This window comes from Mycobacterium sp. 1164966.3 (genome assembly GCF_001665395.1).
In the GTDB taxonomy this organism is placed as follows: domain Bacteria; phylum Actinomycetota; class Actinomycetes; order Mycobacteriales; family Mycobacteriaceae; genus Mycobacterium.
The window spans coordinates 56,899-112,196 of sequence record NZ_LZSG01000042.1; the positions used below are offsets into that span (position 1 = coordinate 56,899).

General features: G+C 66.0%; 61 protein-coding genes and 1 pseudogene (2 of these 62 only partly in view). 33 read left to right on the plus strand and 29 right to left on the minus strand.

All coding sequences use genetic code 11. The features are described from left to right. Positions 1-223, minus strand: partial view of a phosphate acetyltransferase gene (gene pta, locus A9W99_RS15185; RefSeq protein ID WP_067379279.1) — the start only. The gene continues 1,847 nt to the left of window position 1, outside the view; 223 of the gene's 2,070 nt are visible here — the first part of the coding sequence; it begins with the start codon at positions 221-223; its stop codon lies beyond the left edge, outside the window. Between the two features lie 7 nt (positions 224-230). Beyond that, entirely contained in the window at positions 231-1,241 is a 1,011-nt protein-coding gene (gene fgd / locus A9W99_RS15190; RefSeq protein ID WP_067379282.1) for a glucose-6-phosphate dehydrogenase (coenzyme-F420), read from the minus strand. Between the two features lie 21 nt (positions 1,242-1,262). Here fgd and A9W99_RS27790 point away from each other — a divergent pair. Together A9W99_RS27790 and A9W99_RS15195 are read left to right on the plus strand one after the other, a co-directional pair. Next, positions 1,263-1,360 (plus strand): annotated as a pseudogene (locus tag A9W99_RS27790) (hypothetical protein); the annotation flags it as partial. Between the two features lie 168 nt (positions 1,361-1,528). Then, positions 1,529-2,275: an MBL fold metallo-hydrolase gene (locus tag A9W99_RS15195; protein WP_067379284.1), complete on the plus strand. Its 747-nt coding sequence runs from the start codon at positions 1,529-1,531 to the stop codon at positions 2,273-2,275. Between the two features lie 91 nt (positions 2,276-2,366). Here A9W99_RS15195 and A9W99_RS15200 read toward each other — a convergent pair whose 3' ends face one another. The 6 genes from A9W99_RS15200 to A9W99_RS15225 are packed head-to-tail and all read right to left on the minus strand — an operon-like array spanning position 2,367 to position 7,691. Beyond that, complete coding sequence (locus A9W99_RS15200) at positions 2,367-3,689, minus strand: NtaA/DmoA family FMN-dependent monooxygenase (RefSeq protein WP_067379285.1); 1,323 nt, start codon at positions 3,687-3,689, stop codon at positions 2,367-2,369. Continuing rightward, entirely contained in the window at positions 3,686-4,801 is a 1,116-nt protein-coding gene (locus A9W99_RS15205) for an LLM class flavin-dependent oxidoreductase (protein ID WP_067379287.1), read from the minus strand. Before A9W99_RS15205 ends, A9W99_RS15200 begins: the two co-directional genes overlap by 4 nt. Further along, complete coding sequence (locus tag A9W99_RS15210; RefSeq protein ID WP_067379291.1) at positions 4,798-5,895, minus strand: LLM class flavin-dependent oxidoreductase; 1,098 nt, start codon at positions 5,893-5,895, stop codon at positions 4,798-4,800. The genes A9W99_RS15205 and A9W99_RS15210 overlap by 4 nt, the downstream gene beginning before the upstream one ends. Next, positions 5,892-6,398, minus strand: a complete 507-nt coding sequence (locus A9W99_RS15215) for a GNAT family N-acetyltransferase (protein WP_067379294.1) — start codon at positions 6,396-6,398, stop codon at positions 5,892-5,894. Before A9W99_RS15215 ends, A9W99_RS15210 begins: the two co-directional genes overlap by 4 nt. A gap of 15 nt (positions 6,399-6,413) precedes the next feature. Beyond that, complete coding sequence (locus tag A9W99_RS15220) at positions 6,414-7,316, minus strand: SAM-dependent methyltransferase (RefSeq protein WP_067379296.1); 903 nt, start codon at positions 7,314-7,316, stop codon at positions 6,414-6,416. 3 nt (positions 7,317-7,319) lie between these two features. Further along, positions 7,320-7,691, minus strand: a complete 372-nt coding sequence (locus tag A9W99_RS15225) for a DUF3054 domain-containing protein (RefSeq protein ID WP_067379298.1) — start codon at positions 7,689-7,691, stop codon at positions 7,320-7,322. A 60-nt stretch (positions 7,692-7,751) separates the two neighbouring features. Here A9W99_RS15225 and A9W99_RS15230 point away from each other — a divergent pair, with 60 nt between their 5' ends. The 5 genes from A9W99_RS15230 to A9W99_RS15250 all read left to right on the plus strand — a co-directional run bounded on the left by A9W99_RS15230 (position 7,752) and on the right by A9W99_RS15250 (position 12,527). Further along, entirely contained in the window at positions 7,752-8,948 is a 1,197-nt protein-coding gene (locus tag A9W99_RS15230) for an acyl-CoA dehydrogenase (protein WP_067379300.1), read from the plus strand. A 52-nt stretch (positions 8,949-9,000) separates the two neighbouring features. Further along, positions 9,001-9,462, plus strand: coding sequence for an SRPBCC family protein (locus tag A9W99_RS15235; RefSeq protein ID WP_067379303.1), 462 nt, complete (start codon positions 9,001-9,003; stop codon positions 9,460-9,462). 13 nt (positions 9,463-9,475) lie between these two features. Then, positions 9,476-10,102, plus strand: a complete 627-nt coding sequence (locus tag A9W99_RS15240; protein WP_082930010.1) for a hypothetical protein — start codon at positions 9,476-9,478, stop codon at positions 10,100-10,102. Between the two features lie 23 nt (positions 10,103-10,125). Next, a complete protein-coding gene (locus A9W99_RS15245) occupies positions 10,126-10,971 on the plus strand; it encodes an SDR family oxidoreductase (RefSeq protein WP_067379308.1) in 846 nt (281 codons plus the stop codon). Between the two features lie 146 nt (positions 10,972-11,117). Then, entirely contained in the window at positions 11,118-12,527 is a 1,410-nt protein-coding gene (locus A9W99_RS15250; protein WP_067379311.1) for an NAD(P)/FAD-dependent oxidoreductase, read from the plus strand. On the opposite strand, the gene A9W99_RS15255 is transcribed toward A9W99_RS15250, so the two are convergent. The 5 genes from A9W99_RS15255 to A9W99_RS15275 all read right to left on the minus strand — a co-directional run bounded on the left by A9W99_RS15255 (position 12,524) and on the right by A9W99_RS15275 (position 17,403). After that, the gene (locus A9W99_RS15255; protein ID WP_067379313.1) at positions 12,524-13,744 is read right to left on the minus strand and encodes an O-succinylhomoserine sulfhydrylase; all 1,221 of its coding nucleotides are present in this window, start codon (positions 13,742-13,744) and stop codon (positions 12,524-12,526) included. The genes A9W99_RS15250 and A9W99_RS15255 overlap by 4 nt on opposite strands. A 7-nt stretch (positions 13,745-13,751) precedes the next feature. Continuing rightward, positions 13,752-14,174, minus strand: coding sequence for a rhodanese-like domain-containing protein (locus tag A9W99_RS15260; protein WP_067379315.1), 423 nt, complete (start codon positions 14,172-14,174; stop codon positions 13,752-13,754). Continuing rightward, the gene (purT, locus tag A9W99_RS15265) at positions 14,171-15,343 is read right to left on the minus strand and encodes a formate-dependent phosphoribosylglycinamide formyltransferase (protein ID WP_067379515.1); all 1,173 of its coding nucleotides are present in this window, start codon (positions 15,341-15,343) and stop codon (positions 14,171-14,173) included. Before purT ends, A9W99_RS15260 begins: the two co-directional genes overlap by 4 nt. A gap of 126 nt (positions 15,344-15,469) precedes the next feature. Further along, positions 15,470-16,108 (minus strand): PaaI family thioesterase, encoded by a 639-nt coding sequence (locus A9W99_RS15270; protein WP_067379318.1) that lies wholly within the window; start codon positions 16,106-16,108, stop codon positions 15,470-15,472. After that, positions 16,105-17,403 carry an adenylosuccinate synthase gene (locus tag A9W99_RS15275; protein WP_067379321.1) on the minus strand — a complete coding sequence of 433 codons (1,299 nt, stop codon included), beginning with the start codon at positions 17,401-17,403 and terminating at the stop codon, positions 16,105-16,107. The genes A9W99_RS15270 and A9W99_RS15275 overlap by 4 nt, the downstream gene beginning before the upstream one ends. A gap of 141 nt (positions 17,404-17,544) precedes the next feature. Between A9W99_RS15275 and A9W99_RS15280 the strand changes: the two genes are divergently transcribed. The 3 genes from A9W99_RS15280 to A9W99_RS15290 are packed head-to-tail and all read left to right on the plus strand — an operon-like array spanning position 17,545 to position 19,870. After that, entirely contained in the window at positions 17,545-18,180 is a 636-nt protein-coding gene (locus tag A9W99_RS15280; protein ID WP_067379333.1) for a peptidase M50, read from the plus strand. A gap of 9 nt (positions 18,181-18,189) precedes the next feature. After that, positions 18,190-18,942 carry a site-2 protease family protein gene (locus A9W99_RS15285; RefSeq protein ID WP_067379343.1) on the plus strand — a complete coding sequence of 251 codons (753 nt, stop codon included), beginning with the start codon at positions 18,190-18,192 and terminating at the stop codon, positions 18,940-18,942. 40 nt (positions 18,943-18,982) lie between these two features. Then, complete coding sequence (locus A9W99_RS15290) at positions 18,983-19,870, plus strand: cation diffusion facilitator family transporter (protein WP_067379353.1); 888 nt, start codon at positions 18,983-18,985, stop codon at positions 19,868-19,870. Here the strand turns inward: A9W99_RS15290 and A9W99_RS15295 are convergent. After that, entirely contained in the window at positions 19,867-20,280 is a 414-nt protein-coding gene (locus A9W99_RS15295; RefSeq protein WP_067379357.1) for a DUF3151 domain-containing protein, read from the minus strand. The genes A9W99_RS15290 and A9W99_RS15295 overlap by 4 nt on opposite strands. Before the next feature lie 82 nt (positions 20,281-20,362). Here A9W99_RS15295 and A9W99_RS15300 point away from each other — a divergent pair, with 82 nt between their 5' ends. Further along, entirely contained in the window at positions 20,363-21,205 is an 843-nt protein-coding gene (locus A9W99_RS15300) for a hypothetical protein (RefSeq protein WP_067379367.1), read from the plus strand. Between the two features lie 88 nt (positions 21,206-21,293). On the opposite strand, the gene fbaA is transcribed toward A9W99_RS15300, so the two are convergent. Further along, entirely contained in the window at positions 21,294-22,328 is a 1,035-nt protein-coding gene (fbaA, locus tag A9W99_RS15305; RefSeq protein ID WP_067379372.1) for a class II fructose-bisphosphate aldolase, read from the minus strand. 79 nt (positions 22,329-22,407) lie between these two features. Here fbaA and A9W99_RS15310 point away from each other — a divergent pair, with 79 nt between their 5' ends. Then, positions 22,408-23,103, plus strand: a complete 696-nt coding sequence (locus tag A9W99_RS15310) for a DedA family protein (RefSeq protein ID WP_067379378.1) — start codon at positions 22,408-22,410, stop codon at positions 23,101-23,103. Here A9W99_RS15310 and A9W99_RS15315 read toward each other — a convergent pair. Then, positions 23,092-24,219 carry a glycoside hydrolase family 76 protein gene (locus tag A9W99_RS15315; RefSeq protein WP_067379381.1) on the minus strand — a complete coding sequence of 376 codons (1,128 nt, stop codon included), beginning with the start codon at positions 24,217-24,219 and terminating at the stop codon, positions 23,092-23,094. The two genes, A9W99_RS15310 and A9W99_RS15315, sit on opposite strands and share 12 nt — an antisense overlap. Before the next feature lie 53 nt (positions 24,220-24,272). Between A9W99_RS15315 and A9W99_RS15320 the strand changes: the two genes are divergently transcribed. Further along, on the plus strand, positions 24,273-24,488 hold the full coding sequence (locus A9W99_RS15320) for a dodecin family protein (RefSeq protein ID WP_067379383.1): 216 nt from the start codon (positions 24,273-24,275) through the stop codon (positions 24,486-24,488). A gap of 174 nt (positions 24,489-24,662) precedes the next feature. Here the strand turns inward: A9W99_RS15320 and A9W99_RS15325 are convergent, their stop codons facing one another. From A9W99_RS15325 to clpB, 6 genes are all read right to left on the minus strand, one after another. Then, positions 24,663-25,307, minus strand: a complete 645-nt coding sequence (locus A9W99_RS15325; RefSeq protein ID WP_067379386.1) for an RNA methyltransferase — start codon at positions 25,305-25,307, stop codon at positions 24,663-24,665. After that, on the minus strand, positions 25,304-26,194 hold the full coding sequence (locus A9W99_RS15330) for a hypothetical protein (RefSeq protein WP_156623124.1): 891 nt from the start codon (positions 26,192-26,194) through the stop codon (positions 25,304-25,306). The genes A9W99_RS15325 and A9W99_RS15330 overlap by 4 nt, the downstream gene beginning before the upstream one ends. 16 nt (positions 26,195-26,210) lie before the next feature. Continuing rightward, a complete protein-coding gene (gene pyrE, locus A9W99_RS15335) occupies positions 26,211-26,750 on the minus strand; it encodes an orotate phosphoribosyltransferase (RefSeq protein ID WP_067379394.1) in 540 nt (179 codons plus the stop codon). Continuing rightward, positions 26,737-27,510 (minus strand): SDR family oxidoreductase, encoded by a 774-nt coding sequence (locus tag A9W99_RS15340; protein WP_067379397.1) that lies wholly within the window; start codon positions 27,508-27,510, stop codon positions 26,737-26,739. The genes pyrE and A9W99_RS15340 overlap by 14 nt, the downstream gene beginning before the upstream one ends. Positions 27,511-27,554: 44 nt before the next feature. Beyond that, positions 27,555-28,403: a trehalose monomycolate transport factor TtfA gene (ttfA, locus tag A9W99_RS15345; RefSeq protein WP_067379399.1), complete on the minus strand. Its 849-nt coding sequence runs from the start codon at positions 28,401-28,403 to the stop codon at positions 27,555-27,557. A 165-nt stretch (positions 28,404-28,568) separates the two neighbouring features. Continuing rightward, positions 28,569-31,115 (minus strand): ATP-dependent chaperone ClpB, encoded by a 2,547-nt coding sequence (gene clpB / locus A9W99_RS15350; protein ID WP_067379402.1) that lies wholly within the window; start codon positions 31,113-31,115, stop codon positions 28,569-28,571. A gap of 156 nt (positions 31,116-31,271) precedes the next feature. Here clpB and A9W99_RS26975 point away from each other — a divergent pair, with 156 nt between their 5' ends. The 6 genes from A9W99_RS26975 to A9W99_RS15375 all read left to right on the plus strand — a co-directional run bounded on the left by A9W99_RS26975 (position 31,272) and on the right by A9W99_RS15375 (position 35,194). Continuing rightward, positions 31,272-31,544, plus strand: coding sequence for a hypothetical protein (locus A9W99_RS26975; protein WP_216639731.1), 273 nt, complete (start codon positions 31,272-31,274; stop codon positions 31,542-31,544). Further along, positions 31,541-31,969 carry a PIN domain-containing protein gene (locus tag A9W99_RS26095; RefSeq protein ID WP_216639732.1) on the plus strand — a complete coding sequence of 143 codons (429 nt, stop codon included), beginning with the start codon at positions 31,541-31,543 and terminating at the stop codon, positions 31,967-31,969. Before A9W99_RS26975 ends, A9W99_RS26095 begins: the two co-directional genes overlap by 4 nt. A gap of 36 nt (positions 31,970-32,005) precedes the next feature. Continuing rightward, on the plus strand, positions 32,006-32,263 hold the full coding sequence (locus A9W99_RS15360; protein ID WP_067379518.1) for a CopG family transcriptional regulator: 258 nt from the start codon (positions 32,006-32,008) through the stop codon (positions 32,261-32,263). Beyond that, the gene (locus A9W99_RS15365; protein ID WP_067379405.1) at positions 32,260-32,649 is read left to right on the plus strand and encodes a type II toxin-antitoxin system VapC family toxin; all 390 of its coding nucleotides are present in this window, start codon (positions 32,260-32,262) and stop codon (positions 32,647-32,649) included. Before A9W99_RS15360 ends, A9W99_RS15365 begins: the two co-directional genes overlap by 4 nt. A 474-nt stretch (positions 32,650-33,123) precedes the next feature. Further along, positions 33,124-34,290, plus strand: a complete 1,167-nt coding sequence (locus tag A9W99_RS15370; RefSeq protein WP_067379407.1) for an FAD-binding oxidoreductase — start codon at positions 33,124-33,126, stop codon at positions 34,288-34,290. A gap of 13 nt (positions 34,291-34,303) precedes the next feature. Beyond that, a complete protein-coding gene (locus tag A9W99_RS15375; RefSeq protein WP_067379409.1) occupies positions 34,304-35,194 on the plus strand; it encodes an aldose 1-epimerase in 891 nt (296 codons plus the stop codon). On the opposite strand, the gene A9W99_RS15380 is transcribed toward A9W99_RS15375, so the two are convergent. From A9W99_RS15380 to dnaK, 4 genes are read right to left on the minus strand one after another with little or no spacing between them, the layout of a single operon-like run. Then, positions 35,191-35,592 (minus strand): heat shock protein transcriptional repressor HspR, encoded by a 402-nt coding sequence (locus tag A9W99_RS15380; RefSeq protein WP_067379410.1) that lies wholly within the window; start codon positions 35,590-35,592, stop codon positions 35,191-35,193. The two genes, A9W99_RS15375 and A9W99_RS15380, sit on opposite strands and share 4 nt — an antisense overlap. After that, positions 35,592-36,761: a molecular chaperone DnaJ gene (dnaJ, locus tag A9W99_RS15385; RefSeq protein WP_067379412.1), complete on the minus strand. Its 1,170-nt coding sequence runs from the start codon at positions 36,759-36,761 to the stop codon at positions 35,592-35,594. The genes A9W99_RS15380 and dnaJ overlap by 1 nt, the downstream gene beginning before the upstream one ends. Positions 36,762-36,800: 39 nt before the next feature. Continuing rightward, on the minus strand, positions 36,801-37,493 hold the full coding sequence (gene grpE, locus A9W99_RS15390; protein ID WP_067379416.1) for a nucleotide exchange factor GrpE: 693 nt from the start codon (positions 37,491-37,493) through the stop codon (positions 36,801-36,803). Beyond that, positions 37,490-39,367: a molecular chaperone DnaK gene (gene dnaK, locus A9W99_RS15395; RefSeq protein ID WP_067379418.1), complete on the minus strand. Its 1,878-nt coding sequence runs from the start codon at positions 39,365-39,367 to the stop codon at positions 37,490-37,492. The genes grpE and dnaK overlap by 4 nt, the downstream gene beginning before the upstream one ends. Positions 39,368-39,733: 366 nt before the next feature. Here dnaK and A9W99_RS15400 point away from each other — a divergent pair, with 366 nt between their 5' ends. From A9W99_RS15400 to A9W99_RS15420, 5 genes are read left to right on the plus strand one after another with little or no spacing between them, the layout of a single operon-like run. Continuing rightward, entirely contained in the window at positions 39,734-40,342 is a 609-nt protein-coding gene (locus tag A9W99_RS15400; protein WP_067379521.1) for a TetR/AcrR family transcriptional regulator, read from the plus strand. Continuing rightward, positions 40,339-41,007: an enoyl-CoA hydratase-related protein gene (locus A9W99_RS15405; protein WP_067379420.1), complete on the plus strand. Its 669-nt coding sequence runs from the start codon at positions 40,339-40,341 to the stop codon at positions 41,005-41,007. The genes A9W99_RS15400 and A9W99_RS15405 overlap by 4 nt, the downstream gene beginning before the upstream one ends. Further along, entirely contained in the window at positions 41,004-41,564 is a 561-nt protein-coding gene (locus A9W99_RS15410) for a nuclear transport factor 2 family protein (RefSeq protein WP_067379422.1), read from the plus strand. Before A9W99_RS15405 ends, A9W99_RS15410 begins: the two co-directional genes overlap by 4 nt. 16 nt (positions 41,565-41,580) lie before the next feature. Beyond that, positions 41,581-42,390 (plus strand): 1-acyl-sn-glycerol-3-phosphate acyltransferase, encoded by an 810-nt coding sequence (locus A9W99_RS15415; RefSeq protein ID WP_067379426.1) that lies wholly within the window; start codon positions 41,581-41,583, stop codon positions 42,388-42,390. Between the two features lies 1 nt (position 42,391). Continuing rightward, on the plus strand, positions 42,392-42,826 hold the full coding sequence (locus A9W99_RS15420; protein ID WP_067379429.1) for an SRPBCC family protein: 435 nt from the start codon (positions 42,392-42,394) through the stop codon (positions 42,824-42,826). Here A9W99_RS15420 and A9W99_RS15425 read toward each other — a convergent pair. Continuing rightward, a complete protein-coding gene (locus tag A9W99_RS15425; RefSeq protein ID WP_253869891.1) occupies positions 42,823-43,854 on the minus strand; it encodes a DUF4185 domain-containing protein in 1,032 nt (343 codons plus the stop codon). The genes A9W99_RS15420 and A9W99_RS15425 overlap by 4 nt on opposite strands. A 156-nt stretch (positions 43,855-44,010) precedes the next feature. Between A9W99_RS15425 and A9W99_RS15430 the strand changes: the two genes are divergently transcribed. Continuing rightward, positions 44,011-44,583 carry a hypothetical protein gene (locus A9W99_RS15430; RefSeq protein WP_067379432.1) on the plus strand — a complete coding sequence of 191 codons (573 nt, stop codon included), beginning with the start codon at positions 44,011-44,013 and terminating at the stop codon, positions 44,581-44,583. A gap of 17 nt (positions 44,584-44,600) precedes the next feature. On the opposite strand, the gene A9W99_RS27555 is transcribed toward A9W99_RS15430, so the two are convergent. Both A9W99_RS27555 and A9W99_RS15435 read right to left on the minus strand, forming a co-directional pair. Beyond that, positions 44,601-44,726, minus strand: coding sequence for a hypothetical protein (locus A9W99_RS27555; RefSeq protein WP_256389951.1), 126 nt, complete (start codon positions 44,724-44,726; stop codon positions 44,601-44,603). A gap of 199 nt (positions 44,727-44,925) precedes the next feature. Beyond that, the gene (locus A9W99_RS15435) at positions 44,926-45,357 is read right to left on the minus strand and encodes a TIGR03618 family F420-dependent PPOX class oxidoreductase (RefSeq protein WP_082930016.1); all 432 of its coding nucleotides are present in this window, start codon (positions 45,355-45,357) and stop codon (positions 44,926-44,928) included. A 227-nt stretch (positions 45,358-45,584) separates the two neighbouring features. Between A9W99_RS15435 and A9W99_RS15440 the strand changes: the two genes are divergently transcribed. The 8 genes from A9W99_RS15440 to A9W99_RS15475 all read left to right on the plus strand — a co-directional run. Next, on the plus strand, positions 45,585-46,199 hold the full coding sequence (locus A9W99_RS15440) for a hypothetical protein (protein ID WP_067379435.1): 615 nt from the start codon (positions 45,585-45,587) through the stop codon (positions 46,197-46,199). An 86-nt stretch (positions 46,200-46,285) separates the two neighbouring features. Beyond that, positions 46,286-46,711 carry an oligopeptide transporter substrate-binding protein gene (locus A9W99_RS15445; protein ID WP_156623116.1) on the plus strand — a complete coding sequence of 142 codons (426 nt, stop codon included), beginning with the start codon at positions 46,286-46,288 and terminating at the stop codon, positions 46,709-46,711. Positions 46,712-46,796: 85 nt separating this feature from the next. Next, entirely contained in the window at positions 46,797-48,494 is a 1,698-nt protein-coding gene (locus tag A9W99_RS15450; protein ID WP_067379437.1) for an Hsp70 family protein, read from the plus strand. A gap of 66 nt (positions 48,495-48,560) precedes the next feature. Then, positions 48,561-49,214: an Abi-alpha family protein gene (locus A9W99_RS15455; RefSeq protein WP_253869894.1), complete on the plus strand. Its 654-nt coding sequence runs from the start codon at positions 48,561-48,563 to the stop codon at positions 49,212-49,214. Positions 49,215-49,216: 2 nt separating this feature from the next. After that, positions 49,217-50,479, plus strand: coding sequence for a hypothetical protein (locus A9W99_RS15460; RefSeq protein ID WP_067379444.1), 1,263 nt, complete (start codon positions 49,217-49,219; stop codon positions 50,477-50,479). A 166-nt stretch (positions 50,480-50,645) separates the two neighbouring features. Next, positions 50,646-53,546 carry a (Fe-S)-binding protein gene (locus A9W99_RS15465; protein WP_067379529.1) on the plus strand — a complete coding sequence of 967 codons (2,901 nt, stop codon included), beginning with the start codon at positions 50,646-50,648 and terminating at the stop codon, positions 53,544-53,546. A 40-nt stretch (positions 53,547-53,586) separates the two neighbouring features. Beyond that, the gene (locus A9W99_RS15470) at positions 53,587-54,876 is read left to right on the plus strand and encodes a pyridoxal phosphate-dependent aminotransferase (protein ID WP_067379448.1); all 1,290 of its coding nucleotides are present in this window, start codon (positions 53,587-53,589) and stop codon (positions 54,874-54,876) included. A gap of 43 nt (positions 54,877-54,919) precedes the next feature. Beyond that, positions 54,920-55,298: the 5' portion of a hypothetical protein gene (locus A9W99_RS15475; protein WP_067379532.1), read on the plus strand. Its footprint extends 143 nt past the window's final position; only the first 379 of its 522 coding nucleotides appear in the window; it begins with the start codon at positions 54,920-54,922; its stop codon lies beyond the right edge, outside the window.

Sequence of the window (55,298 nt, forward strand, 5' to 3'; positions counted from 1 at the left end):
CTGCGTACGTCACACCAACGCATTGCTCGTAGGATAGGCCCGCGCTGGTGTGCTCGAGTAGCAGTTCCAGGATGTAGTCACGGCCTTCGCCTGACCGCGTAATCGGCCGGAACACACCGACTTTGGCCACCGTCGCAGTCAGTCGGTGCAGTATCCCCAGCGCGATGGTCGACTTGCCGGACGCCGGTTCGGGTGCGGCGATATAGATCCCAGAGCTGGGCACCTGTCGTTCAGCCCAGCCGTCGCAGCCTGGGTTCCAGGTCTTTCTGGAACAGCTCGAGGAATCGGCGCTGATCGTGACCGGGCGCGTGGAAGACCAAATGGTTAAGGCCCCATGTCACGTATTGGCCGACCTTTTCGACGGCCTCGTCCGGGTCCGACGACACGATCCAGCGCTTGGCAATCTGCTCGATCGGCAGTGCGTCGGCGGCCTTTTCCATCTCGATCGGGTCGTCGATGCTGTGCTTCTGCTCGGCCGTCAGCGACAACGGCGCCCAGAATCGGGTGTTGTTCAGGGCTAGCTCGGGGTCTGGGTCGTAGGAAATCTTGATCTCGATCATCTTGTCGATGTCGTCCACATTGCGCTCAGCGGCCGCGGCACCCTCTTTGACCGCAGGGATCAGCTTCTCCGTGTACAGCTCCTCGCCCTTGCCGGAGGTGCAGATGAACCCATCGCCGGCGCGTCCGGCGTATTTGGCGACGGCAGGCCCACCGGCGGCGATGTAGACCGGCACTCCGCCTTCGGGGACGTCGTAGATCGAGGCACCTTTGAGGCGGTAGTACTCGCCCTCGAAGTCGACGCGGTCGCCGCGCCACAACTCACGCATCAGCCGCACCGACTCGCGCAGCCGGGCGAACCGCTCCTTGAACTCCGGCCAGGCGCCCTCATACCCGGTGGCGATCTCGTTCAGCGCCTCCCCGGTTCCGACGCCGAGGAAGACGCGGTTCGGGTACAGGCAGCTCATCGTGGCGAAGGCCTGCGCGATGACGGCCGGGTTGTACCGAAAAGTGGGCGTGAGCACCGAGGTTCCCAGCTGAATCCGCTCGGTGCGCTCGCCGACGGCGGTCATCCACGCCAACGAGAACGGAGCATGGCCACCCTTGTGCCGCCACGGCTGGAAATGGTCGCTGACCGTCGCGCTGTCCATGCCATGCGCTTCGGCGCCCACCGCGAGTTCGACGAGCTCGCGCGGGGCGAATTGTTCGGCGGATGCTTTGTATCCCAGTTTGAGTTCAGCCACGCTGTCGTTTCTACTCCTCTGGCGATCGCGAGCGCGGCGCAGCCGGGCGAAGCGGGTCGCCACCATCAGACACTGTGGCGATCGCGAGCGCGGCGCAGCCGGGCGAAGCGGGTCGCCACCATCAGACACTGTGGCGATCGCGAGCGCGGCGCAGCCGGGCGCCGAGCGTGCAATCACTGCGAAAATCGGCCGAAAATTCGCAGTGAGCGCACGTTCGGCGCAACCAAATCATCGTGGGCGCAGCCGGGCGAAGGGGGTCGCAACTGGCGAACCTTAGACTCGCTGGCATGGCAGCGACGCCGACTCTTTCTCAGGTCACCGACAGCGTCCATTTCGTCCGGGGCAGTGCGGTCAATTGGGTGCTGGTCAGCGACGGCGACGGCGTGTTGATGATCGACGCTGGCTACCCCGGCGACCGGCAAGACGTGCTGGACTCGTTGCGCAAACTGGGCCGCGACGCCAGCGACGTGCGCGCCATCCTGCTGACCCATGCGCACATCGATCATCTGGGTTCGGCGATCTGGTTCGCCGACCAATACCGGACCCCCGTGTACTGCCATGCCGAGGAAGTGGGTCACGTCAAACGGGAGTACCTGGAGCAGGTGTCAGTTTTCGACATCGCGCTGCGCATTTGGCGACCCCGATGGGCGATATGGGGCATGCACGTAGTTCGCAACGGCGGACTCGTCCGCGATGGCATACCGAGCGCCCTGCCGCTCACCGCCGAGACGGCTGTCGGGCTTCCCGGCCGCCCGGTGCCCATTTTCACTCCGGGGCACACCAGCGGGCATTGCTCGTATCTCGTCGACGGCGTCCTTATCAGCGGCGACGCGCTGATCACCGGCCATCCATTGCTGAAGCGCACTGGACCCCAGTTACTGCCAGCGGTCTTCAGCCATAGCCAGCGGGACTGCATCCGTACCCTCGAGGCGCTGGCCCTGGTGGAAACCGAGGTTTTGCTGCCCGGTCACGGCGACGTGTGGCGTGGTCCGATCCGCGAGGCGACCGACGCCGCAATCGCACTAGCGAGCTGATATTGGCGCGCCGAACGTGGGTGGTAGGTACGAGATTTGATCGCTTTTCGTCCATAGCCCCCACGTTCGGCGAGCGAGGCTAGCACGATCCTTAGCTCGTCAGCCCCAGATGCTCGCGCAACGTCTCACCGGTGTACTCCGTGCGAAACGCCCCGCGTTCCTGCAGGAGCGGCACCACCTGGTCGACGAATTCGTCCAGGCCGTGCGGCGTGAGATGCGGCACCAGGATGAATCCGTCGCAGGCGTCGGCCTGGATGTAGTGGTCGATCTCGTCAGCGATCTGCGCGGCGGTCCCCACGAACTGCTGCCGACTGGTGACGGCGATGACCAACTCCCGGATCGACAGGTTCTCCGCTTGGGCGCGCTCCCGATAACGGCGGGCCACCGCAACGGGGTCACCGTGTCGGACGCGGCCCTGGGTGATGCTGCTGTTGACGACCGGGTCGACTTCGGGCAGCGGACCATCGGGGTCGTAGTCAGACAGGTCGCGGCCCCACACCTGCTCGAGCATCGCGATCGCGGTGGCACCGCTGACCTGCTGATGACGGATATGCTGCGCCCTGTCCTGAGCCTCATCTGCGTTGTCACCGATGACGAATGTTGCTGCGGGAAACACCTTGAGCTGATTGGGATCTCGGCCGTAAGACTGCGCCCGGCCCTTGACGTCGGCGTAGTAGCGCTGCCCGTCCTCGAGCGAACCATGCAGGGTGAACAAGGCGTCGGCATGCCGTGCACCGAAAGCGCGGCCCTCGGGGGAGTCGCCGGCTTGCAACAGCACCGGATGGCCCTGCGGCCCTGCGGGCAGCGTCGCAAACCCGCGCACGTCGAATTGAGGACCCGAATGCTCGACACTGCGAATCCGGTTCGGATCGACGTAAACCCCGTTGTCGACGTCGGCCAGCACGGCACCAGCTTGCCAGCTGTCCCAAAACGCCCGTGCCACGCTGAGAAACTCCTCGGCCCGCTGATAGCGGTCGGCGTGGTCGAGGAAGCCGCCGCGCCGAAAGTTAGCGCCGGTGAACGCATCCGACGAGGTGACGATGTTCCAGCCGGCACGGCCGGCGGACAAGTGGTCGAGTGTGGCGAATTGCCTTGCTACCTCGAAGGGTTCGTTGAACGTGGTGTTGATGGTTCCGGTGAGGCCGATCCGGTCGGTGATGCCGGCCAACGCGGCCAGCAGGGTGAAGGTGTCCGGCCGACCCACCACATCCAGGTCGTAGATCCGCCCGCGGTGCTCACGCAGCCGTAGCCCCTCGGCCAGAAAAAAGAAGTCGAACAATCCGCGTTCGGCGGTGCGGGCGAGATGCACGAACGAGTCGAACTCGATCTGACTGCCCGCCCTGGAATCAGTCCATACGGTGGTGTTGTTGACACCTGGAAAATGGGCTGCCAGGTGAATCGGCTTGCGGCTCATGACATCAGGCCCCATCGCTGCGCGATGAGCTCATGTGAGCGCAGCCGGTCCTCGTGCCGGTGGGTCACCGAGGTGACGACGAGCTCGTCGGCGCCGGTCAGGCGTTGCAATGCGGACAGCCGCTCGGCGACCTCATCCGGATTGCCGACGAATTGCGTTTCCAGCCTGTCCTTTACCACGCGCAGCTGCTCGTCGGTGAGCGGCGGGCAGTCGTCGGGATCCGGATAGGGCACGGCGCCGACTCCGGTCCGGATGGAATACACCCACTGCCCGTAGCCGGTGGCCAGATGCCTGGCGGTGGCACTGTCGTCGGCGACGACGATGTCGGCAGACACCACGACGTAGGGCCGCTCCAGCGTCGCCGACGGGACGAACGCACCACGGTATGCCTCGATGGCCTCCAGTGCGGTCGCCGGAGTGATGTGATAGCTGGCGACAAACGGCAACCCGCGCGCACCGGCTACCCGGGCGCTTTGCCCCCTGGCACTGCCAAAGATCCACGGTGTCAGTCCAGATCGCTCGCCCGGCACCGCGTGCACGTCGAAACCGTCGGCCTGGTAGGTACCCTCGAGCATCGCGATGATGTCGGCGAGCTGCTCGGCGAAGTCAGGCGACACCGCCTCGGGTTGCTGCAAGATCCCCATGGTCGCCTGCACCCGCTCCTTGTCGAGCAGGCCGCGCAGATCGAACGGCAGCGGAATCACCACACCGTCGACCTCTCGCCGCTGCCGTGGCGGACGGGATTTGGTCGACGGCTGCTTGGGCTTGAAGCCGGTGTCGCGTCGTTGCCCTCGGCCCACACCGAGGTCGATGCGTCCCGGGTAGAAGGCTTCCAGCATTCCGAAACTTTCGACCACCGCGGCGGCCGTGGTGTGACTCAGCTGGACCGCAGCCGCACCGACCCGAATGCTGTTGGTAGCGGCCGCGATCTGGCCGATCAGCACCGCCGGTGCTGAGCTGGCGACGCCGACGAAGTGATGCTCGGCGATCCAGAACCGACGGTAGCCCCACCGCTCGGCGCGCTGGGCCAGGTCGATGGTGTTACGGAGGGCCGTCGCGGCATCGCTGCCCGCGCTGATCGGTGCGAGGTCCAGAATCGACAGCGGGATCATTGGTGCACCGTCGCGTAGCGGTTGGGTGCTGTTGGTAGGTCGAGTCTTTCGCGCAGGGTTTCGCCGTCCCGGTAGGTGGTGCGGAACCGTCCAGCGCGCTGCAGCATCGGCACCACCTCGTCGACAATCACCGCTAGGTCAGCGGCATTGACGGCTGGGCGCAATCGCACACCGTCAACGCCGATCCGCTGCCAGTCCAATAGCATATCCACCAAATCTGTTGCACTGCCGCCGAACACCAGTGCATCAGAGCGGAATTCGTTATCGCCCGCGAACGAAACCACCACGTCGGCAAACACTTTCAAATGTCCACCGCCCGCAGCGCGCACCTCGTCGAGAATGTTGTCCAGCGAGTCGCCGTCGGTGGGCGTGATGAAGACGATATCCGCACTAGCGGCGGCGAATTCGTAGATCGGGCCGGCATGGGCGAGCGCCGCCACCACCGGCTGGCCCTGCGGCGGCCGCGGCGTGATCGACGGCCCCTTGACCGAGAAATACTTTCCGGTGAAGTCGATGTAATGCAGTTTCTCGCGGTCGACGTAACGCCCGCTTGCCACGTCACGGATCACCGCGTCGTCCTCCCAGCTGTCCCACAACCGGCGCACCACGTCGACAAAATCCAAAGCTTCGTCGAACAAGGCGATCTCGGATACGTCCCGGCGCCCGAACAAGTTGGCCTCATGCGCGGTGACGCTGACCCGAGGTTGCCAGCCGGCGCGGCCATGTGACACATAGTCAAGGGTGGCAATGGATTTGGAGATGTGGAACGGTTCGGTGTGGGTGACAGTGGCCACCGGGATCAGCCCGATATGGCGGGTCGCCGGTGCGACGCGGGCGGCCACCAGCACGGCGTCACCGCGGCCGGCCAGCCGGCCCGGATCGATCCGCTCGCGGCGCCCGGGTTGCGGCATCAGGGTGTCGTCGATGGTGAGAAAGTCGAGCAGTCCACGCTCGGCGGTGGCCGCGAGCCCCGCCCAGTAGTGACCGCTGAGCACCGACGCGGTGTCGCGGTCGGCCGTCGGCGTGGCCCGCCATGCCTGCGGGTTCCAGCCGTATCCGTCCAGCGCGACACCCAGATGCAGCTCCGCGGTCATGCCAAGCCCTTTTCGAACGCGACGGGAAGGACCGGTCCCCGGGAAGGCAACGGCTCGGGAAGCCGGGTATAGCCGAGGGACAGATACAGTTCCTCTGCCTCGGGCTGGCGATCGCCGGTGATCAGGTAGACCTTCCGGTAACCGCGTGCCGCGATCCGGGTCTCCAGTTCGCCCACCAGCGCCGCAGCGTAGCCGCGGCGCCGATGCTCGCGATGCGTCCAGATCCGCTTTAGTTCCGCGGTGTGGGCGTCGAACCGGCAGAACGCGCCCCCGGTCACCGCAAGGCCGTCCAGCAGACCGACCAGCATCCCGCCGTCGGGCGGTGCGAACTCATCGGCCGGGCCGTCGCGCATCCAGTCCAGATACGTTTGCGGCGCGCCCCCGTAGCGCTGCGCGTACTCGACGGCCAGCTCGGTGAACAAGGGCTGAGCCACCGGATCGCCGAGGCCGGCGGGCACGAAGCGTAGCTGACCGCACGGAGCTGAGTGTCTGGCTCGAGTCATTTGGCTGAACCCGGTCTAGACCCGTACTGCCGTGACATACCTCGGCATGACCGCCAAGTCGCTGGGCAGGGGAACCCGGCGCACCGGCCTGCCGATGGCGGCGCGAATCTCGACGATGGTCTTCTCAGCCGTCTGCCAGCCGTGGGACATCAGATAGTCAGGGACATAGCGATATTCGCCCGGATAGGTCAACATGGACAAATCGACATCGAGGCCATGTTCTCGCCAGTGTTTGATGAATGTATGCCCCTCTTTGATTTGCGTCGGGCTCCAAATGGTGTGATCTGCCGCGAACCGGCTGCCGGCGGCGCTCGCCGCGCTGACTTCGTGCAACACCGCATCTTGTCCATCGGGCGACAGATAGCCCACGAACAACTGCTCGGCAATCCACACGGTGGGTTGTGCACCGTCGAAACCGACCCGCCGAAGTGCCGCCAGCCAGTCTTGGCGAAGATCGACGCCGATGGCGCAACGATTCACGGTCACCTCGGCGCCCAGTCCACGTAGCACCTTGGTCTTGAACTCGATGACGTCCGGCTGGTCGACCTCATACACCGTTGTGCCCGGCGGCCACCACAGCCGATACGGCCGAGTGTCCAGACCGGACCCCAGGATGACCGCCTGACGAATTCCTGCCGCACCGGCATCGGCGAGGTATTGGTCCAAGAAGCGGGCGTGCGACGCCAGGATGTCGATGAGACCGGTCATTCGGGGGTTGTCGCCATCGTCATCTTCGTAAAGCTGGTTTGCGATCAGCTGCGTGAAGTACTTGACCCCGGCGGCGCGGACCAGCTGTTCCGCGAACGGATCCTGAAGTAGCCCTTTGTTGGTTGCGACTGCCCTCGCGGCCGCACCGAATGTCGCGGTCATTCCTACCCCGGTAGTCGCGTCCCAGGTGTCGTCGTCTGTCCGGACCATCTGTCAGCTGTCCGCCCGGCGTCGTAGCACGAGGTCAACGCCGCCTCGCCAACCAAGCAGCAGCACCGCGGTCACCGAGGAGGCCACCAGCACGAAGCTCACCGCCACCCCGGCAGAACTGGCCTTGCGCAACAACATGCCGAAAACAACAGTGCACAGCCACACGATCATTCCGGTCGGCACCACTTCAGTGGGTCGCCGCCAAGCACGCGAAGCCAACCACCCGATGACGGTCCCGGACAGGAATGGCCACGCGGTCGACGCGGTGCCGGAGATGTTGACTCCCTCGTCGTGGCTGCGGCGTCCCACCGCGCAGAACAGCAGCACCCCAAGGATGTCGGCGCTCAGCCACGCCGGCCCGCGCCGCGATGACATTCAGCGAGACTACCGCGACTCCTTGACCCGCCTGTTGGGCTGAACCTAGATTCAGCAGGAATGGATGCCAATTCAGCCCAAGCACCACCGACATTCGACCCTTACGACCCGCTTGGACTGGACGCGTCGCTGTCAAACGATGAAATCGCGGTGCGCGAAACCGTCAGAAAGTTCTGCGCCGAGCACGTGACGCCGTACGTGGCGGATTGGTTCGAGACCGGCGACCTTCCGGTGGTCCGCGAGCTCACAAAACAGTTCGGTGAACTCGGCCTGCTGGGTATGCACTTGGAAGGCTACGGCTGCGGAGGCTCTTCAGCCGTGCACTACGGCCTGGCCTGTGTCGAACTCGAGGCCGCCGACTCGGGCGTCCGGTCCATGGTGTCGGTGCAGGGCTCGCTGGCGATGTTCGCCATCTGGAACTTCGGTTCTGAGGAGCAGAAGCAGCAGTGGCTGCCCGGCATGGCCGCCGGGGACCTCATCGGGTGCTTCGGGCTGACCGAGCCCGACGCCGGCTCCGATCCGGCTGCGATGAAAACCCGCGCGCAACAAGATGGTTCGGATTGGATCCTCAACGGCCGCAAGATGTGGATCACCAACGGGTCGGTCGCCGACGTAGCGATCGTCTGGGCCAACACCGACGACGGGATCCGCGGATTCATCGTGCCCACCGATACCGCGGGGTTTGCCGCCAACACCATCCACCACAAGCTGTCACTGCGGGCGTCGATCACCAGCGAGCTGGTCCTCGACGACGTGCGACTCCCCACCGAGGCGATGTTGCCCGACGCGCTCGGCCTGAAAGGCCCGCTGTCCTGCCTGTCGGAGGCGCGCTACGGGATCATCTGGGGGTCGATGGGTGCGGCGCGGTCGGCGTGGCAATCCGCACTCGACTACGCGACGCAACGAACTCAATTCGGCCGTCCGATCGCTGGATTCCAGCTCACCCAGGCCAAACTCGTCGACATGGCGGTCGAGCTGCACAAGGGTCAGCTGCTGTCACTGCACCTGGGCAGGCTCAAAGACGGAGTGGGCCTGCGACCCGATCAGGTCAGCTTCGGCAAACTCAACAACACCCGAGAGGCGATCAAGATCTGCCGGACGGCGCGAACAATACTGGGCGGCAACGGAATATCGCTGGAATACCCAGTCATCCGGCACATGGTCAACCTCGAATCGGTACTGACCTATGAAGGCACGGCCGAGATGCACCAGCTCGTCCTCGGCCAGGCCTTCACCGATTTGGCCGCATTCCGCTGACGGGTTCCGATGCGGACTAGCCACACTCACTCGGCTGAGAGAGACTTACTCAATGCCGACACCGCGACGCGGGCAGGAGCGCATCGAAATCGCCGCCCCTCCGGAGGAGGTGTTCGACCTCGTGGCCGACATAACCCGGATGGGCGAGTGGAGTCCGGAATGCTACCGCTGCGAGTGGCTGAACGGAGCGACCGAAGCTGCGCCGGGAGCACGGTTTCGCGGCTACAACCGAATTCGTGGCTATCGCTGGCAACGTACCGTACAAGTCGACGTCGCAGACCGCGGCCGGGAATTCGCCTTCACCACTCTCGACGGCCGCACCGGACGGCACGAAACCCGTTGGCGTTACACGATGGAACCTTCGTCGAACGGTACGGCACTCACCGAGTCCTTCGAATTCCTCTGGTGTTCGGCTGCCAACCGAACGCTCGAAATGTTCCTGCCCCGCGGACGCCAGATGAATCGGGGTATCCACGAGACACTGGCACGAATCAAGCGCGCCGCCGAACGATGATCCGGAGATGCCTATGAGAGCTACGGCTTGTCGAATGGGTGCGTGGGTCGCGGCGAGCGTGTTTCTGGCCGCGGCGACCGGGATTCCCACAGCCGGCGCTGATCCCAGCGTCGCTCTTCCGCCAATGACTTCCAGCGGTGGCGGTCCGATCGTCGGTGGCGGCGACGAGGCCGCGCAGGGACGGATGTCGCTGCAACTCACCAGCCGTAACAATCCGGACATCCAAGAGGTAGACGGTTCGGATGCGGCCGCGTTCATCAACGCCGCGGCCGGCCTCACCGACCTCCGGCTCGCAGCCCCGTTCCAGTTGCTGCAACGGGCGCTGGGCTGCCAGAAGGACAACGCGGGATTCGGAGCGCGCGCCTACCGGCGGGCCGACGGGCAGTGGGGAGGCGCAGTGCTGGTCATCGCCAAGAGCGCCACCTCGGACGTCGACACGCTGACCAACTGCGTCAGCTCCAGCTGGCCCAAACCCACGGCCGGCGCGGCAACGTCGATGTGTAACAGCGGCTGGACCTACCCCACCTCCGGCGAAAACCACCGTCCGGAAACGTATTACATCTTGCTGGCCGGCACGGCTTCGGATTTCTGCAGTGTGCCGGACGCGAACTACCGGAACTACGCAACCGCCTGGCCGTGACCTGAGACCGTTATCCTTCCCGAATGGCAACGAGCGTGTCCGGGAAGATCGCATTCGTCACCGGCGGCGCGTCCGGCATCGGCGCAGCGCTGGCCGCCGAGTTGACCGAGGGCGGCGCCGAGGTCTGGATCGCGGATCGCCAACTCGACGCCGCGCAGGAGTTGGCGCAGCGTCTCAACAACGCCGGCGCGAAGACGCACGCCATCGAGCTCGACGTGCGCGACTATCCGTCGTTCGAGCGCGCCGCTGCCGAGGTGGTGCGGCAATCCGGCCGGATCGACTATCTGTTCAACAATGCCGGCATCGGGGTGGGCGGCGAGGTCGACTCATACACGCTCGACGACTGGAACGACGTCTTCGATGTGAACCTGCACGGTGTGGTGCACGACATCCAGGCGATCTACCCGATCATGATCGGGCAGCGCTCGGGCCACATCGTCAACACCGCGTCGGTGGCCGGCCTGCTCGCCTCCCCCGGTTCGGCGAGCTACACCGCGTCCAAGCATGCCGTCGTCGCACTGTCGAAGGCGCTCCGGCTGGAGGCCAAACGCCACGGCGTTCAGGTATCGGTGCTGTGTCCGGGCGCGATCCGGACCCCGATCCTCACCGGCGGCAAGTACGGACGCATGGCCATGACCGGCCTCAGCGACGAGCAACTACTCAAATTCTGGGAACCGGCGCGGCCGATGGCACCCGAGAAGTTCGCCGAACGGGCCCTTCGGGCGGTGCTGCGCGAAGACGCCATCATCGTGGTGCCTGCCTGGTGGAAGGCCGCGTGGTACCTGGACCGCTGGTTTCCGGCGGTGTCGACGCTGTTTGCCCGGCTCACGCTCAAACGTATCCGTGAAATGGATTCCGGCGCAGCGTGATTCGGATGTGGTGGCGAACAGACGCAAAAGCAACCCGACACACCGCGCGCGGAGGGGCTTTTCGTCTGCTCGCCGTCAGATAGGTGACGATGCCCTACGCGGCGTCGTACGGTGAGGAGGCGCTGTGAAGACTGGGAGGGACGAGTATGACGCAATCCAGCGAGCCGGCGGCTGCCGTCAGGCGCCATCAGGTCGTCGTCATCGGAAGCGGGTTCGGCGGACTGAACGCGGCCAGGTCGCTCAAACGGGCTGACGTCGACGTCACGCTGATCTCGAAGACGACGACGCACCTGTTCCAGCCGTTGCTCTACCAGGTAGCGACCGGAATCCTGTCCGAAGGCGATATCGCCCCTACCACCCGACTGGTGCTGCGCAAGCAGAAGAACGTGCGGGTTCTGCTCGGCGAGGTCAACGCCATCGACCTGAAGGCGAAGACGGTTACCTCGAAGCTGATGGCCATGGAGACGGTCACCCCTTATGACAGCCTGATCGTGGCCGCCGGGGCGCAGCAGTCCTATTTCGGCAACGACCATTTCGCCACCTTCGCGCCCGGCATGAAGAGCATCGACGACGCGCTGGAGTTGCGCGGCCGCATCCTCGGTGCGTTCGAGGCGGCCGAGGTGACCACCGACCCGGCCGAACGGGAACGGCGCCTGACGTTCGTCGTCGTCGGTGCCGGTCCGACGGGTGTCGAGATCGCGGGCCAGATCGTCGAACTGGCCGAGCGAACGCTGGCCGGGGCGTTCAGGACTATCACCCCCACGGAATGCCGGGTGATTCTGCTCGACGCGGCGCCGGCGGTATTGCCGCCGATGGGGCCGAAGTTGGGTCTCAAGGCGCAGCGGCGGCTGGAGAAGATGGATGTCGAAATTCAGCTGAACGCGATGGTGACCGCAGTCGACTACAAGGGCATCACCATCAAGGAGAAGGACGGTGACGAACGCCGCATCGAGTGTGCATGCAAGGTGTGGGCGGCCGGCGTCCAAGCCAGCCCGCTGGGCAAGATGATCGCCGAACAGTCCGACGGGACCGAGACCGACCGCGCCGGACGAGTGATCGTAGAACCGGACCTCACAGTCAAGGGACACCCGCACGTCTTCGTCGTCGGCGATCTGATGTCCGTGCCGGGAGTACCGGGGATGGCGCAGGGAGCGATCCAAGGAGCGCACTACGCCACCAAGACGATCAAGAACACCGTCAAAGGCAAAGACGATCCGGCCAACCGCGAGCCGTTCAAGTACTTCAATAAGGGCAGCATGGCGACGATCTCGCGGAACAGCGCCGTCGCGCAGGTCGGCAAGCTGGAGTTCGGAGGCTACTTCGCCTGGTTGGCTTGGCTGGTATTGCACCTGTATTACCTGGTAGGCCACCGCAACCGCATTGCCGCCTTGTTCTCCTGGTGGATCTCGTTCGTAGGGCGCAGCCGCGGCCAGATGGCCATCACCAGCCAGATGATCTACGCCCGATCGGTGATCAACTGGATGACGCAGACGCAGGGGCAGGGACCGCTGGCCGCCGCCGAGCAGGCCGAAGAGGCCGAACAACACGCGGGCTAGCTCAGCGCCTGATCGATATCGGCGATCAGATCGTCGGCGCTCTCCAGCCCGACCGAGATGCGGACCACGCCGTCACCGAGCCCGATCGCGGCGCGGCCCTCTGGGCCCATCGCCCGGTGAGTCGTCGTCGCCGGATGAGTGACAAGGGATTTGGCGTCGCCGAGATTGTTCGAGATATCGATCAGCCGCAGCTTGTCGAGCAATTCGAAGGCCCGTGCCTTTGCGGCGCTCTCAGGTACGTCGAGTTCGAAGGTAATTACCGTTCCGCCACCGGACATTTGGCGCTTGGCCAGGTCGTACTGCGGGTGTGACACCAGATACGGGTATCGCACCCAGCGCACCGCCGGGTGAGTCTCCAGGAACTCCGCGATCCGCTGCGCCGAGGAATTGCTCTGTTCCACCCGAATAGCCAGCGTCTCAAGGCCTTTCAGCAACACCCAGGCGTTGAACGCGCTCATCGCCGGACCGGTGTGGCGCATCAGCTTCTGCACCGGCCCGTCGATGTACTCCTTGTCGCCGAGGATGGCGCCGCCCAGCACCCGACCCTGACCGTCGATGTGCTTGGTGCCCGAGTACACCACCACGTCCGCGCCGAGTGGAAAGCCCTGCTGCAGCAACGGCGTGGCAAAGACGTTGTCCAACACCACCTTTGCGCCCGCGGCGTGAGCCATATCGCTCACCGCGGCGATGTCCACCAGCGATTGCATGGGATTCGACGGAGTTTCGAAGAACACCGCCTGCGTTGGTACCGACAGCGCCTGCTCCCACTGCGAAAGGTCATCGCCGTCGACGAATACAGTCTCCACTCCCCAGCGCGGCAGGATCTCGTTGCACACCACGAAGCACGAGCCGAAGAGGCTGCGGGCGGCCACCAGCCGATCACCGGCGCCCAGCAGCGCGCCGAGTGAGACGAACACCGCGGCCATGCCGCTCGCGGTGCCGAAAGCCGCCGGGGCGCCTTCGATCAGGCGCAGCCGCTCCTCGAACATCGTCACCGTCGGGTTGCCGTAGCGGGAGTACACGAAGTGGTCCGACTCGCCGGTGAACGACTCCTCCGCGACAGCCGCCGAGGGGTACACGTAGCCGGACGTCAGGTACATCGCTTCGGCGGTCTCGTCGAAGCCGGACCGCAAGATCCCGCCACGCACCCCGATGGTGGCTTGGCTCACGCCGTCGGGCAGCCCCTTCGGCGTCCGGACCGAGGGCCGATCGGTCATTGCTGCTTCATCCCTGCTTCCAGGGCAAACCGATTGCCCGCCAACCCGTTCCGCCGCGGTGACCATCGGCGTCGAGCTGCCCCTCGAAGCCGTCCAGCACGTTGTAGGCCGGCGTGAGGCCGGCCTCGGTGGCCAGCTCAGCGGCGCCGATGGAGCGGTTTCCCGAGCGGCACAGGAAGACCACCGGCCGCTCCTCCCCACTGGTTGCCGACGGAATCCGGTCCCGCAGTTCGGTCAAGAAGTTCTCGTTGCGCTGCCCGTTGGAACTGTTCCACTCGATGAAAACCACCTCACGGCCCAGGCTCGATAGGTCGGGCACGCCGACGAATCGCCATTCGGCGTCGGTGCGCACGTCGACCAGGACCGCGTCGGGGTTGTCGCTGAGCAGCTTCCAGGCCTGCTCGGGCGTGATATCTCCTGCGTAACTCATCCGCGTGAGTCTCGCATATTCAGCCGACTCGCCGACTCCCGGGCACGTTCGCGCGCCGTCGCCAGATCCGCTCCTGTGGCCAATGTCACTCCCGGCGGCCGCCCGTCGCGCTGGCCGAAGACGCGGACATCGCTTTCCGGCACGCCGAGCGCTGCGGTCAGCGCGGCGGACGTGAGGTCGGCGCTGCGGGCGTCCAGCACGTGGCAGGCGCCCGGCGAGATCATCATGGTGTCCACCGGAAGGCCGAGGATCACGCGCGCCTGCAGATCGAATGCCGAAAGCCGCTGACTGCACAGCGTTACCCAGACGCTCTGCCGCGGATAGGCGGTGATGTCGGCGAAGTACACCTCGTCGCCGTTGATCATCAACTCGACGCCGAAGACGCCCCGCCCGCCGAGTGCCTTGACGATTCGGGCTGCGACGGATTTGGCGGCGTCCATCGCGGCCGTGCTCACCTTCTGGGGTTGCCAAGACTCGGTGACCTCGGCGTGGACGTCGACATGGCCGATGGGTGAACAGAACTCGATCGCCGGACCATTGGGACCCTCGCTGCGCACAGCGAGCAGGGTGACCAGGACCTCGACCTCGACCACCGCTTCGGCCAGTACCCGATGGTGCGCTTTGTCATGGCCGACCGCATGCTGCCAGGCCGCCGCGATATCTTCTGGCCCACGCACCAGGGACTGGCCCGGCCCGAGTGGGCCCGCCACCGGCTTCACCAGCAACGGGTATCCCGCGTGTGCCGCCACCGCCTCAAGTTCGTCGATCGATCCGGCGAACCAGAAGGGCGCAGTGGGCAGGCCAAGCTCGTCGGCGGCCAGTCGGCGCAGTCTCTCCCGGTCGGAGGTGAGCCCGATGCTGCGGGCGCTGGGAACCAGCTCCGTGCGGCCGTCGAGGCCCTCGAGTCCGGCAAGGTCGGCGACGCTCACCAGGAAATCCGGTTTCAGCCGGCCGACTAGCGCTGACAGATCGTCCGTGCCGGTCGGTTGCTCAATCACCTCCGCGCCGAGCCGCCGCAACGCGATCGCGAGCTCCGGCGTGAACTCGTCGGAACCCAGCAACATGACCACAGGCCTGACGTGGGCAGTGATATTGGGGGCATCGGCTGGTTCGTCAGCAGGCTCCGGCGTCGCCGACTCGTGCTGTCCTTCGATCGAGGCCTCGGTCACGCTTTCCAGGATAAGGGCCACGCGGGCGGTATCACCTGGGCCGTTGTGTGCTCCCCTCTTGCCGAGCGACCGCGTTTGTACAGGAATACGACGTCATCGGCGTACATTTGCGGTCGCTCGCGAACCCTATGGCTGGCCGGGCAGCAACCGCACCATCAGGCCGTTACCCTCGACAAGCAGCGTCTCCTCGGCGTCGACCAACTCCGCCGACACGAAGGCCTTGCGGCCCTCGGTGCTGGTGACCCGGCCGCGAATGGCCAGCGGAACGTCGATCGGGGTGACCTTGCGGTAGTCCACATGCAGAAACGCGGTCCGGCTGATCGGCCGTCCTGCCGCGTGCGAAATCATGCCGAACATGTGGTCAAACAGCAGCGGCAGCACACCGCCGTGCACCGCCATGTTGCCGCCGACGTGAAACCGGCTGAAATATCCCGTCATTGCGACGCCGTCAGGGGCGTACCGCGTCAATGTCCACGGCGGCAGCAGCAGGCTGCCCATGCCCGGCAGGTCCGGCGTTCGCCCCGCCGGCGCCTTGCCCTCAGCGGCCTCGAACGGGCTTAACAAATCGACGAGCGCCTCGGCGCGGTCCGCCGCTTCGTCCCAGTTGTCCGAAGCCGCCGATACCGCCAGGTCCTGCAGCCGCCGCATCGCTGCCACGAATCGGCCGAAGCCCGGGCCGGGGGTGGCGGGCTCGTATTCGGGAAAGCCGCCGTGATGGTGATATTCGGGGTCGAGTTCTTCAGGATCCTGCACCGCATCCGTCACGGGCGGCCCTGCAGCACGTCACGGCGCACGATGGTCTGATCCCGCCCCGGGCCGACGCCGATACACGAAACCGATGCTCCGGCAAGCTCTTCCAGTCTCAGCACGTAATCCCGCGCCTTGGCGGGCAGGTCGTCGAAGTCGCGCGCCTGCGAAATGTCCTCCCACCAACCTGGCAACTCCTCGTAGACCGGTTCGGCGCGACACAGATCGCTTTGCGTCATCGGCATGTCGTGCGTGAGCGACCCGTCGATCCGGTACCCGATGCAGACCGGCACGGTCTCCAGGCTGGACAGCACGTCCAACTTGGTCAGGAAGTAGTCGGTGATGCCGTTGACCCGGGTCGCGTAGCGCGCGATGACCGCGTCGAACCAGCCGCAGCGGCGTCGCCGCCCGGTGGTCACACCGAACTCCCCACCGGTCTTGGACAGGTATTCGCCGTTCTCGTCGAACAGCTCGGTGGGGAACGGCCCCGAGCCCACCCGGGTGGTGTAGGCCTTGAGAATCCCCAGCACGGTACCGATCCGGGTCGGGCCGATGCCCGAACCCACAGCCGCACCGCCGGCCGTCGGGTTCGAGGACGTCACGTAGGGATAGGTGCCGTGGTCGACGTCGAGCAGCGTGCCCTGCGAACCTTCCAGCAACACCGTTTCGCCTGCTTCCAGTGCGTTGTTCAGCAACAGCCGGGTGTCGGCGATCCGATGCTGGAAGCCTTCGGCCTGCCGCAGCAACGTCTCCACCACTTGGTTCGGGTTCAGCGCTTTGCGGTTGTAGATCTTGACCAGCACCTGGTTCTTGAACTCGAGTGCGGCCTCGACCTTGTGCGCCAGCTGGTCGGGGTTCCGGACGTCCGCCACCCGGATTCCCATGCGGGCGATCTTGTCCTGGTAGCACGGACCGATGCCGCGGCCGGTGGTGCCGATCTTCTTACTGCCCATATAGCGCTCGGTCACCTTGTCGATCGCGACGTGGTAGGGCATCAGCAAGTGCGCGTCGGCGGAAATCAGCAGTTTGGAGGTGTCGACGCCGCGGTCCTCGAGGCCTTTGAGCTCGTCCAGCAGGACGCCGGGGTCGATCACCACGCCGTTGCCGATGACATTGGTGACGCCGGGGGTCAGCACCCCCGACGGGATCAGATGCAACGCGAAGTTCTCGCCGGTGGGTAGCACGACGGTGTGCCCGGCGTTGTTGCCACCCTGGTAGCGCACCACCCACTGAACGCGGCTACCGAGCAGGTCAGTGGCCTTACCTTTGCCCTCGTCGCCCCACTGGGCGCCGATCAGGACGATTGCCGGCATGACTTGCTCCCGCCTGCTCTGGCCTGGTTACGGATGCTTATTCGTGGTGATCGCAAGCGCGGCGCAGCCGGGCGCAGCGGGTCGCCACCATAATTGTGGTCCAGCCGGTGACCTACCCTACCCAGCAGGTTGCGAGGAACCATGAATATCGGGGTGAACACGGCAGTGCTGTTGTTCGGCGACCGATCGGCACCCCACCCGCTGGCCGGCCTGTCCACGCATCGGCTCGACTCGTTCGACATCGGCCTGCCGCCATGCCGACGACTGGTCGTCGTTGGCGACGACGCCGAGCTGGCCGCCGTGTTGACCCGACTGCTGCGCGCCGACCGGCTGGACGTCGAAGTGGCTTATGTGCCGCGCCGGCGCACCCGGGCGACCCGGGTCTACCGGCTGCCGGCCGGCCGCGGGGCGGCGCGCCGCGCGCGGCGAGGCTCAGCTAGGCGAGTGCCACTGATCCGCGACGAGACCGGTTCAGTGATCGTGGGCCGGGCCCGCTGGCTGCCGCCGCAGGACGCCCAGTCGGTACACGGCGAGGCGGTGGTGGACGACAAGGTGCTGTTCGACGGCGACGTCGCCGAGGTGTGGATCGAGCCGACGCTGGGCCTGCCGGGCCTGCGGGCAGCGTTGGCCGGTCCGTGGCGTCGCTGGATCAGTGGGCGCGCCGCTCAGTTGGGCACCACCGGGGTGATCGTGGTCCGTGACGGTGTCCCGGCTGCCCGCACGGCTCGCCGGTCGACGTTCTATCGGCACGTGGAGGGCTGGCTGCTGGTCCGGTAGTTTCGACCGGTGCGACCTAGCCCGATCTTTTTGGCCCTGGTCGGGCTGACGGCCGTCGGCGGCGTGTTGGCGTGGCTGGCCGGGGCGAGCGTACGACCGCTGTCCTACGCCGGGGTGTTCATCTTCGTGATCGCCGGGTGGCTGGTGTCCCTCTGCCTGCACGAATTCGGCCATGCCTATACGGCCTGGCGGTTCGGCGACCACGACGCCGCGGTGCGCGGCTACCTGACCCTGGATCCGCGCCGCTACAGCCATCCGGGCCTCTCCCTGGTGGTACCGATGATTTTCATCGCACTGGGCGGAATCGGTCTGCCGGGCGCCGCGGTGTATCTGCAGACATCGTTCATGACACCTACCCGTCGCTCGCTGGTCAGCCTGGCCGGGCCGGCGGCCAACGTGGTGCTCGCGGTCCTGCTGTTGACCGCCTGCGGGTTGCTCTACGACCCGAAGCACCCGGTGCTGTGGGCCGGAGTGGCGTTCCTGGGCTTTCTGCAAATCATGGCGGTGGTGATCAATCTGCTGCCCATTCCCGGGCTGGACGGCTACGACGCGCTGGAGCCGCACCTGAGTCCTCAGACGCAACGGGCGCTGGCGCCTGCGAAGCAATGGGGCGTGCTCATCCTGCTGGTGTTGCTCTTCACGCCGCTGCTCGGCCAGTGGCTCTTCGCGCCGGTGTCATGGCTCTTCGATCTTTCCGGCGTATCCGACGGCCTGTGGAAGGCGGGCTACCAGCTTACGCTGTTCTGGCGCCAATGGCTCTGAACCTTGCCATATATGCGTCAATGCGCATATATTTCTGGCCATGGGCGCCGGCCACAGTCATACCTCGACCGGCGATCGCGTAATTCCGCGCATGATCATGGCCGCTGCGATCCTGGCGGCGTTCTTCGTCGTGGAGCTGACCACCGCGGTGCTGATCAACTCGATCGCGCTGCTGGCCGACGCGGGCCACATGCTCACCGACGTGGTGGCGGTGTTCATGGGACTGGCCGCTGTGGTGCTGGCCCGGCGGGGCAGCTCGTCGCCCGCCCGCACCTACGGCTGGCATCGCGCCGAGGTGTTCACCGCGATGGCCAACGCCGCGCTGCTGATCGGGGTCGCGACCTTCATCCTCTACGAGGCCATCCGTCGACTCAGTGCGGCGCCGTCGGTCCCGGGTGTGCCGATGGTCGTGGTGGCGCTGGCCGGGCTGGCGGCCAACTTCGCCGTCGCCCTGCTGCTGCGTTCCCACGCGACCGACAGCCTGGCCGTCAAGGGCGCCTACATGGAAGTCGTGGCCGACACGGTGGGCAGCCTCGGCGTGCTGATCGCTGGCGTGGTCACGATCACGACGCACTGGCCGTACGCCGACGTGGTGGTTGCGGTGCTGGTCGCGCTGTGGGTGCTGCCGCGGGCGTTGTCGCTGGCCCGCGAGGCCCTGCGCATCCTCTCCGAGGCGTCGCCCACGCACATCGATGTCGAAGAGCTACGGGCAGCGCTGGGTACCGTCGACGGCGTCAGCGAGGTGCACGACTTGCACGTGTGGACGCTGTCGCCCGGGAAGGACATGTGCACCGTGCACCTGACCAGCAACGGGAACTCCGGGCGGATACTGCAGGACGCGCGTGCCGTGCTTTCGGCTCGCGGGTTGGATCACGCCACCGTGCAGGTCGAACGCCCGGACGGCGGCGGCTGCGCCGACAGTTTCTAGAGTCCCAGCGCGGAGCGGGCCGCGGGGTCGCAGTCGTCGAGCAGATCCAGGCATCGTGCGTACTCGTCGGTCTCGCCGATGGCGTCGGCGGCCCGCGCCAGCGCCGCCACACATCGCAGGAAGCCGCGGTTGGGCTCGTGCGAGTAGGGCACCGGGCCGAAACCCTTCCAGCCGTTGCGGCGCAGCTGGTCCAGGCCACGGTGGTAGCCGGTGCGGGCGTAGGCATAGGCGGTGATCGCCTTGTCGTCGGCCAGCGCCTCCTCGGCAAGAGCAGCCCAGGCCACGGATGCCGTCGGATGTGCGGCAGCGACGATGCCAGGGTTTTCGTTGGCGAGCAGTTCCGCCTCGGCCTCGCTGTCACCAGGTAGCAGGATCGGATCGGGTCCTAAAAGATCACCCATCGGCGTCATGCGTTCTATTTTGCCGCCGGGTTTGCCGACGCCCTAGCTCGCCATGCCCCCAACCGGCAATACGGTCGCTAAGCTATCGCCCATGGCTGACAAACCCCAGCCCGATCGCGGTGGCCCGCCGAACCCTGGCGACCCGGCCGGAGAGCGCGGCGCTGGTCGTGGAGCAGGACCTGGCGAAGACCAACCTTCGATGCCCAGTGACGCCGAAACCGTCGTCATCAACAAAGGCGAACCCGACCAGGATTCGGAGACCAACCCCGAACTGCTGCGCGAACGCCGCTTCACGGCCCCAGGCTTCGACGCCAACGAGACGGCGATCATTTTGACCGGCCCGGACGCCGAGACCGAGATCATCCCCAAGTCCCCGTCGGGCTCCCAGACCCCCGGACAGCCCGCGCCGCCGGTCCAGGGTCTCCCCCCGAAAACTGCGGTACCGCAGGCGATCCCGGCCCGCGACGGGGCAAAGTCACCGGCATCCAGGAATCAGAAGTTGGGTTGGGTGCTGGCGATAATCGTCGTCGTTTTGGCGTTGACGGCGATCGCGGTCCTGCTCACTGTTTTGCTGACCCGTATGCATCACCCGAAAGCCTCGCAGGAAGACCGGGTGCGGCAGACCATCCGGCAGTTGGATGCGGCGCTGCAATCCGGCGACCTGGCAACGCTGCGCAGCATCACCTGTGGCACCACCCGGGACAGCTACGTGGATTACGACGAGCGCGCATGGCAGGAGACCTATCACCGGGTGGCGGCGGCCAAACAGATTCCGGTCATCGACACCATCGACCAGGTCGCCGTCAACGGCCAGCATGCCGAGGCCAACGTCACCACCTTCATGGCCTACGACCCGCAGGTTCGCTCGACGCGCAGCATCGACCTGCAGTTCCGCGACGATCAGTGGAAGGTCTGCCAGTCCCCCAGCGGCTAGGGTTCAGACCTGCCAAGCTTCGCCGAACGTGTTCTGAGGGCGAGCTTTTCGCGATTTTTCCGCCCTGAGAGCACGTTCGGCGCGAGGGTTAGCCCGACAACGCCTTTCCGGCGCAGTGCAGGTCGTTGCAAGCCTCCATCACCCGCTCGACCATCCCGGCTTCAGCCTTCTTCAGGTAGCTGCGCGGGTCATACACCTTCTTGGCGCCCACTTCGCCGTCGACTTTGAGGACACCGTCGTAGTTGGTGAACATGTGATCGACGATCGGACGGGTGAACGCGTACTGCGTATCGGTGTCGACGTTCATCTTGACCACGCCGTAGCGCAGCGCCTCCTCGATCTCCGACTTCTCCGAGCCAGAACCGCCGTGGAAGACGAAATCGAAGGGCTTGGCGTCATCGGACAGTCCGAGTTTGGCCGCTGCCACCTGCTGCCCCTGGGCCAGGATGTCGGGGCGCAGCTTCACATTGCCGGGCTTGTAGACGCCGTGCACGTTGCCGAACGTCGCGGCCAGCAGATACTTGCCGTGCTCCCCATGGCCGAGCGCGTCGATGGTCTTCTCGAAGTCGTCCGGTGTGGTGTAGAGCTTCTCGTTGATCTCGTGCGCGACGCCGTCTTCTTCGCCGCCTACCACGCCGATCTCGATTTCGAGGATGATCTTGGCGGCCGCGGCTTCCTTGAGCAACTCCTGCGCGATCTCGAGGTTCTCGTCGATCGGCACCGCGGAGCCGTCCCACATGTGTGACTGGAACAGCGGGTTCTTGCCCGCTGAAACGCGCTCGGATGAGATCGCCAGCAGAGGACGGACGTAGCTGTCGAGCTTGTCCTTCGGGCAGTGGTCGGTGTGCAGCGCGACATTGACCGGGTATTTGGCCGCGACGATGTGGGCGAACTCGGCCAGCGCAAGCGCGCCGGTCACCATGTCCTTCACGCCCAGACCGGAGCCGAACTCCGCGCCCCCGGTCGAAAACTGGACGATGCCGTCGCTGCCGGCGTCGGCGAAGCCTTTGATTGCTGCGTTGATGGTCTCCGACGAGGTGCAGTTGATGGCCGGGAAGGCGTACGCATTCTCCTTTGCACGTTTCAGCATCTCGGCGTAGACCTCGGGCGTTGCGATGGGCATGGATCTTCCTCCTGAATGCTGGGTTTCATCAGTATCGCAACAGCCAGAGTTGTGTCGAGCCACGGTATGTTGTGAGGTCATGAGCACCGCCGTGGTGGCCTTGGGCAACATCCTCGACCCGATGTACTGGTTGGGCGCCCATGGTGTCTTCGGCTCGGCCGTGCTGCCCGGGATCCTGATCATTGTCTTCATCGAGACCGGTTTGCTGTTTCCATTTCTGCCGGGCGAGTCGCTGTTGTTCACCGGCGGACTGCTGGCCGCCCACCCAGACCCACCGGTCAGTATCTGGGTGCTGGCACCCGCCGTGGCGGCGACCGCGGTGCTGGGCGATCAGACCGGGTATTTCATCGGGCGCCGGATCGGCCCGGCGCTGTTCAAGAAGGAAGATTCCCGGTTCTTCAAAAAGCACTACGTGACCGAGTCGCACGCCTTCTTCGAGAAGTACGGCCCGTGGGCGATCATCCTGGCCCGGTTCGCGCCGTTCATCCGGACGTTTACGCCGGTGGTCGCCGGCGTGTCCTACATGCGCTATCCGGTGTTTCTGGGATTCGACATCGTCGGCGGCATCGCCTGGGGCGGGGGTGCGACGCTGGCCGGATACTTCCTGGGCAACGTGCCGTTCGTCCACCACAACCTGGAAAAGATCATCCTGGCCATCCTGTTCGTATCGCTGCTGCCGGCGTTCATTTCGGCGATTCGGATCTACCGGTCCCGGCACCGCGGGCCGAAGCCAGAGCCGACGGATGAGCCGGATCGGGCTGCGTTAACCGACTGACTCCGGTTCGTCGTCGAGCACCGCGACGCTGTGGGCTGCCTCCATCAACATCCACCCGGAAAGCTGCACCGAAAGGTCCCGCTCGGGAACCTCCGAAGCGTTGACCGCGCCCCCAACGAATTGCGCCCGCTTACCGCCAGCGCTGGGCAGCTCCGCGTCGCGATCCCAGAACGCCCCGAACACGGGCAACGCGTCGACCGTTTGCCGGTACTCCCACGCGGACTTCGCCGACGACAGCACCAGCGCGGCGGCGCTGCGCCGAGCCGACGCGTCGCCGGCGGAGTCCCCCGGCAGTGCGGTGGCCACGAGCGCGAGGTATCGGGCCGTGACGCCGGCGAACAACCCGCCGTCGCCGCCGCCGGCGCCTTGCAGCACACCCGACGGCGCCATGTGCTCGTTGACGGCGTTGACCAGCCGGTGCACCCGCTCCGCATGCCGCGGGTCGCCGGTGCGTGCGGCAAGCTCGGTTTCCAGCCCCAGCACCACACCCTGGCAGTAGGTGTACTGCGCGCGGACCAGCGAACCGCCCTTGATGCCGTCGAACACCAGGTGCGTCTCCGGATCGATCAGCGTGCGGTCGATCCAGTCGGCCATCTGCACGGCGCGCTGCAGCCGGTCGCCGAAGCGCGTCAGGAAGATGCCCGCCGGGCCGTTGGCCGGTGCGTTGAAGAACTGGTCCTGCTTACGCCACGGGATCCCGCCGCCGTCCTCGGGGACCCAAGCCTTGATGAACTGGTCTGCGAGTTTGGGGAGGGCACGCCGTCGCTCGACACCGGCCACCCGGGCGGCACGTTCCAGCGCCAAGGCCAGCCAAGCCATGTCGTCGTAGTAGTTGTTCGTCCAGGAGAAGTTGTTGCGCAGCCGGTGGGAACGCACCTGCCGATTGATCCTGACCCGTCGCTCCGGCTGCGGGTCACGCAACTGCGCGTCGATCAGGCAATCCAGCAGATGCGCCTGCCACCAGTAGTGCCAGGTGCCGAACAACCGGTCTCTCCGGTCCGACGGCCAGGCCACCACCCCGAGCTGGGTGCCAGGCATCGCCCATAGCCGTTTGAGGTGTCGTTGCGTGACGGCGGCTTCCGCACTCGCCGCCCGGTTCGCCCAAACCTGCTCCATGGGTTAAATCCTGCCTTAGTGGCGGGAGCAACCGGCGGCTAATGTTTGTGCCCATGAGCGTGTACAAGGTGATCGACATCATCGGGACCAGTCCGACGTCCTGGGAGCAGGCCGCGGCGGAGGCGGTGCAGCGGGCGCGGGAAAGCGTCGACGACATCCGCGTGGCCCGCGTGATCGAACAGGACATGTCGGTGGACAACGCCGGGAAGATCACCTTCCGCATCAAGTTGGAGGTCTCGTTCAAGATGCGGCCCGCGCGGCCTAGCTGACGCATGGGGTTGATCGGGAGCGTTGGCTGTGAATCGTAGGCTTTGCCGGTGAATCGTGGGCGTTGCCGGTGAAGGCAGGGTGGGAAAATCGCCAAATCCTCACCGCTGCTTCACAATCAACGCCCTAGCTTCACACGCAAGGCCCTAGCGTCACACGCAAAGCGGCCGCGAGGTTCACCAGGCGCGCGACATGTCCGCGTGCTGCCTGATCCAGGCATGCATCGCAATCCCGGCCGCGACGCCGGCGTTGATGCTGCGAGTCGAGCCGAACTGAGCGATCGACACCGTGACCGCCGCACCTGCGCGAATGTCGTCGGTGATGCCGGGGCCTTCCTGACCAAATACCAGCAGGCAATCCCGCGGCAGCTCAGTCTGCTCCAGGCGCGCAGCCCCCGGGACGTTGTCCACCGCGACGACGGTCAAACCGGCGCCGGCAGCGAAATCAAGCAGTTCGGCCGTGGTTTCGTGGTGGCACAAGCGTTGGTAGCGATCGGTCACCATGGCGCCGCGGCGATTCCACCGTCGGCGACCGACGATGTGCACGGTATGCACCGCGAAGGCATTGGCGGTGCGCACTACCGATCCGATGTTGGCGTCGTGGCCGAAGTTCTCGATCGCCACATGCAGCGCATGACGACGCCCGTCGATGTCGGCGACGATCGCCTCCCGCGTCCAGTACCGGTACGCGTCGACGACATTGCGAGTATCACCGTCCCGCAACAAGTTCGGGTCGTATCGCGGATCTTCGGGAAGGTCTCCCAGCCACGGCCCGACCCCGCCGGACGGTATCCCCCATTCGGTGGGGCCGGGCTCACTCACCGCAGCGTCCAGACGCCGGCGTGGGTGCCGACGATCGCCACCGTCGCATAGAGCAGCGCCTGGTTGATCTCGCCCTGAGTGCACAGCGACGCGTTGACGTGCACCGCGTTCAACGATGCGTCAGGCAGGATCAGCACCGCCGAACCGTACACGGCGCAGGCCTGGTTCACGCCCCGGCCGGGCAGCGTCGGCGAAGCCAGCAGCATCAGCGGGCCGCCACGCGTCGCGGACTCGTCGCGGTATCGGTCGGCGACGGCGTCGGTCTCCAGCCCGAGCAGCATGTAGCCATTGCCGGCGAACGCGGCCGGATCGCCGAGCTGCGCCTTGGTCACCGGGGTGCCGTCGGCGCGCCAGGCCGACAAACTGGTGCTCTTGACCACCAGGCCGGTGTCGTTCTCGTTGGTCGGCAGCAACCCCACGGGAAACGCCGCCGGATAGGCAGCCGACGTTTTCGGGATCCGGTCCTGCGGCGAGTAGCCGTACACGCCGCGGACCTGGCTTCGGTCTTTCAGCGGACCCAGGCAGACCGTGCCGGTAAGCCGGCCGGGAGGTGCCGACAGCGGCGTGGTGATGTCGTGCACCTTGGTCATCGCCTCGTTGCAGCTGGTCATCGCGTCGGACTCCATTGGGTGTGCCAACGCGCCGTAGAGCCCGAACCGAATGTCCTCGGGTTTGGCGTGCGGCGCCTTCGGGTCCGTTGGCGAGGCGTCGACGTCGATCAGCACGTAGTCGTCGTCCCAGCGCAGATTCGACACGGACATGTTCCAGCCCAGCAAACCCAGCGATTCACCGAGCCGCGCAGCCTGAGCACCGTAGGGCCGAGTGGCGTGGTTCGAACCCGAGCAACCCAGCAGACAGGCCGCCAGGCAGGCCAGAGCGATGAACATGCGCACCGGTAGCTACCTAGCTCAGCCCCAGATCGGCCAGACCCAGCACGCTGCGGTACGGCAGGCCTTCAGCTTCGATGGCCTGCGCGGCGCCGGTGTCGCGGTCCACGACGGTGGCCACGCCGACGACCTCCCCGCCCGCGTCTCGGACGGCACGCACCGCCGTCAGCGCCGAGCCTCCGGTGGTGCTGGTGTCCTCCACCACCAGCGCGCGCCGGCCGGACACCTCGGAGCCCTCGATAAGGCGTTGCAGGCCATGGGTTTTCACCGACTTCCGGACCACGAACGCGTCGACGGGGCGGCCGGGAGCGTGCATGATGGCCGTCGCCACCGGATCAGCGCCCAGAGTCAGGCCGCCGACGACGGCGTAGTCCCAGTCGTCGGTGAGTTCGCGCATCAGGCGGCCGATAAGTGCGGACGCCCGGTGATGCAGGGTGGCGCGGCGCAGGTCGACGTAATAGTCGGCCTCCTTGCCCGACGACAGCGTGACGCGACCGTGTACCAGCGAGAGTCGGCGCACCAGCTCGGCCAACTCCTCCCGGTCAGGTTCGGCCACGGCCGCCGCCGACTCGTCTGCCCGTGAGCCGCAACAGGTTTCGCGGCATGAGGCGCCCGGCGGTGACGATCGCCTTGTACTGCATGCTCGGGACGATGATCACCTTGCCGCGCGCGATCTCGGCCAGGCTTTCGCTGACCACGTCGTCGACCTCGAGCCACATGAACGACGGCACCTTGGGCTGATCGATCCCGGCCCGGGTGTGGAATTCGGTGTGCACGAAACCAGGACATACGGCGTGCACGCTCACGCCGGTGCCCTGTAATCCCCCGGCCAGGCCCTCGGAGAACGAGATCACCCAGGCTTTGGACGCCGAATAGGTCGACCCGCGGCCGGGCACCAAGCCGGCCACGCTGGCGATGTTGATGACGGTGCCGGCGCCGACGTCGAGCATGGCCGGCAAAGCGGCCCGGGTCAGGTGCATCACCGCGGTGACGTTCACGTCGAGCTGCTTTTGCAGCAGTGCGGGCTCGGCCGTCCAGAATTCGCCCGATGTGCCGAAACCGGCGTTGTTCACCAAGACCCGCACTCCGGCGGACAGCCGGTCGGCGACTTTGTCACGGTCGGTGGCGTCGGCCAGGTCCGCGGGCAGCACCTCGATGTGCCCGGCATCCGCCCGTAGCTCTTCGGCCAGCCGGGTCATCCGGTCGACGTCGCGGGCGACCAGCACCAGGTCATATCCGTCGCGGGCGTAGCGTCGCGCGTAGCCGGCGCCGATCCCGGAGGTAGGTCCGGTGATCAGGGCGACAGGGCGTGGCATGAGCGATAGTGTACTGAGCCGGCCCGCACCCGCCGGGAGCGCAATCAGTGCTGATAGTTGGTGGCCTGTTGGCCGTTGCGCCCGGTTGGCGGCTGGCGGCGGGAGCCCTGCGAATGACCCTCGTCGCGGTGGATCGGCTCGGGGCGGCGGCCCGACTCGGACAGCAACCCGGCCACGTCGGTCCCGGACCGCCGAGGCGGCAACTCTGCGCGTGCCGCCGGGGCCAGCGGCCGGCTCGGGGCCGCAACACGCGGCGCCGGCGCTGCTTCCTGCGGGGTGTCCTGGGGCAGCGGCGGCAGCACCCGCAACAAGTCGTTGAACTGACGCACGGTGCGCAGACCCTCGTCCCACTGGACGCGGGTGCTGCTGATCGGCATGCTGATCAACGTCCAGTTCTGCTCGTTCCACATGATCTCGGCGCAGTCGGGTGCGGTGTGCGCGAAGGTGACCATGCGCCGGTCGCAGGCGCGGCGGGCGGCATCCAGGTTGGTGGAATACACCATCCGCGGCCCGATCGCACCGAGCAGCCAAATGTCGCTCTCCCGTGGCTCTTTGAGTCCTTTGAGCCGCAGGTCCACCACGACGTTGGTGCCCACCTTGCGGTGCAGCGCGATCACCGTCGCGACCTCCTCGAGGTCGAAGATGTACACCGCCTCGCCGCGGATCTGGCCCAGCACGACGTTCTGGGCGACCACGTCGCCGACCGTCGACATCACGCCGCGCTTCCACCGCTGCAGGATCTCGGTCGACTCGCGTTCGTAGTCGAACCCGTGCGACCGCGCCCAGGATTTGCGGCGCCTACTTCGCCCGCGACGTCGATCGATGTCGACGTACAACAACACCGCCGCACCGACGAAGCACAGTGCGGACAGCGTGAACCAAAGCGGAACCATCCCACACAGGGTATCTGCTGTTGGCCCGGAACCGAGAATCCGACCAGGTCACAACCGAATTACAAGACGCCGAATGTGGACCTGTCAGCTTCGCCCCGCTCAGCAGCCGCTAGCCCAGATGGTGGCGACCCGCATCGCCCGGCTTCGCCGCGCTCGCGATCGCCACTAGCCGAGCACCAGTGAGTCGCCGTCGGCACTGACGTTGACCGGGACTATGTCGCCGTCGTGGACGTCGCCCGCCAGCAGCATCTTGGCCAGCTGGTCGCCGATCGCCTGCTGGACCAGCCGCCGCAACGGACGCGCCCCGTACACCGGGTCGAACCCGCGCTGCGCCAGCCAGCGCTTGGCCGGCAGCGACACCTCGAGCTGCAGCCGCCGCTGGGCGAGCCGCTTGTCCAGCTGCGCCAGCTGGATGTCGACGATCTGCACCAGTTCCTCGGGGTTGAGGCCGTCGAAGACCAGCACGTCGTCGAGCCGGTTGATGAACTCCGGCTTGAACGTCGCACGCACCGCCGCCATCACCTGTTCCTCGTTACCGCCCGACCCCAGGTTGGAGGTCAGGATGAGGATCGTGTTGCGGAAGTCGACCGTGCGGCCCTGACCGTCGGTCAGACGCCCCTCGTCGAGCACCTGCAGCAGCACGTCGAACACGTCCGGGTGGGCCTTCTCGACCTCGTCGAACAGCACGACGGTGTAGGGCCGGCGACGGACCGCTTCGGTCAGCTGACCGCCCTGGTCGTAGCCGATGTAGCCGGGCGGCGCACCGACCAGCCGGGCCACCGAGTGCTTCTCGCCGTACTCGCTCATGTCGATGCGGACCATGGCGCGCTCGTCGTCGAACAGGAAGTCGGCCAGCGCCTTGGCCAGCTCGGTCTTGCCGACGCCGGTGGGCCCGAGGAACAGGAACGCCCCGGTGGGCCGGTTCGGGTCGGACACGCCTGCCCGGGACCGTCGCACCGCGTCGGACACGGCCTGCACGGCCTTCTTCTGACCGACCACGCGCTTGCCGAGTTCGTCTTCCATCCGCAGCAGCTTGGCCGTCTCGCCTTCCAGCAGCCGTCCGGCCGGGATGCCGGTCCACGCCGACACCACGTCGGCGATGTCGTCGGGCCCGACCTCCTCTTTGAGCATCACGTTCTCGCGGGCCTCCGCCTGCGGCAGGGCGGCCTCCAGTTTCTTCTCGACCTCGGGGATACGGCCGTAGCGCAGCTCTGCGGCCTTGGCCAGGTCACCATCGCGCTCGGCCCGCTCGGACTCCCCGCGCAAGGTCTCCAGCTGTTCCTTGAGCTCGCGGACGATGTCGATCGCGTTTTTTTCGTTCTGCCACTTGGCGGTGAGTTCGGCGAGTTGTTCCTTCTTGTCGGCCAACTCGGCGCGCAGCTTCTCCAGCCGCTCCTTGGATGCCGCGTCCTCTTCCTTGGCCAGCGCCACCTCTTCGATTTCCAGCCGGCGGACCAGGCGCTCGACCTCGTCGATCTCGACGGGCCGCGAGTCGATCTCCATCCGCAACCGGCTGGCCGCCTCGTCGACCAGGTCGATGGCCTTGTCCGGCAAGAAGCGTGCGGTGATGTAGCGGTCGGACAGAGTGGCCGCGGCCACCAGTGCGGAGTCGGTGATGCGCACACCGTGGTGCACTTCATAGCGGTCCTTGAGCCCGCGCAGGATGCCGACGGTGTCCTCCACCGACGGCTCCCCGACGAACACCTGCTGGAAGCGCCGCTCCAGCGCGGCATCCTTCTCGATGTACTTGCGGTATTCGTCGAGCGTGGTGGCGCCGACCAGGCGCAGTTCACCACGCGCGAGCATCGGCTTGATCATGTTGCCGGCGTCCATCGCCGACTCGCCGGTCGCACCGGCGCCCACGATGGTGTGCAACTCGTCGATGAACGTGATGATCTGTCCGGCTGAGTTCTTGATGTCGTCGAGCACGGCCTTGAGCCGTTCCTCGAACTCGCCGCGGTACTTGGCGCCGGCCACCATCGACCCGAGGTCAAGGGCGATGACGGTCTTGTCGCGCAGGCTCTCCGGCACGTCGCCGGCCACGATGCGCTGGGCCAGGCCCTCTACGATCGCGGTCTTGCCGACGCCGGGCTCGCCGATCAGCACCGGGTTGTTCTTGGTGCGACGGGACAGCACCTGCACCACGCGGCGGATCTCGTTGTCCCGCCCGATCACCGGGTCGAGCTTGCCTTCGCGGGCGCGTCCGGTCAGGTCGGTGGAGTACTTCTCCAATGCCTGATAGGTGGACTCGGGGTCGGCGCTGGTGATCCTGGCGCTGCCGCGCACCTTGACGAACGCGTCCCGCAGGGCCTGCGGTGACGCGCCGTGGCCGGTCAGCAGCTTGGCGACGTCGGAGTCGCCGGTGGCCAGCCCGACCATCAGGTGCTCGGTGGAGACGTATTCGTCGTCCAGCTCGGTGGCCAGGTGCTGAGCAGTAGTGATGGCCGCCAGCGACTCCCGGGACAGCTGCGGCTGCGAGCTGGCGCCGCTGATCTGCGGCAGCCGCTCCAGCAGGCGCTCCGTTTCAGCGCGGACGGTCGCGGGTTCGACGCCGACAGCCTCCAGCAGTGGCGCGGCGATCCCGTCGTTCTGCGTCAGCAGGGCCATCAGCAGATGCGCGGGCCTGATCTCCGGGTTGCCGGCGGCGGTGGCCGCCTGCAGGGCCGACGTCAGGGCCGCCTGCGTTTTGGTGGTCGGGTTGAAAGAGTCCACGAACTACCTCCGTTCGGTAAGTCTGAAAAAATGCTTGTCGCGTTGTTCAACGCCGTCAAGGTTGAGTCTGTTCCGCTCAAGTTTATCTGAGCGCGCCACAGCGATCGTTCAAACTCTGCCCACGGCTTGGTGTCACACCGGTGTTACACTGTTCTCGTGCCTACTACACGCCGCCGACATGCCATCACGGAGACACCGCCCGTCGAAGCGGCCCTGGACGAGCTGCGCCGCGAGCTGGGCACGGATCGTGTCGAGCTCGGGGAGCTTGTCATCCTCGGCGCCGCTGCAAAACTCGCGTCAATCCGCGCAGAGCGTGATAGCGATGCGAGGCTCCGACGCCGGTTGGCGGACCGAGTGCGATCGCACAGCCTTCCGGTCGACGTGCATGCGGCAGAAATCGCGCGCCAGACTGGATGGGCGCGCGGGTGAGCGTTGAGCTGCTGCTTGACAATTCGGCGTTCGTTCGACTGGCCTCGCCAACACTGGACGAGCGACGGGCGCACGAGATCGCCGACGCGCTCGAGCAGCGCCGCGTGGGCGTCTGTCTGCCATTCCTGCTCGAGGCCGGATACTCGGCACGCAGCTCGAAAGATCACGATGAACTCCTGAGCGAGTTGATGGCATTGCCGATGCTGCACATCGACGCCGAGGTCGAGCGACGTGCGGTCGACGCGCGACGTCAACTCGCCCGCGCAGGGCACCATCGGCTTCCGCCGGTCGATCTCATCATGTCCGCGCTGGCGGATCGGCACGGCGTCGGAGTGCTGCACTACGACCGCGACTACGACACTCTCGCCACGAGGACGGACCTTCGTTTCGCGAGCGTCTGGCTGGCAACGCGCGGCAGCCTTTGATTACAGGTCATCAATCTGTGATGTATGTTGTGGTGTATGAAGCGCACGAACATTTACCTCGACGAAGAGCAGACGGCGGCGCTCGACCGGCTGGCAGTGCAAGAGGGCGTGTCCCGTGCCGAAATAATCCGCCAACTCCTGAACAGGGTGCTGGCGAGTTCCGAAGACAGTCTCGCCTCAGACCTGCACGCGATCGAGCGTTCGTTCGGCGCTCTGCGGGATGTTGACGTGCCGGTGCGCGGCCAAGGCGGGCGCGAAGAGCATTTGGCACGAATCTGGGGCCGCTCGTCGTGATCCTGGTCGACTCGGACGTGTTGATCGCGCATCTCCGCGGGTTCGGCGCTGCCCGAGACTGGCTCGTCGGCGCCCGAAAGAACGGGCCGCTCGCGGTCAGCGTGGTGTCGATAGCCGAGCTCGTCGGCGGCATGCGGTCAGTCGAGCGTCGCGAAGTATGGCAATTGCTTTCATCCTTTCGCGCAGAACCGGCCACCGAGATCGTCGCTCGTCGGGCCGGCGAGCTGATGCGCCGATATCGCCGCAGCCACACCGGCATTGGGCTAGCCGACTACCTCATCGCAGCGACCGCGGATGTCAAGGGGATACAGCTGGCAACGCTCAACGTCCGACACTTTCCGATGTTCGAAGATCTGCGACCACCATTTGCGGCCCCGGCTGAGTAGCCTCTCAGCCTAGTGCGTGTCGATCAACTGGCTGCGGTCGAGTCTTGTGAGTAGTAGTGCGATTTGGCTGAGGTAGAGGAAGCCTTCGTGCGCGGCGAGGGTCGTTTCGTAGTGCCGGTCGATGCGGCGGCAGTGGTTGAGTCAGCCGTTGGTGGGTTCGACTACCCGCCGACCGCATATTCAGTTGTGGTGGCGGGCATATCGCCGACAGAGACACCAACGCCGCGGTGAATCTGGCCCGCTGGGGCCACACCCACCACGACCACCATCGACGCCCGGACCCCCAAGCAGGAGGCCGGGCCAACAATGCCCGCCGACGGGACGGCGCTGACCAACACCCCTGTTGGTGAAACCAGCCCGGATGACGCGGGAACCGACGTTCACACCGCACCTGCGGCCTGAACCGACGAACGCCCGAGAAGGGCGGTGCCGAACACTCAGTCGAGTTTTCGACACGCTTTAGAATCGAGGTCCGTGGGCTTAGAGGATCGAGACGCGTTGCAGGTTCTGCGTGACGCCTTCGACCAGCAGCCCAACGGCAACGAACTCGTCGGGCGCTTCTATGCCCATTGGTTCGACCTCGACGTATCGGTGCGCGACCTGTTCCCGCCCGACATGGAGCATCAGCGGGCCGCGTTCGCCCACGCACTGCACTGGGTGTACGGCGAGCTGGTGGCTCAGCGGGCCGACGAGCCGGTCGCGTTTCTGGCCCAGCTCGGCCGCGATCATCGCAAATACGGTGTGCTGCCGGCGCATTACGACACGCTGCGACGGGCGCTGTATGCCACGCTGCGCAGCCGGCTGGGCGACGTGTGGACCGATACCGTCGATGACGCCGCGACCCAATCGCTCAACCTGATCACCGGGGTGATGAGCGGCGCCGCCGACGCCGAGCAGGGACCGGCCTGGTGGGACGGCGAGGTAGCCGAGCACCTCCGCGTATCCAGGGATCTCGCGGTTGTCCGGCTGCTCCTGGACCGCCCGATGCCCTACCACGCAGGCCAATACGTCAACGTCCACGTCCCGCAGTGCCCGCGCCGCTGGCGATATCTCAGCCCCGCCATTCCGGCCAACCCGGACGGCGCGATCGAGTTTCATATCCGGGTCGTGCCCGGCGGCTTGGTCAGCACCGCCATCGTCAACGAAACTCGCCCCGGCGACCGGTGGCGATTGTCCAGCCCGCACGGCGCCATGCGAGTGAACCGCGACGGCGGCGACGTGCTGCTGGTGGCCGGCAGCACCGGGCTCGCGCCGTTGCGGGCGTTGATCATGGACCTCACCCGCTACGCAGAGAACCCGCGGGTGCATCTGTTCTTCGGCGCGCGCTACCGCTGCGAGCTCTACGACCTGCCCACGCTGTGGCAGATCGCGGCCCACAATCCGTGGCTGTCGGTCTCGCCGGTGTCGGAGTACAGCCGCGACCCGGCCTGGGCGGCCGACTACCCCGACGTGACGCCGCCACGCGGCCTGCACGTGCACCAAACCGGCCGGCTGCCCGAAGTGGTGACCAAGTACGGCGGCTGGGGTGACCGGCAGATCCTGATCTGCGGCGGACCGGCCATGGTCCGCGCCACCAAAGCCGCTCTGATTGCCAAAGGCGCTTCGCCGCAACGTATTCAGCACGATCCGCTATCCAGGTGAGTCGAGGTAAGCCATGCATGTCGTCACCCTGCGTGATCCGTTGTCGCCGGTGGCCGCGCAGTTCGTACCGGAGGCCGGCATGATCGGCGTCTCGCTCACTGACTCCGACGTGGAACTGCTCGGCCAGCGGCGCGGTCTGGACGCCTACCTCAACGAGGGCAAGACGATGGGCATCCCGATCCTCTACCCGTGGGCAAATCGGTTGGGCTCCAACAGCTATAAGGTCGACGGCGAGGTCGTCACCTTGGAGCCGGGCGCTCGCGGGGTGCGCACCGACCCCAACGGGCTGCCGATCCACGGCCTGCTCGCCGGCTACCGGGGCTGGCGAGTCATGAGCGAGACGGCCAACGAGCTGATCGCCGAAGTGGACTTCGGCGCCGACCCGGCGCTACTGGCCGGCTTCCCGTTCCCGCACCTGCTGGTGGTGCGGATGGAGCTGATCGACCGGACGTTGAGCGTGCACACCACCGTGGCGGCCACCACCGACAAGGCTGTGCCGCTGTGTTTCGGCTTTCACCCCTACCTTCGGTTGCCCGGAGTTCCGCGCAGCCAGTGGCGCATCGAAACGCCGGCAATGCGCCATCTACTCGTCGACGACCGCGGACTGCCGACCGGCGCGAGCGCCATGCAGCCGGCCAGCTCGGAAACGTTGGGGGACAAGGCTTTCGACGACGGCTACGACGAGGTCGCCGAGGGTGCGGTGTTCGCGGTGTCCGGCGATGACCGCCGCATCGAGGTCCGCTTCGATCACGGCTTCCCGGCGGCGCAGATCTTCGCACCGACCGCCGAGGACCTGGTGTGTTTCGAGCCGATGGCCGCACCGACCGACGCGTTGCGCCGCGGCGGGTATTGGCGGGCACATCCCGGCGAGCCGGCGGTCGCCCAGTTCTCGATTCGCGTCTAGCGCGCCCGGCGCGGTTTCCACACCACCAGAGCCGTGCTCTTCGGCACCACCGCGACCTCCCGGCGCTGGCGCTGGTTGGCCCGCAACGCGGCCAGTTCCTCGCTCATCTCCTGCAGCCTGGACTGCAGCGCCTCGACCTGGTTGGTGAGCTCGATGATCCGCTTGATGCCAGCCAGGTTGACGCCCTCGTCCTGCGAGAGCCGCTGGACCTCACGCAGCAGATCCACGTCATGCTCGGAATAGCGGCGCCCGCCACCTGAGGTGCGCTGCGGGCTGACCAGTCCGAGCCGGTCATAGGTGCGCAACGTCTGCGCATGCATGCCGGCCAGCTCGGCCGCCACCGAGATCAGAAAGGTCCGGGATTCCTCCTTGCGAGAGTTCCTCGAGTTTCCAGCCATCAGCGATTACCTGCCCATCCGGCCCGCGGGTCGAAACCACTGGCCCGCTCGGCTGCCGCATACGCCTCCAGCGCCTCCTGTGCGGCGCCCTCCAGATTCGGCGGGACGGCAACCTTGACGGTGACGAGCAAGTCCCCGCTGCCGCCACTGCGCTTGGGCACACCGCGTCCCCGCACCCGCAGGATGCGGCCGTCGGCGGTGCCCTTCGGCACCCGAACACCCACCGTGCCATCCAGCGTTGGCACCGAAAGCGTTGAACCCAAAGCCAATTCGGCGAAGCTGACCGGAATGGTCACGGTGAGGTCGTCACCGTCGCGGCCGAAGAGCTTGTCCGGACGGACATGCACCGTCACGTACAGGTCGCCCGACGGGGCGCCGCGCAACCCGGCCTCGCCCTGGCCGGCCAGCCGGATCCGCTGTCCGTCCTCGACGCCGGGCGGGATGCGTACGTTGATGGTTCGGGTGCGGGTCGTGACGCCGGTGCCTTTGCACTCGTCGCAGGGGTGCTCGATGATCGAGCCGCTGCCCCGGCAGTCGGTGCAGGGCTCAGAGAACCCGAACGCGCCCTGGTTGCGACTGATCACCCCGGAGCCGTTGCAGGTGGGACACACCTTCGGGCTGGTGCCCGGGCGCGCGCCGCTGCCGTGGCAGTTGGTGCACGGGGCCGGACTGGTCAGCCGCAACGGCATCGCGACGCCCTTGGCGGCCTCGACGAAGTCCAGCTCGGTTTCGGTCTCCAGGTCGTTGCCACGGCGCGGCCGGGTAGGACGGGGGCCGGCGCCGCGACCGAACAAGCCACCGAACAGGTCGCCGATGTTGGTGCCGCCGGACCGGCCCGCGGCGTCAAACAAGTCGTTCAGGTTGAATTCGGCGCCGTCACCGCCCATTCCGAAGCCGCCGAAGCCGCCGGTGTCGAACCGCCGGCCGCCGAAACCGCCGCCGGCGAACAGGCGGCGGGTTTCGTCGTACTCCTTGCGCTTGGCCTCGTCGGACAACACGCTGTACGCCTCGGAGACAGCCTTGAACCGATCCGCACCGGCGGGGTTCTTGTCCGGATGCAGATCGGAAGCCAGCTTGCGATAGGCCGTCTTGATCTCTTTGGCGCTGGCGTCGGAGGAGACGCCAAGCTCCTTGTAGAAGTCCTTTTCGACCCATTCACGCTGGGCCATTTTGCGTCACCCCCTCTCACCTTCTGGGATTGGTTGTCACTAACTTTCCGATGATTTCGATTCTGTGCCCTGCTCACCCGCGATGTCAGGGTTATCGCCCGTGTCGGCCCGCTCGGTTTCTCCGGCTGCCGACTCGACGGCGTCCGCCGCAATCGTGTCGCCCGACACCGTGTCCACGACACCGACCAGCGCGTGGCGCAAGACCTGGTCACCCAGCTTGTAGCCCTGTCGCATGACCGTCCCGATCACCGGCCTGGACCCTTCGCCGCCGTCGCCCTCGTGCTGCACGGCTTCGTGCAGGACGGGGTCGAAGTCCTCGCCCTCGGCGCCGAAAGCCGTCAGGCCGAACGTGGTCAGCGCACTCGCCAGTTTGTCGGCGACCGACTTCAGCGGACCCGATTCCAGATCGCCGTGCTTGCGGGCCCGGTCGAGATCGTCGAGCACGCCCAGCAATTGACTCACGACGCTGGCCTTGGCACGATCCGCCGCCGCTTGCTGGTCGCGCAGCGCCCGCTTGCGGTAGTTGGCGAAATCGGCCTGCACCCGCTGCAGGTCCGCGGTGAGCTCGGCGACCTTAGTTGCCGCCCCAGCCGGGGTCTCTCCGGTCGTCTGGCCCGCCGGCGCGCCCCCTCCCGGCCCGTCGCCGGGAGGGGTGTGCCGAACTTCGCCCGTTTCGGGATCGATCCGCCGTTTGTCGGTGACCGTTACCTGTTCCGGATTTGCTTCCGTCACTTCGACTCCCGGTCGTCGTCAACCACCTCCGCGTCCACGACGTCGTCGGATGAGCCACCGGCGGTGCCGGCGCCGGGCTGCGGGCCAGCACCATCAGCGGCGCCGCCCTGAGCGGCCTGGGTGGCTTCGTAGATCGCCTGTCCCAGGGCCTGCGACTCCTGGCCCAGCTTCTCCATCGCGGACTTGATCGCGGCGATGTCGCTGCCACCAAGGGCTGTCTTCGCCTCTGCCACTGCGGCATCGACCTTGTTCAGCGTGTCCTCGGGGACCTTCGAACCGCCTTCGGCTTCGCGTTGTTCCTTGACGAACTTCTCCGTCTGGTAGACCAGCGTTTCGGCCTGGTTGCGAACGTCGGCCTCTTCGCGACGCTTACGGTCCTCCTCGGCGTGCGCCTCGGCGTCCTTGATCATCCGGTCGATCTCTTCCTTGGACAGGCCAGAGCCTTCCTGGATCCGGATGGTGTTTTCCTTGCCGGTGCCCTTGTCCTTGGCCGTGACGTGCACGATGCCGTTGGCGTCGATGTCGAAAGTGACCTCGATCTGCGGGACCCCGCGCGGAGCCGGCGGGATACCGGTCAGCTCGAACGAGCCGAGCAGCTTGTTGTGTGCGGCGATCTCGCGCTCACCCTGGTAGACCTGGATCTGCACCGACGGCTGGTTGTCGTCGGCGGTGGTGAAGGTCTCCGACCGCTTGGTGGGGATCGTGGTGTTGCGCTCGATGAGCTTGGTCATCACGCCACCCTTGGTCTCGATACCCAGGCTCAGCGGCGTGACGTCCAGCAGCAGAACGTCTTTCACCTCACCCTTGAGGACACCCGCCTGCAGTGCGGCACCAACGGCCACCACCTCGTCGGGGTTGACGCCCTTGTTGGGCTCCTTGCCGCCAGTCATCTCCTTGACCAGGTCGCTGACCGCGGGCATCCGGGTCGAGCCGCCGACCAGCACCACGTGGTCGATGTCGGAAACCGAGATACCGGCGTCCTTGATGACCTGCTGGAAGGGCTGACGGGTGCGGTCCAGCAGATCCTGAGTGATGCGCTGGAACTCGGCACGGGTGAGCTGCTCGTCGAGGAACAACGGGTTCTTGTCCGCGTCGACGGTGATGTACGGCAGGTTGATCGACGTGCTGCCCGACGAGGACAGCTCGATCTTGGCCTTCTCGGCCGCTTCCCGCAGCCGCTGCATGGCCATCTTGTCCTTGGTCAGGTCGATGCCGCTGGTTCCCTTGAACTTGTCAACCAGCCAGTTGACGATCCGGTCGTCCCAGTCGTCGCCGCCCAGGTGGTTGTCACCGCTGGTGGCACGAACCTCCACCACGCCCTCGCCGATTTCCAGCAGCGAGACGTCGAAAGTGCCGCCACCGAGGTCGAAGACCAGAATGGTCTGTTCCTTCTCACCCTTGTCCAGGCCGTAGGCCAGCGCCGCCGCGGTGGGTTCGTTGACGATGCGCAGCACGTTGAGACCGGCGATCTGGCCGGACTCCTTGGTGGCCTGACGCTGGGCGTCGTTGAAGTAGGCGGGCACGGTGATGACCGCATCGGTGATGTCCTCACCGAGATAGGCCTCCGCGTCGCGCTTCAGCTTCATCAAGATCCGCGCGCTGATCTCCTGCGCGGTGTATTTCTTACCGTCGATCTCGATGGACCAGTCGGTGCCCATGTGCCGCTTGACCGAACGAACCGTGCGGTCGACGTTGGTCACCGCCTGGTTCTTGGCCGGCTGGCCGACGAGCACTTCGCCATTACGCGCGAAAGCGACGACCGACGGCGTGGTCCGGGAGCCTTCGGAGTTAGCGACTACGACTGGGTCGCCACCTTCCAGCACGGACACGACGGAGTTGGTGGTCCCGAGGTCGATACCGACCGCACGAGCCATAGTGATTCCTCCTGAGTAGTTAGCTTCTTTTCTTGCACTATGCTGAGTGAACCCCGCTCAAGACTGCTACCGCCGAACTCCGGCTGTCAACTCAGACTTGAGCCTAATTCACTCAACTTGTTGATCATCCTAACGGCAGTCGGCGACATCTTGTTCCCGGGGTCGCGAAGCCGTTGAGTGTGAAGCGGTGGCTTTGAGCGTGAAGTTACGGCTCTGCGGGTGTAACCAGGGCGAGGCTAAGGGCCAGATCCCGCCCTACGGGCACACCCAAAGCCATAACTTCACACTCAACGCCGTGACCTCACAATGAACGCCGAGCACCCGGGCCCAAGGTTATAGAGCAGTTGCTCTGTTACCATGACCGTCATGCCCCGCCCGCGCGTCCACGACCCCGACCGCGTCCTCGACGCCGCCGAGTCGCTGGCGGTGTCCGCCGGCCCCGCAGCGGTGACCGTCCGGGCGATCAGCGCGGCCGTCGGCGTTTCCAACGGCGCGCTGTATCACACCTTCGGATCGCGGACGGGACTGCTGGCCCGGGCGTGGCTGCGCGCCGGACAGCGATTTCTGGAAGCGCAGACCGCATCGGTGGACAAAGCGCCGACGGGAGTCCAGGCCGTGCTGGCCGTCGCGGACACGCCGGCAGTTTTCGCCGAGCAGTATCCGAACTCGGGTCCGCTGCTATTGACCGTGCCGAAAGACGAACTCCTGAACTCAGACCTTCCCGACGAGATCGCCACTGAGATAAGGGATCTCGAGAAGACCCTGGTCGGTTTGATGATTCGGCTCGCGGTCAGCGTCTGGGACCGCAAAGACGCCGCAGCCGTAGACACCATCACCATATGCGTCGTCGATCTGCCCACGGCAATCCTGTTGCGCCGTAACCGCCTGGGCAGCAAGACGGCGCGAAAGCAACTGCGCGCCGCCGTCACGGCCGTGCTCGACGTCGGCCCCCCACCGGAAAGGACAACACCATGACAATCACCCTCGACTACGACGAGAAGATCGCCATCCTGAACCTGGGCGACGACGAAAACCGCTTCTCCCCCGACTTTCTCGACGACATCAACACCCGGCTCGACGAGGTCGTCGCCAGCGGCGCAGACGGCCTGGTGACGACGGCCACCGGCAAGTTCTACACCAACGGGCTGGATCTGGACTGGCTCACGGCGCACGCCGACCAGACGCAGTGGTACGTCGGGCGGGTCCAGGGACTACTGGCCCGAGTTTTGACTCTGCCCATCCCCACCGCGGCGGCAGTCGTCGGCCACGCGTTCGGCGCCGGGGCGATGCTGGCCCTGGCGCACGATTTCCGGGTCATGCGCGCCGACCGCGGCTACTTCTGCTTCCCCGAAGTCGACATCAACATCCCGTTCACTGCCGGCATGGCGGCGCTGATCCAGGCCAAACTGGCGCCGCAGACTGCGGTCGCCTCGATGACGACCGGTCGCCGCTTCGGCGGCGACGAGGCCGCCAGCATCGGCATCGTCGACAGCGCCGCCGCCGAGGGCGCCGTGACCGACGCGGCGGTCGGCCTGCTGCGCCCGCTCGGCGGAAAGAACCAGGGCACGCTGGGCGCCATCAAACAGACCATGTTCGCCCCCGCGGTGGCTACGCTTACCGCGGAGGGAACCGCCACATGACCGAGCTCATCGACCGGACCAAGATGTTCGGGCTGATCGAGCAGCGGATCGCGAAGACGACGAACTCACGCCACCTCCTGATGCTCAACCGGCTGCTGCAGCAGGCCAGAGGCGAGGTCGATCTAAATCTCGACCTGGTGATGTCGACGCTCACCGCCGACCCGCGCTACATCGCCTGGGGTGCGCCCGCGGATATGAGTCCGGTGGGACGTCAAGCGGTGCGGACTTTCTACGAAGACACGATCGTGCGGGGTGGCCAGTTCTACCTCGAATTCGACATGGATCGCATCGTGGTCGACGACGACACGATCGTCACCGAGGGCAACTTCCGCTCGCTGTACTACGGCGCCGACGCGGTGAAACGAGGTTTTCCCGTTGACGATCCACAGGCGTTCTATCTGCTCACGCTCCGCATGCTGATCGTCTGGCCGTTCGATGCGGAGGGCTTGATCATCGGCGAGGAGACCTATTCCGCGGTCACCACGCCCGATTTCTTGAAGAAAATCGAGACATCTGAGGTGCCGCGGCAGTTCCGCGAGTTCATCGACGCCCGATAGTGGTTAATCTCCTCAGATGAGCGGCGCATCAATACCCGAGGAACTTCGCCACCGCGATCCCGAGTTCATCCGGGCCGTCCTGCCTCCATTGTGGTTGGCCTCGACGATATGGTTCCGGGCCGAGGTGAACGGGTTCGAGAACGTTCCCGACGAGCCCGTGCTGTTCGTCGGTAATCACAGCGGCGGCGGCTCGACACCGGACACGTTCATCTTCCTGCTCGCCTACAACACCTTCTTCACCGTCGAAGGCCGCCCGCTGTACGGACTGGCGCACGACACCGTCACGGCCGCACCGGTTGTCGGCGGATGGACACGCAAACTCGGCGTGGTTCCCGCCGCCAACTCCTTCGCCGAGCGCATCTTCGAAACCGGCGCTTCCGCGCTCGTCTATCCCGGCGGCGACGTGGAGGCGCTGCGGCCGTGGCGCGACAAGAACAAGATCGTCTTCTCCGGCCGCAAAGGCTTTTTGCGCCTGGCCCATCGATGCAACGTCAAGATCGTGCCCGTGGTCGCCACCGGCGGTCACGACACGTTGGTCATCCTCAACGACGGCCGTCGCACCGCCAAGCTGCTGCGACTGGACAAACTTGCCCGGGTGAAGAGCATGCCGATGACGCTCAGCATCCCCTGGGGGCTGTCGCCGCTACCGCTGCCGCATCTCCCGCTGCCGGCCAAGATCCGCATGCAGGTGCTCGACCCGATCGATCTGCGCGACAGGTTCGGCCAGAAACCGGATTGGGATCACGCGTACGACTATGTCACCAGCGTGATGCAGGTCGGACTTTCCAAGCTGGCCAGCAGAACCGTCGTCCCAATGGTCCGATGACATGACCCAGAAGGTGACCGTTTCCCGCCACGTCCGCCGTCCTATCGACGAAATCAGAGGCTTCGTCACCGACCCGCACAAACTGCTTTCCAAGACGTCCACGCTCAGCCGGTGCCGGTTTGTAGAGTCACGTGACGACGGCGAACTGTGGGATGTCTACCTGGACAGCGGCACAGTGCATTTGGGCGGACGGGTACTCATCGCACCGCCCGACGGCAATCGGCTGCACTGGCAGTCGGTACGGGGAACGCGGCACTCGTTCGACGCACTCGTCGAGCCCGACGGTGAAGGCAGCCGCCTCACAATGGCTTTGGCGTTTTCGGTCACCGGATACGGTATTGCGTGGATCAGCGAGATGATCGGGCGTGGCCTGGTCGCCCGCAATCTGGAAGCCATCGCCGAAGAAGTCCGGCACCACCTCGAATTCGGCGACTAGCGCCGAGGCTTCACGTTGGCGATCATGTGTTGCGTGTTGTACGGCGCCCCGACTAACGTATTCCATTGGCTGCCAAAGACATTGAGTAATTCCAGAGTGGAACCCGGAAGGATGTAGCCGCCGTAATTCTGTGGCACGAAGTTGGCCGCGTCCGGGTCACTCTGCTGCATGACCACCGTCATAACGCCGGTGCTGAATATTTCGGTGGGGCTTTCGGATACCCAGATCTCCACCGCGCCATCGGGGCCGTTTCTGACGTTGAATCCAGAAAGCACTGCGGCGCCGTCGACTTCGCGGAAGCTGAGTTCGCCGAAGTTGGTGTCACTGATCGGGACGGCTTGCTGTCGAGGCGTGCCCCAGCCGGTGCTGCCGTCGCGCAGTCGGACGAAGGGCCGCCACGCGGAGCGGTCGCTGCACGTGTGAGGGTCGGCCTGATAGAGGGTTACTCGGCGGGTGCGGTCGAAAGAGTCGGCGACGATATACACCTTGCCGTCCCGGCTTTGGTACCCGCTGATCTGGGACTGCCCGCCCTTTGCATAGCGCGCGGGACGCCACGAACGTGCGACCGGTTTCCAACCCTTCGACGGATCATCCGTGACCTCCACCAGCCACGAACCTCCCTCGGGCCGCAGCTGATTGGTGCCGACCACCAGCATGTAGGTCTTGCCGTCGACCTGAAAGCTGCCCGCCGGCAACGTGTTCATGCCGCGTGCGCGGCGTGGCGGGACGAACAACGGATTCGAGCTTCCGCTGGGTCCGGTCAGGGGCGCATCGAAATGGGGGCAGCCTGCGTCGTCGAATGTCACCGGCACCGCCACCGAGGGATAGTGCGGGTGGGTGCCTACTTTGCTACCGCCGAACGCGTCGCCGAATACTGCTACATACGACCCGCTGGGTAGCTGAACGATCTCGCCCAGGTCTGCGGCGCCGATGCCCGGGATCCCTTTGCGCGCACCGGTCCCGGCGATCGGCCCGAGGTTGCGAACCTCGCCGCGCCGCAGCGCCGGTCGGGCGGGGTCATGCTCCACCGGGTCATTATCGCCGTTATTCGCTGGTGCAGCCGGAATCGCTGGTCGCGGTAACGCTTTGCCATCGGGGCGGTTTCAAAGGCGCGTCGCAGCTGTAACTCGCCTTACCTCGGCCGTAATCTGACTCCAATATCTCTGATTTCCCAGGAGTAGCGCGTGCTCTTATCGCGAAAAGCACGGTGCGGCGCCGCTTTAGGGTCGCTGCTGTTGACGGGTAGCGCTCTTGTTGCCGGCTGCAGCACCCTCATCGAGGGCAAGCCAGTCGCGGTGCCGGGCACGGGGCCAACCGAGCCGTCGTTCCCCACGCCGCGGGAGACCGCCACAGCGATGCCGACCGCGGCCCCGCTCCCGCCTCCGGCGCCGACGAGCCCCAACCCACCGGGCGGCACCATCCCACTGAAGCCCGACCAGAATGGCTACGTCTTCATCGAGACCAAATCCGGTCTGACGCGCTGCCAGATCAACGCCAACAGCGTCGGGTGTGAAGCCGCGTTCACCAACTCGCCGTTGCAGGACGGCGAGCACGCCAACGGGGTCAACATCAACGCCAACGGCTCCGTGCAGTGGGTCCTGGGCAACCTCGGGGCCATCCCGGCCGTCACCATCGACTACAAGACCTACGACGCCCAGGGCTGGACAATCGACGCCACCGCTGAGGGCACCCGTTTCACGAACAACAACACCCGCCACGGCATGTTCGTCAGCATCCAAAAGGTCGACACGTTCTGAGCGCCTGAAAAGCGAGCTCAGCGCATCATCGGACTGACTTCCGCAGCTGATTTGATCGCCCCATCCAGGCTGTCCGCGACGCTGCCAAGACCGTCATCAAGCGACCGGATCTCGGTGTCGTTGTCCCGCCAGACCTCGCGCATCCCGCGACGGCCTAGTAGCTCGATACCAAAATCGAGACAGAGAAGTCGACGGGTGTGATTCCTGCAGCGGATATGGTGAAGCCTTTGCCTGAGGGAACGGTACAGGTAACGCCACTGGGTGCCGACTTACAGGTGAATGGGCCGGTTGTGACGGTTTGGCCGTCTTCGATGTTCGGCATACCAGGCGGTGGGTTGCCGTTCAGGCCGCCCATGGGCCCACGCCACCGACCTTGTCGATCGTGATGTGAGTCAGGTATCCGGGAGGTGCGTCGGGCGGGGGGAATCCCGTGCCGGGGCCGAAGATAGTCGTGGCGATCTCGTCGAGCAGTGCGGGAGCACCGCCCTCCTCGACACGCGCCCTGCCCCTGATCGACAGATAGGGTGTCTGTGGCCCGCTGCGGTTGGTGGACACGATGGTCACCGCCACTCGGGGATCACGCCGGATGTTGCGGATCTTCTGATGCTCCTGCAGATGAGCGGTGACCAACTCATCACCGCCATCAGCGGTGCTCTGCACCGTCACCCAGACCAGGCTGACTTGCGGGCTGCCGTCGCGATTGATCGTGACCAGCGTTGCGGGGTCGGAACCGATCAGTTGGCGTGCGACGTCGTTGAGTCTCACGATGTTCATTGCGTTCTCCTGAGTCGTCATTTCGGATGTCTTATCCATACGACGAACAAGCTGTGCGTAGACCGACAGCCCGCGACAAACCAACCGAGGCGGGCCTACCGACTCGGTTTCGCCGGTGCCGGACCAGCGGCGCGCAGAGGGGTCGGCAGTGCAAGCATCCCCGGCTGACCTACCAAGGTCGATGAAGCTTACGGCGGCCAACAGGTGAGGTCAGTACCATCGGTGCCGTGGCAAACTATGGCCCACCCGATGACTTCAACCGGCAGTCGACCCAACGGGTGCCGTGGGACCAATTTCAACCCGGCCAGCAACCGCCGCCGCCGAACGTTCCGCCGCCCACCCAGGAGGCGTACCAACCGCCACAACCGCAAGTTCCGTACGAGGGGTACCAGGCGCCAGAACCGGCCGACCCGGACGCCCAACCCTCACCGTGGTACCGCAGGCCGCTGGGGCTGGCGCTGTGGGTTCTGCTTGTCCTGGTCCTGATTGCGCTGATCGTGTACGGCATCACCCAGCTGACGGAAGGGGGCGAAGGCACCCCCAGCACCTCGACGACGAGCACGACGACCACCACCGAGTCGACCACGGCCACCCCAACCACCACGACGCCCTCGGAGTCCACCACGCCACCGGAGTCGACGACCACCCCGCCTGCGGCACCGCCGCCACCGTCGGGAGCCCCGCCGCCCCCGCGCCGGCCCACCCAGCAACCGCCGCAGCAGCCGTCACAGCAACCTTCGCCGGCGCCGTCGAAGCAACCACACAAACACCTGCCGCCGCTGCCGTCGGTGATAACGATTCCGGGGGTGCCGACCCCGATTACGCTGCCGCCTGCCCCCTAACAACCCGGTCGCGGCGAGGTCGCGTTTTGACGATCGACCGGTGCGCAATCACATCGCCACATTCCCAGGCGATACGCTCAGCGGCCGTGGCAAGGAACGACCCGTCGGACTACGGCGCCAACGACCCCGCGGCCCACGGCAACCTCGGCTATGCCGGCAACAGCGGCGCAGAGTTCGAGCCGGAACCCGTCCCCGCCTGGCGCAAACCCGTAGGGTTGCTCGGAATCGGCCTACTCATCGCGGTGCTGATCGGGCTGATCATCTTCGGCGTCCTCGAGCTCATGCATGGCCCGGGGTCGACGCCGGCGCCTACTACGTCGAGGCCCACGACCGCGACGACGACCGCCCACACCACCTCGTCGCCGACGACCACCACAACGACCCCAACGACGACGGCGACCACCACCACACCGCCGCCGGCGATAACCACCATCCCCACCGGCGTGGAAACCGACACCCCCACCACCGGCTCCTCGCAGCCGCACCACCTGCCGCACCTACCGCACTTTTGACAGGGCCGGTACCGGACCGACTAAACACTATGGTGAGGACCGTGAGCCGAATGCCGGCACTGAGACAAGCACGGGAGTATGCGATATGAGCGAGCCACTCGGGTTGTCGATCGGGGTGGCCAACCTGGTCGCGGTCCGCGCGGGTGGCACTCCGGTGACGCGTAGTTCGGTGCTGACCCTGTACGACGATCAGCCAACCGAAGTCGGCCTGCCGGAAGAGAACCCGAACCTGACCAAGCCCGGCCTGGTGATGCGCGGCTTCGTTGAGCGGGTCGGCGACCGGAACCCATTGGTGGCGGCCGACGGCACGAAGTACCTGGGCGACGCCCTGATGGTGGAAGCGCTCGAAGCGCTGGCGCGCACGGTCGGCTATGGATCGCCGATCACCATCGCGGTCCCTGCGTATTGGTCCGAGGCCCAGTCCGCGGCAGTGCGCACTGAGTTCTTCGCCCAACCCGGACTGGCCGCCGAGGGCGTCACTCCGGTTTTGATCTCCGACGCCGCGGCCGGCCTCGCGGCGCTGCGGACCAAACCGGGATTTCCGAGGGACGGCGTTGTCGCACTGTGCGACTTCGGCGCCGGCGGCACCAGCGTCACCTTGATCAATGCCAGTTCGAATTTTCAGCAGATCGGCCCCTCCGTTCGATACAGCAACTTTTCCGGCGAGTCGATCGATCAGCTGATCGCCAACTACGTGCGGTCCGGCGGCCAGGACGCCGCCACCAGTACCAATGTCGCGGCCGCCGGCCGCCCGGCACCGCCCACCCTGCTCGGCGAATGCCGGCGCGCCAAGGAACAACTGTCGAGCGGCACGACGGCCACCATCGCGACGGGCCAGGGCGCGGATTTCCGGCTGTCCCGCACAGAACTCGAGCACCTGATCTCCGCCCCCCTGGACCAATTCCTGGCCACTCTCGCGGAGGTATTGCAGCGCAATGGAATTCCGCACGCCGGTCTGGCGGCTGTGGCAGTCCTCGGCGGCGGCGCCAGCATTCCGCTGATCACTGCCCGCCTCTCGGAACGCCTGCGGGTCCCAGTTCTCACCACCCTCGAACCCATGTTCAGCGCCGCCATCGGAGCGGCGGCACTCGGCTCGCAGCATTTGTCGGCGGGCGCGGCAACCGCAGCAGGCGCCGCCGTGGAACTTCCGACCGAGCTGGTCGGCACGCCGGAAACGACAGCATTGCGCAACCAGGACGCCGACACCGACAAGCCCACCTACGCCCTGGCCTGGTCACAGGACTCGGCCACCGGCGAAGAGCCGATCCCCTACACCGGTCCAGAACACTCCGGCGGCTACGGCGTGGAGCCAACCGCACAGGCCACCGGACCCGAGGACCGGCACACCGCCGAACCCGGACCGCTGCCGTGGTACAAGCGCACTGCGCTGGTCGTCAGCGTGGCCGCTGCTCTTGCGGCCGTGCTCCTGGCGGTCGTGCTGGCCCTCACCGTCGGTCACGGCAAGACCACGCCCAAAGAACCGGCGCCATCACAAACGCCGCAAACCGTGACCATCACCGGGCCGAACAACAGCCCCACCACGACGGTTATCCAGCCGCCGCCTGCAAGCAGTCAGCCACCGGCGACCACGACCGCCCAGCCCCCGCCCACGACCACCGCGGCGACCACCACAACGCAACCGCCCACCACCACGACCACTCAGCGCACGACGTCCTCTCAGGCGACGACCACGTCCTCTCAGGCCCCGTCCAGCAGCACGCAACGAACGACGACGGCACCCCCCACGCCGCCGACCCGTCGTCCGTTCGGGCCCGCGGGCTGAGGCGGCAGTCGCCACATCACCGGACCCGGAGAACTGAGGCCGGACCAGCGCGCTTACCGTGCATCCGTGGGAATTTCTCTGGATCCACGTGCATGGATGGGACTCGCGTCGGGCTTGGCGCAGTTCTGGCTTCGCACCAATATCAGGACCCAGCAACAGCTTCTGAACCTGCTGAAGGACCCGCCAGACGATTCGCCGCCCCCGCTGCCCGTCGCCCAAGAGGCCCCACGGTCGCAGTCGCTCGGCGACAAAATGCGCGGGTTGCTCGACCGTGCGCTGGACCAGAGCACCAAGGGCAGTCAGGTCGAGCTCTTCCACCACATCCTCGACCAGCTGGTCGCCGACGAGGCGCGAATCATCGGGGCCCTGTCCGACGGATCGGCATCGCCGGCGATGAACGTCTACGACTGGACGCGCCGCCGCACACCCGGGCGGGCTGTGCTGGAGAACGCCGCTCTCATCGGCCGCACGGCCAACGTCGCCCTGCCGGAAATGGTCCCCACGTACATCAGCCACCTGCTGTCGCTCGGCTTGGTGGAGATCGGCCCGGAGGACCCGGACCTGAAGGACGAGTACGAGATCCTGAGTGCCGAACCCACCGTTTTGCGGTCCATCGAGAGCGCCTCCCGCGGGCCGCTGCCCGCCAAGGTAGAGAAGCTGACGTTGACGTTGTCTCCGCTGGGCCAGTCGCTGTGGGCTGCGACGATGCAAGAGGACTGACCATGACGAGTGCTGTGGTCGCGTTGCAGACCTGGAACGAGATCAAGCACGACGTCGGCGCCAACTGGCTTATCTACCTGTCAATGCCGCTGGTGGCGGCATTCGTCGGGTGGAGCACGAAGATCGTGGCGCTGGAGATGGTCTATCGCCCGCTCGAGTTCAAGGGCATCGGGCCCTTCGGCTGGCAGGGCATCGTGCCCAGGCGCGCCGGAAAGGTCGGATCCAAGACCATCGACTTGCTGACGTCGAACCTGCTCAAACCCGAGGAGCTGCTGGACCGGATCGATGCCGGCGAAGCCGTGGACGCCTTGCGCGATCCGCTGGTGCAGTCGGTCGACGAGATCTCGCGCGACCTCGCCGAGGAGATCCGGCCCGGCTTGTGGGATTCGTTGCCCGAGGCCGCCCGCAAGGCCATCCAGGCCCGGATTCAGGCGCAAGCTCCGCGGTTGATCGAAAACCTGCTCACGGAGATGAAGGCCGATCTGACCCGCTACGTCGACCTGCAGTTCCTTGCCGTCACCACCTTGGTGCGCAACAAGGAGAAACTCGTCAAGCTGATGCGCGGCGTGACCGACGACGCGATGGCGTTCGTCCGGCGCAGCGGAATCTACTTCGGCCTGGGCATCGGCCTGGTCCAGATGGTCGCGTGGGCGCTGTTCAAGAACCCGTGGATCATGCCGGCATTCGGCTTCACGGTCGGCTTCATCAGCGACTACATCGCGTTGAACATGCTGTTCCGGCCGATACATCAGCGGAAGATCCTCGGCCTGTTCCCCTTCCAGGGTCTGCTCCACGCTCAGCGCGACAAGATCACCCGCGACTACGCCAAGATCTTGGCCGACGACCTGTTCGCGCCCGAGATCCTGTTCGACGGCGTGATCAAGGGTCCGGGCGCCGACAAGCTGTTTGCCCTGGTTGCCAAGGAAGTCGACGAGGCGATCGACGCGCAGACCGGTCCCGCGCGGCCGCTGATCACGCTGACCGTCGGCACCCAGCGCTATCGCGAACTCAAGGACAGGGTGGTGAACCTGGTTCTCGAGCGCCTGCCGTCGACACTGCTCGAAGCGCAGCACTACGCGACCACGGTGATCGATCTGGAGAAGACGATTGTCGAGAAGATGAGCGAGCTCACGCACGAGCAGTACGAATCGATCCTGCGTCCGGTGTTCAAAGACGACGAGCCGCTGATGATCGCGGTCGGGGCCGTCCTCGGTGGCGTCGTGGGCGAGATTCAAGTGCAACTGATCGAGCTGTTGGGCCGCTGACGGCTGCCGCCGCGGTCGGCAACTTAGGGCAGCCTTTCTCGCGTGGAAAACCCCACAGATGTCACTATTGGCAGGTTAAGCAGCCAGCTAGTACAGGCGTGTAACTAAAGCATTTGGGGAGATCTCCGTGGATCAGACGCTCATCAGATTGATCCTGGGCCTGGGCATGACCGCGCTGGTGGGCCTGTTGGCGCTGAAGCGCGTCTGGTGGTTGTACAAGCTCGTCACGGCGGGCCAGCCGGCACCGGGGCGCACCGACGATCTCGGCAGCCGGGTCTGGGCCGAGGTCTCCGAGGTGTTCGGCCAGCGCAAGCTGTTGAAGTGGTCGCTGCCGGGCCTGGCGCACTTCTTCACCATGTGGGGCTTCTTCATCCTGCTGACGGTCTACATCGAGGCATACGGCGTGGTGTTCCAGCCGAACTTCCATATCCCGATCATCGGCCGCTGGGACGCGCTGGGCTTCCTGCAGGACTTCTTCGCGCTGGCCGTGCTGACCGGCATCGTCACCTTCGCGATCATCCGGATGCGCAGCGAGCCAGAGGAATACGGCCGGCAGTCCCGGTTCTACGGTTCACACACCGGCGGCGCGTGGCTGATCCTGTTCATGATCTTCAACGTCATCTGGACCTACGCCATCTTCCGCGGGGCGTCGGTGAACGCCCTGAAGGACGAATTCCCTTACGGCAAAGGCGCATTCTTCAGCCACACGATGGGTCACCTGATGGCCGGTCTGGGTCAGCACACCAACGAGATCATCGAGACCGTAGCGCTGATGCTGCACATCGGCGTCATGCTGGCCTTCCTGCTGATCGTGTTGCACTCCAAGCACCTGCACATCTTCCTGGCGCCGATCAACGTCGTCTTCAAGCGCCTGCCCGACGGGCTGGGCCCGCTGCTTCCGGTCGAGGCGGACGGCAAGCCGATCGACTTCGAAAACCCGCCCGACGACGCCGAATTCGGGCGCGGCAAGATCGAGGACTTCACCTGGAAAGGCATGCTCGACTTCGCCACCTGCACCGAATGTGGCCGCTGCCAATCGCAATGCCCGGCGTGGAATACCGGCAAGCCGCTGTCGCCCAAGCTCGTCATCATGGACCTGCGCGACCACTGGATGGCCAAGGCGCCCTACATCCTCGGCGAGAAGGAAACTCCCCTCGAAAGCACTCCCGAAGGCGGACTCGGTGACGACCTGCGCGGCGAAAAGCACGCCGAGGAGCACCACGTCCCCGAGTCGGGCTTCGGCCGCGTACTCGGCTCCGGGCCGGAGCAGGCCAGCCGCCCGTTGGTCGGCACCGTCGAGCAGGGCGGCGTGATCGACCCCGACGTGTTGTGGTCATGCGTCACCTGCGGGGCGTGCGTGGAGCAGTGTCCCGTCGACATCGAGCACGTCGACCACATCGTCGATATGCGGCGCTATCAGGTGATGATGGAGTCCGAATTTCCCTCCGAGCTGTCGGTGCTGTTCAAGAACCTGGAGAACAAAGCCAACCCGTGGGGCCAGAACGCCTCCGACCGGACCAACTGGATCGACGAGGTCGACTTCGACGTCCCGGTCTACGGCGAAGACGTGGACAGCTTCGACGGCTACGAGTACCTGTTCTGGGTGGGTTGCGCGGGCGCCTACGACGACAAGGCCAAGAAGACCACCAAAGCTGTCGCGGAACTGCTTTCCATCGCCGGCGTCAAATACCTGGTGCTGGGCGCCGGGGAAACCTGCAACGGCGACTCGGCGCGTCGGTCCGGCAACGAATTCCTGTTCCAGCAACTCGCTCAGCAGGCGGTCGAGACCCTGGACGGGGTGTTCGAGGGCGTGGAAACCGTCGACCGCAAGATCGTCGTCACCTGCCCGCACTGCTTCAACACCATCGGCAAGGAATACCGCCAACTGGGCGCCAACTTCACTGTGCTGCACCACACGCAGCTGCTCAACCGGCTGATCCGGGACAAGCGGCTGGTCCCGGTTACCCCGGTCTCCCAGGACATCACCTACCACGACCCGTGCTACCTGGGCCGGCACAACAAGGTCTACGAGGCGCCGCGCGAGCTGATCGGAGCGGCCGGGGCGAACCTGACCGAAATGCCGCGCCACGCCGAACGCAGCTTCTGCTGCGGGGCCGGCGGCGCCCGGATGTGGATGGAAGAGCACATCGGCAAGCGGATCAACCACGAACGCGTGGACGAGGCGCTGGCCACCGGCGCTGCCACGATCGCCACCGGCTGCCCGTTCTGCCGGGTGATGGTCACCGACGGTGTGAACGACCGCGCCGAAGAGGCGGGCCGCAGCGGCGTCGAGGTGCTCGACGTGGCCCAGGTGCTGCTCGGGTCGCTGGACCGCGACCAGGTGAAGCTGCCGGAAAAGGGCACGGCCGCCAAGGAGGCCTCGGCGCGGGCCGCGACCGCCGAGAAGACCGAGAAGGCCGAGCCGAAGGCCGCCGCGCCGGCCGCACCGGCTGAGGCCGCCGAAGAGGCCAAAGCACCCGAAGCACCCGCCGCAAAGCCAGCCGCGGCCGCGCCGGTCAAGGGACTGGGCCTGGCCGGCGGGGCCAAGAAGCCCGGCGCCAAGAAGCCCGGCGCCAAGAAGGCCGCGGCTCCGGCAGCCGAGAAACCGGCCGCTGAGACCGCCGAAGAGACCAAAGCGCCCGAAGCCGCCGCTCCAGCGGCACCGGCTGCACCGGCTAAGGGGCTGGGCCTGGCCGCGGGCGCCAAGCGGCCCGGTACCAAGAAAGCCGGCGCCAAGCCCGCCGCAGCACCGGCGGCGGAAAAGCCGGCCGAGCCTGAGGCGACCGAGGCGCCAGCTGAATCGGCCAAACCCGCTGCGCCGGTCAAGGGTCTGGGCATCGCCGCCGGCGCCAAGCGGCCGGGCGCGAAGAAAGCCGCGCCCAAACCGCAAGCGACCCCAACGGCTGAGGCGCCGGCCAAGGCCGCCGAGCCGGAGGCTGAAGCGAAGCCGGAAGCAAAGCCGGAGCCCGAGCCGTCGTCGGAAACAGACGGTGAGTCGACACCTCCGGCCGCGCCGGTAAAGGGGCTGGGCATCGCCCGCGGAGCCCGTCCGCCAGGTAAACGCTGATCACGACTTAGCTGTGTTTCTTTAAGGTCAGCAAATATCAGTGGACAGCAATGGCACCATAGGTGACGTGAGTACTCACCAGCTGCCCTTGCATACCCCCGGGCATCATCGGCAGCGAGCCTTCGCGCAGTCGTCCAAGCTGCAGGATGTTCTCTACGAAATCCGCGGACCGGTGCACGCGCACGCCGCACGGCTGGAGGCTGAGGGGCACCGCATCCTCAAGCTCAACATCGGCAATCCGGCACCGTTCGGCTTCGAGGCACCCGATGTGATCATGCGCGACATGATCCAGGCACTGCCCTACGCGCAGGGGTATTCGGATTCCCAGGGCATCCTGCCGGCGCGGCGTGCGGTGGTCACCCGTTACGAACTCGTCGACGGCTTCCCCCGGTTCGACGTCGACGATGTCTACCTGGGCAACGGGGTCTCCGAACTGATCACGATGACGCTGCAAGCGCTGCTCGACAACGGCGACCAGGTGTTGATTCCCTCGCCGGACTACCCGCTGTGGACGGCGTCGACCTCACTCGCGGGCGGCACGCCCGTGCATTACCTGTGCGACGAGACCCAGGGCTGGCAGCCCGATATCGCCGACCTGGAATCGAAGATCACCGAGCGCACCACGGCGCTGGTCGTCATCAACCCGAACAACCCCACCGGCGCCGTATACAGCAGCGAAATCCTTTGCCAGATGGTCGATTTGGCACGCAAGCATCAACTGCTACTGCTGGCCGACGAGATCTACGACAAGATCCTCTACGACGACGCCAAGCACATCAGCGTGGCCACCGTGGCCCCAGACATGTTGTGCCTGACCTTCAACGGCCTGTCCAAGGCCTATCGGGTCGCCGGCTACCGGGCCGGCTGGCTGGCGATCACCGGTCCGCAGGACCACGCCAGCAGCTTCATCGAAGGCATCAACCTGTTGGCCAACATGCGCTTGTGCCCGAATGTCCCTGCGCAGCATGCCATTCAGGTAGCGCTCGGTGGCCACCAGAGCATCGAGGATCTGGTGCTTCCCGGTGGCCGGCTGCTCGAACAACGCGACGTGGCCTGGAGCAAGCTCAACGAGATTCCTGGAGTGTCGTGCGTCAAACCCGAGGGTGCGCTGTATGCGTTTCCTCGGCTGGACCCCGAGGTGTACGACATCGCCGACGACGAGCAGCTGGTACTCGACCTGCTGCTGTCGGAGAAGATCCTGGTCACTCAGGGCACCGGATTCAATTGGCCGGAACCCGATCACCTGCGCATCGTGACGCTGCCGTGGGCTCGCGACCTCGCGGCCGCCATCGAACGGCTGGGCAACTTCCTGGCCAGCTACCGACAGTAGGGAGAGCGCCGTGGCGGCGACAGACTGGAGCAAACCCGCTGCGATGGCCATCCCCAAGGACGGCTACTTTGAGCTCGAGCGCGGCAGGTACGGACCGGTTTTCCCGAGAACGCCTGCCTGCTACGGGTTTTCGATCATCGCCAAGGTCAAGGAAGGCCGCGAAGAGGCCATCCGCGCTTACGGCAAGCAGATAGAAGAGGCGATCGCGGCAAGCCCGGAGGTGCTCGCGCCGCTGCGGCTGCACTATCTGCGCTGGGTGCTGTTCGACGTCGGCTCAGGCCTGCATTTCCAGTATCAAGGCATTTTCGACACCGACTTCGACAAGTACACCGAGGATGCGGTGGCCTTGTTCAGCCAGACCGGCATCACGACTGTGTTCACCAACCTGGAGGGCTTCCCCGAGGACTGGAAGGAGAACCCTG

What these genes read in the sequence shown, in the direction of transcription:
- A9W99_RS15375 (WP_067379409.1), top strand. Translation starts at nt 34,304, where the DNA reads ATGCATGTCGTCACCCTGCGTGATCCGTTGTCGCCGGTGGCCGCGCAG.
- A9W99_RS15290 (WP_067379353.1), top strand. Translation starts at nt 18,983, where the DNA reads ATGGGCGCCGGCCACAGTCATACCTCGACCGGCGATCGCGTAATTCCG.
- A9W99_RS15200 (WP_067379285.1), bottom strand. Translation starts at nt 3,689, where the DNA reads ATGAGCCGCAAGCCGATTCACCTGGCAGCCCATTTTCCAGGTGTCAAC.
- A9W99_RS15400 (WP_067379521.1), top strand. Translation starts at nt 39,734, where the DNA reads ATGCCCCGCCCGCGCGTCCACGACCCCGACCGCGTCCTCGACGCCGCC.
- A9W99_RS15420 (WP_067379429.1), top strand. Translation starts at nt 42,392, where the DNA reads ATGACCCAGAAGGTGACCGTTTCCCGCCACGTCCGCCGTCCTATCGAC.
- A9W99_RS15330 (WP_156623124.1), bottom strand. Translation starts at nt 26,194, where the DNA reads ATGTTCATCGCTCTGGCCTGCCTGGCGGCCTGTCTGCTGGGTTGCTCG.
- A9W99_RS15295 (WP_067379357.1), bottom strand. Translation starts at nt 20,280, where the DNA reads ATGACGCCGATGGGTGATCTTTTAGGACCCGATCCGATCCTGCTACCT.
- A9W99_RS15220 (WP_067379296.1), bottom strand. Translation starts at nt 7,316, where the DNA reads ATGGTCCGGACAGACGACGACACCTGGGACGCGACTACCGGGGTAGGA.
- A9W99_RS15410 (WP_067379422.1), top strand. Translation starts at nt 41,004, where the DNA reads ATGACCGAGCTCATCGACCGGACCAAGATGTTCGGGCTGATCGAGCAG.
- A9W99_RS15195 (WP_067379284.1), top strand. Translation starts at nt 1,529, where the DNA reads ATGGCAGCGACGCCGACTCTTTCTCAGGTCACCGACAGCGTCCATTTC.
- A9W99_RS15225 (WP_067379298.1), bottom strand. Translation starts at nt 7,691, where the DNA reads ATGTCATCGCGGCGCGGGCCGGCGTGGCTGAGCGCCGACATCCTTGGG.
- A9W99_RS15405 (WP_067379420.1), top strand. Translation starts at nt 40,339, where the DNA reads ATGACAATCACCCTCGACTACGACGAGAAGATCGCCATCCTGAACCTG.
- A9W99_RS15380 (WP_067379410.1), bottom strand. Translation starts at nt 35,592, where the DNA reads ATGGCTGGAAACTCGAGGAACTCTCGCAAGGAGGAATCCCGGACCTTT.
- A9W99_RS15260 (WP_067379315.1), bottom strand. Translation starts at nt 14,174, where the DNA reads ATGAGTTACGCAGGAGATATCACGCCCGAGCAGGCCTGGAAGCTGCTC.
- A9W99_RS15415 (WP_067379426.1), top strand. Translation starts at nt 41,581, where the DNA reads ATGAGCGGCGCATCAATACCCGAGGAACTTCGCCACCGCGATCCCGAG.
- A9W99_RS15235 (WP_067379303.1), top strand. Translation starts at nt 9,001, where the DNA reads ATGCCGACACCGCGACGCGGGCAGGAGCGCATCGAAATCGCCGCCCCT.
- A9W99_RS15275 (WP_067379321.1), bottom strand. Translation starts at nt 17,403, where the DNA reads ATGCCGGCAATCGTCCTGATCGGCGCCCAGTGGGGCGACGAGGGCAAA.
- ttfA (WP_067379399.1), bottom strand. Translation starts at nt 28,403, where the DNA reads ATGGTTCCGCTTTGGTTCACGCTGTCCGCACTGTGCTTCGTCGGTGCG.
- A9W99_RS15450 (WP_067379437.1), top strand. Translation starts at nt 46,797, where the DNA reads ATGAGCGAGCCACTCGGGTTGTCGATCGGGGTGGCCAACCTGGTCGCG.
- A9W99_RS15300 (WP_067379367.1), top strand. Translation starts at nt 20,363, where the DNA reads ATGGCTGACAAACCCCAGCCCGATCGCGGTGGCCCGCCGAACCCTGGC.
- A9W99_RS15245 (WP_067379308.1), top strand. Translation starts at nt 10,126, where the DNA reads ATGGCAACGAGCGTGTCCGGGAAGATCGCATTCGTCACCGGCGGCGCG.
- A9W99_RS15210 (WP_067379291.1), bottom strand. Translation starts at nt 5,895, where the DNA reads ATGACCGCGGAGCTGCATCTGGGTGTCGCGCTGGACGGATACGGCTGG.
- A9W99_RS15205 (WP_067379287.1), bottom strand. Translation starts at nt 4,801, where the DNA reads ATGATCCCGCTGTCGATTCTGGACCTCGCACCGATCAGCGCGGGCAGC.
- A9W99_RS15230 (WP_067379300.1), top strand. Translation starts at nt 7,752, where the DNA reads ATGGATGCCAATTCAGCCCAAGCACCACCGACATTCGACCCTTACGAC.
- A9W99_RS15250 (WP_067379311.1), top strand. Translation starts at nt 11,118, where the DNA reads ATGACGCAATCCAGCGAGCCGGCGGCTGCCGTCAGGCGCCATCAGGTC.
- A9W99_RS15320 (WP_067379383.1), top strand. Translation starts at nt 24,273, where the DNA reads ATGAGCGTGTACAAGGTGATCGACATCATCGGGACCAGTCCGACGTCC.
- A9W99_RS15435 (WP_082930016.1), bottom strand. Translation starts at nt 45,357, where the DNA reads ATGAACATCGTGAGACTCAACGACGTCGCACGCCAACTGATCGGTTCC.
- A9W99_RS15310 (WP_067379378.1), top strand. Translation starts at nt 22,408, where the DNA reads ATGAGCACCGCCGTGGTGGCCTTGGGCAACATCCTCGACCCGATGTAC.
- A9W99_RS15360 (WP_067379518.1), top strand. Translation starts at nt 32,006, where the DNA reads ATGAAGCGCACGAACATTTACCTCGACGAAGAGCAGACGGCGGCGCTC.
- dnaK (WP_067379418.1), bottom strand. Translation starts at nt 39,367, where the DNA reads ATGGCTCGTGCGGTCGGTATCGACCTCGGGACCACCAACTCCGTCGTG.
- A9W99_RS15255 (WP_067379313.1), bottom strand. Translation starts at nt 13,744, where the DNA reads ATGACCGATCGGCCCTCGGTCCGGACGCCGAAGGGGCTGCCCGACGGC.
- A9W99_RS15280 (WP_067379333.1), top strand. Translation starts at nt 17,545, where the DNA reads ATGAATATCGGGGTGAACACGGCAGTGCTGTTGTTCGGCGACCGATCG.
- A9W99_RS15240 (WP_082930010.1), top strand. Translation starts at nt 9,476, where the DNA reads ATGAGAGCTACGGCTTGTCGAATGGGTGCGTGGGTCGCGGCGAGCGTG.
- A9W99_RS15465 (WP_067379529.1), top strand. Translation starts at nt 50,646, where the DNA reads ATGACCGCGCTGGTGGGCCTGTTGGCGCTGAAGCGCGTCTGGTGGTTG.
- A9W99_RS27555 (WP_256389951.1), bottom strand. Translation starts at nt 44,726, where the DNA reads ATGCGCGAGGTCTGGCGGGACAACGACACCGAGATCCGGTCGCTTGAT.
- fbaA (WP_067379372.1), bottom strand. Translation starts at nt 22,328, where the DNA reads ATGCCCATCGCAACGCCCGAGGTCTACGCCGAGATGCTGAAACGTGCA.
- dnaJ (WP_067379412.1), bottom strand. Translation starts at nt 36,761, where the DNA reads ATGGCCCAGCGTGAATGGGTCGAAAAGGACTTCTACAAGGAGCTTGGC.
- A9W99_RS15215 (WP_067379294.1), bottom strand. Translation starts at nt 6,398, where the DNA reads ATGACTCGAGCCAGACACTCAGCTCCGTGCGGTCAGCTACGCTTCGTG.
- A9W99_RS15315 (WP_067379381.1), bottom strand. Translation starts at nt 24,219, where the DNA reads ATGGAGCAGGTTTGGGCGAACCGGGCGGCGAGTGCGGAAGCCGCCGTC.
- A9W99_RS15460 (WP_067379444.1), top strand. Translation starts at nt 49,217, where the DNA reads ATGACGAGTGCTGTGGTCGCGTTGCAGACCTGGAACGAGATCAAGCAC.
- A9W99_RS15340 (WP_067379397.1), bottom strand. Translation starts at nt 27,510, where the DNA reads ATGCCACGCCCTGTCGCCCTGATCACCGGACCTACCTCCGGGATCGGC.